Raw genomic sequence first — 48,388 nt, forward strand, 5'->3', positions numbered from 1 at the left:
CCGCAACCCGGAACCACGGCATTCCCGCCGCTCTCGCTGCCGATGCCATCAAGTGCTGGGCGGACAAGGCGCATCAAGGCGCCGACCCTGCTGTCCGCGTTCCGTTCCGGGGTAAAGGTCTGCGCGGCCGGCACCGGCGTCACCGCCGAGATCACGCCGCCAAGATCCGCAGCCTCGGCGAACGCGTTATGGCCACCCTCAAATGCTGGAGGCTCCTGCGGAAGCTCCATTGCAACACCACCCGGATCACCGCCGTCGCCCGTGCCGTCGTCGCCCTCGAACTCGCCACCTGAACAAGATGGAACGGGATCAGTCTGTGCCCAAGCAGCTTCAGCGGTCTCTGCGACCTGCGTGCCCTATTGTGACTTGACGTCAGAACACTTCACTTGCAGGCTCCTTATGCAGTTAGCATGCTGGGAGCGCACTGCTCACGAGAGGCGGCGCCGGTTGGCCAGGCATCATCTGCGCTTCGCGCCCAAGATCCTCACGCGTCTAGGTGAAGAACTCGTTCCGCATCCAGACATGGGGATCATGGAGTTGGTACGCAACGCGTACGACGCCGACGCCACTGAGTGCAGCATCGAGTTGGTCGACTCCGGGCGCCCTGGCGGCTCGATCATCGTTTCGGACAACGGACACGGGATGACCGACGCCGAGCTCACCTCCGACTTCCTGCTCATCGGCAGTTCCAGGAAGCCGTCGTCGCCGTTCACCCGCAGCGGTCGAAGGCGGGTCGGCGAGAAGGGTCTCGGGCGTCTGGCGGCGCTTCGTCTAGGCCGCCGCGTGAAGGTCACGACGCGATCCGAGGCGACCCTAGGGGTGCAGTACACCCTGGGTATCGACTGGGACGAACTCGACTCCGCACACGCGGTGGAGGACGTGGCGCTTGAACTCCGCGACGCCCCGCCTCACGCCCGCGTGGGAACCAGTATCGAGATACACGATCTCCGGCAGGGGCTGAGTGTCGCCGATGTCGACCGGCTGACGCGCTCGCTCACCCTGCTCACGGGCCCCTTTCAGACCGAGTCGACCTTCAAAGTTATATGGAATCCCTCGGCGTTCGGGCATGAGGACCTCACCTCGGCTGTGACGGATGAACACCTGCAGTGGGCCGAATTCCATTTGTCTGGAAGGCTCGGTGAGGATGGTAGCCAGTCGGCGGAACTCAGGGACCATCAGGGAAATCTGATCGGCACTGCAACGGCGAGCGACCTTCGGTCCGCGGCCGCCGGAGGCCGACGCCAAACGACCGCCACAGGCGACCAACGCCTTTTCTCCAGTGCCCCTGCGGCCAAGTTCGACCTGTGGATGTTCAACCTCAACCCGAGACATTCGGTCGCCCTGCGTGACTCAATCCAGCCAACACCGGAAATCAAAAACTGGCTTGCCGACGTCGGCGGTGTGCACCTTTATCACCATGGGCTGCGAGTCCAGCCTTATGGTGACCCTGACGATGACTGGCTGAGCATCAACGTCCGTCGTGCTGTGCTCTCCGAATTCCGGCCCTACACAAACAACTCCGTAGGTGCACTGGTCGTCAACGACCCGGAAGATCGCCTTCAGCCGAAGACGGACCGCAGCGGTTTCGTCCAGAACGCCGCCTTCGGTGAGCTACGTGAGTTCGCCCGGTCCGCAGTTGAATGGGCATCGCAGCGCCGTCGCCAGATTCGCGAAGCCGAACGACAAGAACAACGCAATCGTGCGAAGGTGCAGACGGCCGATGCCGAGGCCGACTTCACCGAAGCCAAGAAGGCCCTTGAAGAGCAACTCGCGGACAACCAGGGCCGCCTGGATGGTGGTCTTGACCGTGCGTCGGTTCAACGTATCTTGACTACCTCGCAGCACCTGGCGGACCAACGCCTGCGAGAGATCAAGGATCTTCAATCCGAGCTGCTCCTCTACCGAGCCCTCGCCACTGTGGGAACGAGTACCGCCGTATTTGCCCACGAGGCGCAGCAGCCCGCTGATCGCATCCTCCAGGAAGCCCGCACGGTCGACCGGAGGGTGCGTCGGGACATCGATCCGGGAATCGTTGACGACCGCTACAAACCGTCGCTGAGTGCCATCATGGACGGCGCCCGCACGTTGCAAATCTTCGCGAAGCTCCCCCTGGAACTCCTTGTCCGGAAGAAGCGCGATCTGACATACGTGGACATCGACGAAGTGTGCCTGGCGACATTGCGCCTGTTCCATAACTTCCTCAGTGACCGCGGCATTCACGTCACCCTTGATCTCGATGGCCACAACCTTCGCGTACGAACTTACGAGGCTGCGATCGAGTCCATCGTGTCCAATCTGCTCGTCAACTCCATCCATGCGCTGACGCGTACGGACGGCGGCCTGGAGCGCAGAATCCACCTCGCGACACGCTCCTTCGTCGATAAGGACGCTCCGTGGATTCGCCTCACCGTGGATGACTCGGGCCCAGGTATCCAGGACGCCTCGACCGATGAGATCTGGGTTCCCGGGTTCACCACCCGAGACGGTGGGACAGGCTTGGGTCTGACCATCGTCCGTGACACGGTTGGCGACATGTCGGGACGTCAGAAAGCTGTCAAAAACGGCCCTCTGGGAGGAGCCCGGCTACTGGTCGAGTTGCCGGCCTCGACGACGACGGCCCCCGCCGCCGGGCCACGTACGGCGAACGGGAGGAGTAACGATGTCTCTGCGCCTTGAGGGTGTCCACAGGGTCGGCATCGTGGACGATGTGAAGGCCGACGCAGAAGCCCTTGGCCGACTATTCGAAGACTTCGACATGCAGGCTCTGATCATGCCCCGGCCGCGTCCCCGCGCCACGGCGGGGGAGTATCTGTCGACACTCCCCCCTCTGGACGTACTCGTCTGCGACCACCAGCTGCGCAACAGCTGGACGGTCGCATTCACGGGAGCGGAGCTCGCGGCCCGCGCCAACAGTCGCCCACACAAGCTCCCGGCCATCGTCATGAGCTCGCATGTAGGCACCCACGAGGCATCATCCATCCACCGATGGCGGGCCGATATCCCGGCAGTCGTACCCAAACAGGCCGACGACGAGGAAGTCCTCGACGCCGTCCGATATGCACTCGAAGAGGCGGCAGGCAGGTGGTCACGGGAGCGGAGCCGGTTCCGTACCCCGATCGAGGTCCTCGCCGTGTACCTGGCAGGTGAAGCACCATACGCCGAAGTGCTGGTCAGTGGCTGGAGCCTGACGCAGGTGGCGCAACTGCCGCTGCTGCGCTTCGAGGAGGACACCGGGACTCCCGCAGACACCCTGCTGCCCGGCACCTGGTTGCGGGCCGAGGTCAACTGCTACGCCCCTCGGGTTGAGGACCTTTGCTTCGCACACATCTCCCTGGCCCCCCAACTGTCCGAGGAAATCCGCGCCCTGTGACCGTTCCCTTTGTCCCCCGTCAGAGCCCATCTTCCGAGGACGACCTCGCGGTCACGATCCTGGATGTTGGTCATGGCAACTCTGCCATCGTCCGCGACGGGAAACGGTGCGCGGTTGTCGACGCCGCGGACGACACCACACACGCCGAACTCGAAAGAATCGGCTGCACGGACCTCGAGGAAGTCATCGTCTCGCACGTCGACAAGGATCACATCGCGGGAATGAACAAGCTCCTCCTGGACCCGCGGTGGTCGCTCGGCCGTGTCCGGGTCAACACCGACGCGTCCAAGGACACGCTGGCGTGGCGGCACCTGCGGGAAACCCTGCAGCTCGTGGCGGACGACAAACGCACCACCGGCATCCTTCCCGTATCTACGGATACGGGCCTTCCCATTCGGGTGGGCCGGGCGGAGCTCGAAGTCTGTCATCCTCGATCGCTGATGGCGCTGTCGGGTCCGCGCACGAGCGATTCCCGGTTTGGCACGGTGACGAGCAACACCATGTCCGCCGTCATCCGAATCCATCTCGACGGCGCGGCGGCCGTGCTCCTCGCCAGTGACATCGACGGCGTCGGCTTGCGGGACATTTTAGATCGCCGAAGTCAGCAACTCTGCGCGGATGTTCTCGTCTTCCCGCATCACGGCGGTCTCCCCGGAGCTATGAATCCGGTGGAGTTCGCCCGCTCACTCACATCCGCGGTCGACCCGCGCATGGTGATCTTCTCGATGGGAACGAGCGGCCGGACGGCCAACCCGCGACCGGAAATCATCGAAGGCGTACGGGCAGCGGCACCCGACGCACACATCGCCTGCACGCAGCTGTCGGTCCACTGCCATGAGTCGAGCTCTCCGCCGCCACCCGAGGGGCACCTCTCCAAGGCAATGGCCCGTGGCCGTTCCACGAGTCGCTGCTGCGCGGGCAGCATCGTGATCACCCGCACCGAGAACGGCTTCCAGTATGCGCCTCCGCTGTCTCGGCATGGCGAGTTCGTGCTCGCTCTGGAGCCAGGGGCAGGGGCAGGAACGTTGCCGTTGTGCCGCGCGGGGGCGTCCCCGATCCCGAACTCTGCGGCTGGCAACAGCGTCAGATAACAGCAGACGGACGAGGTTAGCTGTATTCGGCCCAGACCGCCTTGGTGTAACGGAGCGAAGTCCAACCGCACCCATGTGTGCGGCTCCGAGCCGCTGCTGTCCGTATACCGCCAGATGTTCGCCCTGTTCGAGGACGGTGAGCACGGCCTGCGGGCCCAGGGCTTTTCCGAAGGCCCAGGCGTCGGCGCCGACCGCACTCGCAGCCGGACCACCACACCAATGGTGTCCGTCGAAGCGGAACAAGCTTACGGTCAAGTGCGCCACGTACTCAGTAACCGTCTCCGGGTTAGCAGGCAGCGGCCGCCGACCGACGCTCGCGCACCAGACAGTGAAGGCGGCCGTACCGGCGGAACACATCAGGCGGGTGGAGTCGGTCAGCTGTCGGTTGGTCTTGGCGCTTCCTACGGCTATGTGCTGAGGGCCAGAGCCTGGGGTGCGGAGACTTGTCACGCTGCTCATCGTAGGGCGGCCCGACACCCGCCGGCCCGGACGTCGCAGCGGGTGCTCTCATGAGGTGGGCGCAGGCTCAGCCCGTGACACGGCGCCCGTCTACGACAGAGGACGCGCCCGCGTGGTGCGGGTCCTCTTCTGCGTGGCGAAGTGGTCAGCCGGAGGACTTGGATGCGCGGTCGGACCCCAGGCTGCGTCGCGAGGCCGGAGTGGTCATGGCAGGTGGCGGGTCACCTCGTCGCCCAGGCGCGGTCGGCGTGACCCGACGGACATCGGATGATGCGAGGCCACTTCGGCGGGCAACCCTCTGTAAAGGCTGGCGGTTATTCAATCTTTCCTGACGTGCCGTCAGCCATTCAAGATCATCTTGCACATGCATTGCACAAGGTGCTGAAAAATGACGGAGATCAGTGGAAGGCCGTGAAGGTAGGTATCCGCAGGTCAGCTGGCATATTGAGGTGTCGTGCCCCGTGCCGCCAAAGGGCACGACACCCCGCTGGTCAGATGTCGCGGAAGATCTCGATCTGCGCGCCCACCGAGTTGAGGCGTTCGGCCAGGTCCTCGTAACCCCGGTTGATCACATACACGTTGCGCAGGACCGACGTCCCCTCCGCCGCCATCATCGCCAGCAGCACGACCACGGCCGGCCGCAGTGCGGGCGGGCACATCATCTCCGCCGCGCGCCAGCGGGTCGGGCCTTCCACCAACACCCGGTGGGGGTCCAGGAGTTGGAGACGGCCGCCGAGGCGGTTGAGGTCGGTGAGGTAGATGGCGCGGTTGTCGTACACCCAGTCGTGGATCAGTGTCTTGCCCTGGGCCACGGCGGCGATCGCCGCGAAGAACGGCACGTTGTCGATGTTCAGGCCAGGGAAGGGCATCGGGTGGATCTTGTCGATCGGCGCCTCCAGCTTGGAGGGCCGTACGGTCAGATCCACCAGTCTCGTACGGCCGTTGTCGGCCGCGTACTCGGCCGTACGGTCGTGATCGAGGCCCATCTCCTCCAGCACGGCCAGCTCGATCTCCAGGAACTCGATCGGCACGCGGCGGATCGTCAGTCGCGACTCGGTGACCACGGCGGCGGCGATCAGGCTCATCGCCTCGACCGGGTCCTCCGAGGGGGAGTAGTCCACGTCCACGTCGATGTCCGGTACGCCGTGCACGGTCAGGGTGGTCGTGCCGATGCCGTCGACCCGTACGCCCAGCGCTTCGAGGAAGAAGCACAGGTCCTGGACCATGTAGTTGGAGGACGCGTTGCGGATGACGGTCGTACCGTCGTGCCGGGCGGCTGCCAGCAGGGCGTTCTCGGTGACGGTGTCGCCGCGCTCGGTCAGTACGATGGGGCGCCCCGGCGAGACCGTACGGTCGACCTGCGCGTGGTAGAGCCCTTCGGTCGCAGCGATGTCCAGGCCGAAGCGGCGCAGCGCGATCATGTGCGGCTCGATGGTGCGCGTACCGAGGTCGCAGCCGCCCGCGTACGGCAGCCGGAAGGTGTCGAGGCGGTGCAGCAGCGGGCCGAGGAACATGATGATCGAGCGGGTGCGGACCGCGGCCTCGTGGTCGATGGCCTCCATGTCCAGCTCGGCGGGCGGCACGATCTCCAGGTCCACGCCGTCGTTGATCCAGCGGGTGCGGACACCGATGGAGTTCAGTACTTCGAGGAGGCGGAACACCTCCTCGATGCGCGCGACGCGGCGCAGCACCGTACGGCCCTTGTTGAGCAGCGAGCCGCACAGCAGCGCCACGCACGCGTTCTTGCTCGTCTTGACGTCGATGGAGCCGGACAGCCGGCGCCCGCCGACCACGCGCAGGTGCATGGGGCCGGCATAGCCGAGTGACACGATCTCGCTGTCCAGGGCTTCGCCGATGCGAGCGATCATCTCAAGGCTGATGTTCTGGTTGCCGCGTTCGATACGATTCACGGCGCTCTGGCTGGTGGCCAGCGCTTCGGCAAGTTGGGTCTGTGTCCACCCTCTGTGCTGACGAGCAACACGGATGAGCTTGCCGATGCGTTCGAGGTAGTCGTCTGCCATGAAGTGAGAATATCTCATGTGTGAGATAAGGGCGCCTCGGGGCTCGGGTGGGAGTGTCGGCCCGAGCGGGAGCCGGAACGCGAAGGCCCGGGTGACGTTCCGCGATCCGATCATCGGTCCGCGAGGTCACCCGGGCAAACGCTGATCCTCCGTACGGGTGGCTGGCGGGCCTCCCGTACGTATGCTCAGCGGTTGTTGCTACGCGCTCAGTGCCCACGACGCTTGGTCGTGGTCTTGCGCCAGCCGAAGGGACCCGGCAGGTCCTGGGACGTCGTACGCCGGCCCGTACTGCTCGACGTGTGCCGCGGCCCGTGGCTGCCGCCACCGGTCGTGATGGACCAGGAGTGGCGGTTGATGTTGAGCCGTACCCCCGGCAGGATCCGGAAACTCTTGCGGAACGTGATCGGCATCTGCGCCTCCTCTGTCAGGAGTACGGGTTACCCGTGAGCGCCGATGCATGTCTCTGACGGCGAATCAAATGCCGGTCATGAGGTACGCAGCCAGATACGGAGGGGGCCGAGCGCGCTGAAACCGCTCGCGAGTGCGGGCGCGAGATCGTCCTCGCGCTCGTAGCCGACGACGGGAAGGCCGGGGAACGCGTCGTCGGCGGCGGTGAGTGTGGCGGACCAGACGGCGGCGGAATCGGCGCCGTCCATGTGGAAGATGTTGGAGAGGCCGACCAGCCCAGCGCCGAGGTTCAGCACAGCCCCTCCCAACAACTCGTCGTCGTGAACGGACAGGACCCGCAGGACCCGCACCGACGGGTCGCTCAGCAGCGCCGGCCGGAAGACGTCCGGGACCTCGCCGCCGCCGTGCCACGCGGTCGCCCAGTCGTGGAGCTGGGCGGACGTCAGGACGGGCTCGGTACGCAGGCCGGGCGCCGGCGGTACGTGAAGCCCGGCCGGACGGTGGATCCACCGGGCGTCGAAGAGTTCGGCGAAGCCGTGGGGGGCGAGGTCGAGCGTGCCGAAACTGTCCTTGACCGAACACCCGGCTGACGCCGTGTCGATCCGACCGAGGAAGTCGGCCGGCACGGCGTCGGGGCGCAGCGTGACGGCGTCGGGGTAGTACGGCGGCGTACGGCGTGAACTCCACCAGGCCGTCTCGCCGAAGGTCTCCGCGATGCCGTGGGACCGGCACACCGAGGCGCACCACTCGGCGTTGTTGTGGGCTGCGGCGGTGTGGAGGGAGGTCGTCCCGGATGAGGTCACCCGGCACAGGGTGCCAGCGCCGGCGCCCGGCCGCACCGGTGTTTCCGCCGGGCCGCCTTCTGGGGTTTCCGGCGGCGTTGAGGAGATTCTCGTGAGCGACAACGAAACAGCCGGTCCTGGCTTCGCGCTGTGGAACGTCCACAGCCTCGGAGTGGTACCTGCTCCCCGAGGAGGAGCGGCGCGACCTGCTCGCCGAGCACGGCCGCGCGGGAGCGGCGTATCGCTCGGTTCTGACCAACACGTCCCCGCGTTCGCACTCGGCGACTACGAGTGGATCCTTCCGCTCGAAGCCGACGATCCGCTCGACCTCGTGGACATGATGCGGACCCTCCGCGCCACACGCGCACGGTCGCACGTACGGGAGGAGGCGCCGTTCTTCACAGGCCGGCGCATCGAGCTCCACGAACTCTACGAGCTCCTCGGTACGTGAGTGCCCCGCCCCGCGGCACAACGCGCTGCCGCCGTCGCCCGACCCGCAGGCGGCGGTGGCGGCCCCGCGCTTCGCACATCGGCGCCGGTCCGGCAGGAGGACCTTCCGGCACGCCGGCGCGTTACTCGACGAGCGCTCACTCGGCGCCCGACGCCGACGAGGCCACGCGCTCGCGCCACAGCGCCTCGCCAAGACGGGTCAGGGCCGTACCCAGGTCCTTCCACTCTCCGTCCGCGAACACCTCGCGGTCGTGCTCCGCGATCAGCCCGGTGGCGCGCTCGAGCACCTTCGCGCCGCGGTCCGTCAGCTCCATCACCGCCGCACGGCCCTGCCCGACACCGCCGACGGTGGCGACGTACCCCTCGGAGATCAGCGCCTCAACGATCGGGTGCAGGCTCTGCACCTTGATTCCCGCCCGCCGCGCCAGCGCGCTGAACGAGATGCCCGGATCCTGCCGCAGGTGTCCCAGGAGACCCAGCCGACGCAGGGACAGGCCGATGCCCTTGAGCGAGTCCTCCACCCGTGCCTCCAGTGAACGCGCCTGGAGGATCATGATCATCGTTGGACCCAGTGGGTATCGCGCCGGGCGAGCATCCCCTGCGTCTGCCATGCACGCCTTCCTTCCCTGGCCATGTCGGAGTACTTCCACCGTATCCGAATGAGCAGGCAGGTCGCCCGTACAGCGTCGTCGGCGAGAGGACGCTCCACCAACGCCCGGCCCTCGCCCCGGCCCCACCCGCCCCACCCGCGCCACCGCGGATCCGCGGACGGTGCGGGTGGACGCGCGTGCATGGTGTCGCCTTCGGGAAATACGGGCTCACGGCGCCTCGAACCCGACGCCGGCGTGACGGGTGTCGGGTTCGAGGCATGACGCCTGGAGCGCTCAGCCGTTCACGGTGGAGGCGGAGAGCCCGGCACCACCGTCCGGCACCGCACGCGAGTTCGACGCTGCTCGCCGTTCCAGCACGCGGGTCACGGCGTTTCGAAGAGCGGCGTCGGGCTCGGCCATGAGTCGTGTACGCAGACCCACCAGTTCGGGGCCCGCGCTCCGAGGCGACCCGGCGTCGAACGGCGGCTTCGGGTCGTATTCCATGACGAGCTGCGCGAACTTCGCAGCCTTCTCGCCGAGAGTGTGCGCGATGACGGTGAGTCCGAAATCGATGCCCGCGGTCACACCGCCGCCGGAGAACCGGTTGCGGTCGATGCACACACGCTCCGTCGACACCTCGACGCCGAGCTGTGCCAGCTCGTCCCGGGACGCCCAGTGCGTGGCCGCGCGGTAGCCGTCGAGCAGGCCGGCTGCCGCGAGGATGAGCGTGCCGTTGCACACGCCGGTGATGTAGGAGGCGGTCTCACCGCGGTCCGCCAAGAAGGCGATGGTGGCCGGGTCGAGCATCGGCCCGTCCACGAACCCGCCACCGACGAACAGGATGTCGAGCCGCTCGGGGCAGTCGGCGAAGGTGGTGGTCGGGACCATGGTCAGTCCACCGTCGTCCGAGACGACGGGATCGAGGGTCTCCGACACGAGGTGCACCTTCATGCCCGCCATCACGAAAGCGGTGTACGGGCCGACCAGGTCGAGTGCGGTGTGTCTGTCGAAAAGCAGGATGCCGACCTCCAGTGGCCGTGCGTCGCCCGTCAGGTGGTCGGGCCAGTTGGTCGTGTGGTCCGTCATTTTCGGAGCCTCCGAGATTCCCACGCTTGTAGTGTTTCTGCCGTGACGCTGCGAGGTCCCCGGGCAGGCAGCGTTCCGCACGCGGGTACGTTCACCGCGCCGTTCTCCGACACGACTGGAGCCTGCCTCATTCGCAACTTACAGTCAAACTGAAACTCTCGTGATCAAGTGAGGTGCCGTGACCGTCCTGCCGCAACCCGCCAGTGCCGCCTTCTGCTCGCAGCGCTCGGCAGGCACGTGCGCGACGACGTCGAACACACACTGAAACCGACCGGCCACACACTGCGTCACCTTGCCGCCATCGGGCATCCGCATCGCGAACCCGGTCTCTCTTGGAGGTCCCAACAAAGGCGTTGGACGTGTCGGTGGGTGATGAGGCGGGTCGCGAGGCCGAGGAAGGCTTCGTGGATGTCGTCACGTCGTTCCCAGCGGATACGTAGACGTCGGAAGCCGTGGAACCAGGCGATCGCGCGCTCGACAACCCGGCGGTGAACGCCGAGGCCGGAACCGTGCGGAACGCCGCGACGGGCGATGACCGGTTTGACGCCCTGAGCCCGGACCGGGCGTCGGTACTTGTCGTGGTCGTAGCCACGGTCACCGAGCAGGATGTCGGGCAGCCGCCGTGGCCGCCCCACGAGACCCGGGACAGATGGGATTCTCGCCAGCAGGGGGTACTCCCACTGGATCCCGGTATGCGGCACGAACAGGATCCCGAGCAAAGCCTGCCGGCCCGGCACCCGCGGTCGGCCGCCCACTAGCTTCGGCCCCGGCTCGGGCAGCAACGGCTCGATCAACGACCACAGTTCATCCGAGACGATCCACGGACGCGACTCTCTCTTCCCCACGGACAGCCCAACGAGCATCCGAGCCGACAGTGACATCATCAGAGGCTTCTGTGAGGACCTCTAACGCCCGTACCGCTCAGCCGAGCGTGACCAACGGCCCGGCGATCCGCACCAGTTGGTCCACGCCGGCCGTGAACTCCCCGCCGGGCGGCAGCATGAGCAGCACGTGATCCGCGCCGGCGGCCAGGTGCCTGCGTACCGTGGCCGCGATCGCCTCGGCGCTCCCATGGCCGACGACCGCGTCCACCAGGCGGTCGCTCGGCTCGGCGGTTCCGTCGTCCTCGTAGCCGAGCCCGGCGATGGCCGCCGCGTACGACGGCATGCCGAACGAGGCCGACACCCTTTCCCTGGCGAGCGCCCGCGCCCTGTCGTGATCGGGGTCCACGACGACGGACACCCCGGCTACCAGCAGTTTGTCCGGGCCGAGTACCTGCCTGGCCTGCGCGGTGAACTCCGGGGGCAGCCCGGCGGGCAGCGCGCCGTCGGTGATCCGGCCGGCCAGCGCCAGCATGTTGGGTCCGTTCGCGCCGAGGATCCGGGGATAGCGGACATCGGGCGCGGGCGGCTGCGTCGGGTCGTCCATACGAGCGCGATAGTCCCGCATGGTGGCCAGCGGACTGCCGTACACCTGACCGGTGGCGGCCGCCTGCTGGGGGTGGCCGACGCCGAGCCCGAGCACGAAGCGGTGGGGGTAGGCCTCGGCCAGTTGGGCGGCCGCGGCGTGCATGGTCGCCGGTTGCCGGGCCCAGATGTTGGCGATACCGGTGCCGAACACCATGCGCCGGGTGGCCGCCAGCAGAAGCGCCACCTGTACGAGGGCATCCTTGCCGCCGACGACCTCGTTGGTCCAGGCAGCGCGGTAGCCGGCGCGTTCCAGCCTGCCCACGGCCTCCCGCTGGAGGCCGACGGACGGTGTGCCGGTGAACGAGACCGGCAGCAGCACGCCGACCGGTCCCAGAGCGCCGCGCGCTCCGGACACCACGTCGTCGCGATCGGTGGGTCCCATGGAAAGCCTCCTGCGATTCTCCGGTTGGCGACCGGCCGCTCGGGGCGGCCGGTCGGTGGTTCCACCTTCCGGTCACCGGCCGCGTTCCGTCCAATGAATGTTTCGCACAGCGCGCCGCGCTTTACGCAACACCGCAGCTCACACGAGCCTGGATCCAGCGCCGCGCCGGCACAACGGGCATACGCTTGGACGTATGCCTGCCTCGCCCGCGTCTACTGAGGATCTCGATCTGCGACTCGTGCGGTGCTTCACCGTGCTCGCGGAGCACGGCCACTTCGGTCGCGCCGCCACCGCGCTGCACCTCACCCCGTCGTCGCTGAGCCGGGGGATCAGCCGTCTCGAACAGCAGGTGGGCGCCCGCCTGTTGGACCGCACTCCGCAGGGCAGCAAGCTCACCGAGGCAGGCGAGGTCTTCCTCCCGCTCGCCAGAACGCTGCTGAGTTCGGCCGCCCAGGCGGCGGCACGGACCAAGGCCGCCGGCCGGCCCAGCCGGATCACCGTCGGCCACATCGGGAACATCATCGTCACCCCGGCGGTACGCGAACTGCGCCGCCGGCACCCCGAGGCCGACGTGCGCACACTCCATGTGCCCTGGCACGAACCACACACCGCGCTGCTGGAGCACCGGGTGGACGCGGTGGTGGCCCGGTTGCCGTTCCCGACCGACCACCTGCGTGTGACAGTCCTCCACGACGAACCCCGAGTGGTGGCCATGCCGTTGGACCACCGCCTGGCCGGCAAGGAGTCCGTCACACTGGACGACATCGCCCACGAACCACTGACCCGGGCCTCCGATCCGGTGTGGGACGCCTACTGGCGTATCGACCCCCGCCCCGACGGCAGCCGCGCGCCGGACGGTCCGTATGCCGAAGCCGTCGAGGACAAGGTCGAACTCATCGCCGGTGGGCAGGCGTTGGCCATCATCCCGGGCAGCGCCGGCCTCGGCACACTGCGCCCCGACCTCACCACAGTCCCCCTGGACGGGGTCGATCCCTGCCACGTCGTACTGGCGACGCGTGCCGAGGACCGGAGCCGCCTGGTGTCGGCCTTCCGTACGTACGCAGAAGCGCACTTGAGGGGTGCCGCATGACTGCCGCACACCGGTCACCGGCGTGCCTCATGCCCTGACGGGTGTGATCCGGCGTCTCAGCCGCCGCCGAGGGCGGGCGTACGCAGGGCGTTCACGGCGTGCCGGGCGGCGGCTCCTATGGCGGCGTCGGCGCGGGGGACGGTGATGTCCGTACGTGCGGCATGGGTGAACACGGCGACGGCGACGGGGTGTTCACCGGGGTATGTGATGACGCCGACCTCGTTGCGGATGGCACCGACGGTCCCGGTCTTGCCCGCGACGGTCGCGGCGCCGGGGAAACCGGCGCGCAGCCGGTGCGGCCATACCTGTGCCTCCAGCAGACGGCGGGCGAAGCGGGTCTGTTCCGGCGAGGCCGCCTCGCCGCGCCAGAGCACGGTGAGCAGCCGGGTCATGTCCCGTGGGGTGGTGGCGGAGCCGAAGGTGGGATCGAGTTCGCGTACGGTCACGGGCACATTGTTGTCGGCGAGTACGGAGAACGCGGCCGCCACATCGTCGGTGCCGGTGTCGGCGAGCAGGCTGCGCTGGGCCTCGGCGGTGCCGCCGTGGATGCGGGTGCCGGGCAGCCGCAGGTCCTCGATCACGGCGCGGACGCGGTCCTGACCGATGCGTTCGAGTACGGCGTCGGCAGCGGCGTTGTCGGAGACGGTGATCATCGAGGTGGCGAGGTCGCGCCAGGTCATGGTGACCGGGTCGCTGAGCGCGGAGATCCCGGTCGGCCCAGGGGTACGGCGGTGGGGCTCGACGGTGACCTGCTGCCGGGGGTCGAGTTCGCCGGCGTCCACCGCGCGACAGAACGCCACGAGGGCTACGAGCTTGTACACCGAGGCCACCACCACGGGTATGTCGGCGCCGACGCACACCTCCTGGTCGGCGGAGCGGGGGCCGTCGCCGTTGACGGGACGGGCATGCAGCCAGCCGCGTACACCGGCGTCGCGGAACACACCACGGACGGCTTTCTCGGCTTCGGTGATCCTCATGCCGTTCCCGTTCCCGTTCCTGCTGCCGTTCGCGTTCCTGGTCCTGCTCCCGCTCCGGCCTCCGTGGCGATGATGCGCAGTACGGCGGCGAGTTCGTCGACCACCTCGGCCTCCGTCTCGTCCCCGTACACGATCCGTACCCTGAACAGCACCGGCTCGCCGGCCAGCGCGATCCCGCGTACCTCGTCGCAGTCGAGATCGCGATCGGCGACCAGGGCGAACGCCGCTCCTGTGGCGACCAGTGCGAGCGCGGCCGTCGGGTCGTCGACCTCGACCGGCCGCGCGGGGTGGCCGCGGGTCTCCAGTGTGTCGAGCAGCAGGTCGTGGGCGGCCGGGGCATGGGCACGTGGTGCGGTCGCCAACTCCAGATCGCGCAACGCCCGCAGTCGCACAGGACCAACAGCCTCGGCAGCGGGGTGAGTTCGTGGGACGAGCACGGTGGTCGGCAGAGCGATCACCGGGCCGGCCCGGGCGTCCTCGATGACGGCGGGGTGGCCGGTGACGGCCACATCGAGCGTACCCGCCGACACGGCGTCGATCAGGGAGACGGTGGACCCGGTGGTCAGTGACGTACGCCGGCCGGTGCGCCGGGCGGCGTGGGCCGCGAGCCGGGCGCCGGTCCTGGCGCCGAGGTCCGGCACGGCCCCGATCCGCAGGGTCCGCGCCGCCTCGACATGGCGCGACGCCGTCCGGTGGATCGCGGCGGCGTCTTCGAGCAGGGACCGGGAGCGCGGCAACAGGTCACGCCCCGCTGTGGTCAGCGCCACCCCGTGCGGCCCCCGGTCGAGCAGCCGGACCCCGAGGTGATCCTCAAGTCGGCGAAGCCCCTGGGACAGCGGGGGTTGAGTCATGCCCAGCCGTCGCGCGGCCCGGCCGAAGTGCCGTTCCTCGGCGACTGTGACGAAGAAGTTCAGATACCGCAGCAAGTCCATCAGTCACCTGTACCAGTGATCATAGGTATTTGCCTATCGTAGGCCCCTGGCGTGTGTATTTGAGCTATCACCAGGCCTCTGATGCACTGCGGACATGGACACAAGGCGACCCAGCCAGTTGGCATTTACGCAACAGAGGAACAGCCGGACCATGCCACCCGCACCGGCGCCCGCACCCGCACCGGCGCCCGCACCCGCACCCGCACCCGTACGGGGCGGCCGACCGCGCCGTGCCGTACTGACCGGGGGAATGGCGGGCATCGGCGCCGCACTCCTCGGGTGTGCGATGCCACCGTCATCCGCCCCCGCCCGCACACCGGCGAAGAGCGCGCCACGCCCCGCGCCCGGTGGGACCGCGCGGGCGGAGAAGCAACTCGCCGCGCTGGAAGCGCGGTTCGGTGGGCGGCTCGGTGTGTACGCACTCGACACCGGCACCGGAAGGGAGGTGCGCCACCGCGCCGACGAACGCTTCCTGCTCTGCTCGACGCACAAAGCGCTTGCCGTGGCGGCGATCCTGCGCGCACGCCGACTGCGTCCGGGCCTGCTGGACACGGTGATTCACTACGACAGCTCCGAGCTGGTTTCCAACTCGCCCGTCACCGGCGAGCACCTCGATGAGGGCATGACCGTGGCCGCGCTGTGCGAGGCCGCCATCACCGTCAGCGACAACACGGCGGCGAACCTGCTCGTCAGAGTCCTGGGCGGTCCAAGGGCGGTGACCCGCTTCGTATCCACACTCGGCGACCCCGTAACCCGCGTCGACCGCACCGAGCCGGAACTGAACGAGGCGACCGGTGACCTGGACACCACCACCCCCGGGCACATCGGCGCCGACCTGCGCGCCCTCACACTGGGCCAGGCTCTCGACCCGGCCGGCCGGGACCTGCTCGTCGGCTGGCTCACCGCCAACACCACCGGCGGCGAGGAGATCCGGGCCGGAGTGCCCGCCGGCTGGCGCGTCGCGGACAAGACGGGGAGTGGCAACAACGGGGAATCCAACGACATCGCGGTGGTGTACCCACCCGGCCGTGCTCCGCTGATCCTCGCCGTCTACACCGCTCCCACCGACCCGGACTCCACCGCCGGCAGTCCCACGATCGCCCAGGCAGCCAGGATCGTGGCCGAGGCGCTGGTCCCGGGGGCGTGAACCGCTGGTCCCGGGCTGTGAACGGCGAACCGAGGCGCCGGGCTCCGACTGTCAGTGGCGCGGTCTACAGTCGCTGACATGCGCATCGTCTCTCTCCTCCCGGCCGCGACCGACATCGTGGCCGAACTCGGGCTCGCCGGGCATCTCGTCGGGCGGACGCACGAGTGCGACTGGCCGCCCGCGGCGGTGCGTTCCGTACCCGTCGTCACCGGTGCGGACCTCTCGCAGGACGAGATGAGCAGCAGGGAGATCTCGGACGCGGTCGGGGGAGCGGCGCATTCGGGCTCCTCCCTCTACACACTGGACACCGAGGTACTGAGCACACTGGCGCCGGACGTGGTGCTCACCCAGGACCTGTGCGACGTGTGCGCCGTCTCGTACGAGCGGGTGAGCCGGGCCGTACGTGTCCTGGACACCGACACCCGGGTGCTCAGCCTGGAACCCCGCACACTCACCGACGTACTCGACTGCCTGGTGACGGTCGGTGACCTGCTCGGGGTACGCGAGCGGGCCGAGGATCGCCGGGCGGAGCTGCTGCGCCGCCTGGACCAGGTGTCCCGGCTGACGGCGGGCCGCCCACGTCCTCGGGTCGTGGCCGTGGAGTGGCTGGATCCGCTGTGGCCGGCGGGCCATTGGGTCCCCGAACAGATCACCTACGCCGGCGGCGAACCGCTGCTGGCCACGCCCGGCGAGCACACCAAGCCCATGACGTGGGAGCAGGTACGTGACGCACGCCCCGACGTCGTCCTCGTCCTGCCGTGCGGGTTCCCGCCCGAACGCACCCTGCGCGAAAGGGAGGCGCTCACCTCGCTGCCCGGCTGGGCGGAACTGCCGGCCGTACGAGCGGGCAACGTCTGGGTCCTGGACGGACCGGCGTACTTCAACCGCCCCGGCCCCCGGGTCGTACGCGGTGCCGAGGTGCTGGCGCACGTCCTGCACGGCGTAAGGGTTGGGGCGGCGGTCACGGACGACGAGGCGAGGCCGTTCTAGACGCGTTCCCGGCGCGGGCGGCCCTCAGACGGCGGGGAGTTGTTCCATCCAGGTGTCGAACAGATCCAGGTCGTACCGATCGCGGTCGCTTCGCGCGCTCGGCGCGGAATCGTCGGGCCACTCCCGGATGACGCGGCCGGGATCGATGTCGTTCAGTGTGCCGTACCACTCGAACAGCGGGCGGGCCAGCCGCACATGGGTGTCGAAGTTGCGCCGTTGGCGCGTGGTGTCACCCTCCCGGCGCTCCCGCAGTACCGCTTCGGACGGGATGACACACGCGATCAGATCGGCGATTCCCAGCGTGCGCCGGGCGATGGCCGCCCGGGTCAGAACCAACTGACTCTCGAAGAGGTCAGGAGCGGGAGCGATCCGGGCTCTGGCGAGCGACCAGGCGAAATGAAGCTTCAACGGATCGGTGTCACACACCGTGAAGCCCTCCGCCGCCTCGCGACGTACGGCCTGAGCCCAGCGCCTCTCGCCGCACTCGACCCAGAAGCGGCTCTCCTCCTCGGCGGTCGCCGTCGCCGGAGGCTTCAGATGACCCGGATTCTCGTCCACGACCCGACGCGAATCGTGTGTGCGGACGTACCTGCTTTTCCCTGCGGCGCTCGGCCCCTCCGCAACAACGATCATGCCAACAGCCTCTCATCCACCGATGGTTAGGTGGGTGTTGACGGCGGTGACGCGGAGGAAGTCGAGTTGCTCCGCGGGCGGTGTGCCGGCGGGCGCCGTGTACGCCACGATCCTGAGGTCTGCTCCGGGGACGGTGAGGACGTCGCAGTCGAGGGTGATGTCCCCGACGAGCGGATGGCTGATGGTCTTGCGGTCGTGGAGTTGCCGTCCCACGGCTCCCTGGGACCAGAGCCGCGCGAAGCGGGCGCTGTGAGTCCGGCAGTCGCGGATGAGCCGGTGCAGGTCGGGGTCGTCGGGCCACGTGGCCTCCGTCGTACGCAGATCGGCGACGAGAGCGGCCTCGACGGCATCCGGACCGCGCTCGGAGCGTACGGGCCAGTGCTCGGGTGTGGGCGGCGTGAGGAAGGTGTCGCGTACGAGGTTGCGCCGGCTCTTCGGAATCCGGGCGGGGTCGCCCATCAGCGCGGACCACAGAGGCGTCCAGGTCAGCAGGGTCCAGTCCGCGCCGAAGACGGCCAGGGGCTGGTCGCCGAGTCCGGTGAGCAGGCGTTGGACGCTGGGCGGGATGTACGTCGAGACACGTCCGGACGCGGGCGGCGGCAGATGCGCGAGGCGGTAGAGGTGATCGCGTTCGGGCGCCTCCAGGTGCAGGGCGCGGGCCAGCGCCTCCACGACCTGATCGGACGGCCGGGTGGCGCGGCCCTGCTCGAGCCGTACGAGATAGTCCACCGAAAGGCCTGCCAGCGCGGCGAGTTCCTCACGGCGCAAGCCGGCGGCACGGCGTCCTCCGGTGGGTGGCAGGCCGACGTCCGCAGGGGCGAGCCGGTCACGCCAGCGACGCAGTGCGGCGCCGAGCGGATTGCGTTCGTCGGTCACGTTCCCAGTGTCGTCCAGCGGCGGTTGGTCACGGTAGGTACTGCGAGTCCTACCGTCGCCGGGGGCACTGGCCGGCCGTCCACGCGCTGACCGACGCTGGAGGCACCACGGCGGGAGGCCGGGAGCAGCCACTCGATGCGAGTTGCGAGTCGCGAGTCGCGAGGTCGAGTCGCGCGCAACGCTCCTTGCCGCTTCCCCCGCTTTCCCCATTTCCCCGATTTTCCCCGATTTCCCCGAGAGAGGCCGTCTTCTGATGTCCACCACGGTTACCGGTCTGCTGGACGGCAAGTCCACCTTGGTCATAGGCGCGAGCCAGGGCATCGGCGCCGCCGCTGCCCGCCACTTCGCCTCGCAGGGCGCCCGGCTGGTCATCGGCGCACGCAACGTCGAAGCGATCGAAGCCCTCCGCGACGAACTGCGCGGTGCGGGACACGAGATCGACGCGATCCGCGTCGACGTCACCGACCGCGCCACGATCGACGCCGCCGTACAACGCGCGCGGGACCTGTACGGAAGGCTGGACGCGGCGTTCAACAACGCCGGCGCCAGCGCTGTCGAAGCGTTCCACGAGTACACCGAGGAGACCTTCGACCGTCTGCTGGCCGTCAACCTCAAGGGTGTCTTCCTGGCCATGCGGGCAGAGATCAGGGTCATGCTGGCCGACGGCGGCGGCGCGATCGTCAACACCAGCAGCGTCGGCGGCCTGATCGGGAACTACGGCCTGGCCCCCTACATCGCGGCCAAGCACGGTGTGATCGGCCTGACCAAGTCGGCCGCGTTCGAGTACGGCCGGCAGAACCTCCGTATCAACGCCGTCGCCCCGGGCTCCACGGCCACCGAAATGTTCCTGGGCGGCATGCAGCACGCGCCTGCCGAGGTCGTCGCCAGGTTCAACAGCTTCAGCCCGATGAACCGCCTGGGCGAACCGTTGGAGATCGCCACGGCAGCGGCCTGGCTCCTCTCCGACCAGGCGAGCTTCGTCACCGGCGCCACACTGCCGGTGGACGGCGGCTTCCTGCTCGCCTGAGGCTTTGCTCTCTCAGCGTCAAACAGATCGATGCCAAGATCCGCCGGCTCGTGGTCGTCCGGCACTCCCAACTGACGGCACCCGCGAGGACTGAGCTTCGATCCACACCACGTCGGAGGACTCGGAGGACTCGGAGGACTTCGAGTTCCCCGCCGGGGCAGGCCGCGAATATTGCGGTGCCCCGGGACCCGTCCCCGTGCCAGGATGCGCCGCGTCCCGACGTCCCGCATCCCCGTGGAGCTGCTCTTGCCCGGCGATTGCCGCCCCTTCGCCGCCTTACTCGCCGCCAATGTTGTCTCCATCACCGGTAATGGGCTCACCGGGATGGCTGTGCCATGGTTCGTGCTGCAGAGCACCGGGAGCGCCGCCAAGGCGGGGATCGTCGCGTTCTGCACGATGCTGCCGGTCGTGCTGTCCGCCATCGTCGGCGGTCCGGTCATCGACCGGCTGGGGCGGCGCCGGGTCGGTATCGCGTCCGATCTCGTCTGTGGAGCGGCCGTCGCCGCGGTTCCGCTGCTGCAGTTCGCCGGGGTGCTGCACTTCTGGATGCTGTGCGGGCTGATGGCCGTCACGGGGCTCTTCCACGCCCCGGGCGTGACGGCCCGAGGCGTGCTGTTGCCCACGCTCGCCGAGCGCGCCGGGATGCCGCTGACCCGGGCCGCGGGGTTGTACGACGGCGCCTCACGCTGCGCGGGGATGATCGGCTCGGCCATCGGCGGCGTGCTCATCGCCGTACTGGGCGCCGACCGCGTCCTGTTGCTGGACACCGCGACCTTCGCCGTGTCCGCCCTCCTCCTCGCGTTCGGGCTGCGTGGCCTGTCCGAGGCCCAGCCCCAACAGCGGGCCGAGCCGGCATCGGTGCGTACCTATCGCCGCGAGCTGGGTGCGGGTTACCGCTATGTGATGGGCACCCCGCTCCTCCTCAGCATCTGTCTCATGACGCTGGCCACCCGGGGGCTCGACCAGGGCTGGAGCGCCGTACTCCTGCCGGTTCACGTACGTGACGAGCTGGGCGGTCCTGTCGATCTCGGCCTGCTGGAAGCCTTGTTCTCCGTTGGCGCGCTCACGGGGGCATTGGTCTACGGGGCGGTGGGCAGCCGCTTCCGGCGGTGGCCGGTGTTCACCATCGCGTTCCTCATCGTCGGCATGCCCCGCTTCGTGGTCGCAGCCTCTTCCGACACCGTGGCCCCGCTGGCCGTGATGATGACGATCGAGGGTCTCGCCTGCGGTGTCCTCAATCCCATCCTGGCCACGGTGATGTACGAGACCGTGCCCGAAGAGCTGCGCAGCCGCGTGCTCAGCGCGACGACCGCCTCGGTCCTGACGATCACCCCGCTGGGTGGCCTCGCCGCCGGCTTCCTGGTCGATTCGGCCGGCCTGTTCACCACGATGCTCGTGGTCGGCGGTGCGTATCTCCTCGCCACGCTCAGCCCGGTGATCTTCCCCGCGTGGAGGCAGATGGACGGCCCCTCCTTCAAGGACGGGGCGGACAAGGGCGGGCCGAAGGGCCTGATGCCGCAGGACTCGGGGCCGGAGCCCGGGGAGCTGGGCGGGGCGTGAGGGGCGTGAGGGGCGTGACCATGTCGTCGGGATCCGTGCTCGCCCGTACATCGGCACGTTCACCCTCGCCCGAACGAAGGCAGGACGGCGAGGCGACGCCAGCTACCCGGAGGCACCACACCGCGGTCCTGCGCATGACCTGCCGACGCTCATGTACTAGAGTTATCTCGACATCGAGATAACTGCCGAAGGCGTACCGCAGCCGTCAGTTGGTAAGGGTTACCTAAGTAAACCTTACCTCAGCGGATCGGCCGAAAAGTCGTGGCGGCAGGATTGCGGTAGTACGCGCACATTGATGAAGGAGACTGTCGTGTCGGCGAACAGCTTCGACGCCCGCGCCACGCTGCGCGTGGGCGACGAGTCGTACGAGATCTTCAAGCTGGACAAGGTCGAGGGCTCCGCGCGCCTCCCTTACAGCTTGAAGGTGCTGCTGGAGAACCTGCTCCGTACCGAGGACGGCGCGAACATCACCGCCGACCATATCCGCGCCGTAGGCGGCTGGGACTCCCAGGCGCAGCCGAGCCAGGAGATCCAGTTCACGCCGGCCCGCGTGATCATGCAGGACTTCACCGGTGTGCCCTGCGTCGTGGACCTCGCGACCATGCGTGAGGCCGTGAAGGAGCTGGGCGGCGATCCGGCGAAGATCAACCCGCTGGCCCCCGCCGAGCTGGTCATCGACCACTCGGTCATCGCCGACAAGTTCGGCACGCCCGAGTCGTTCTCGCAGAACGTCGAGCTGGAGTACGGCCGCAACAAGGAGCGCTACCAGTTCCTGCGCTGGGGCCAGACCGCGTTCGACGAGTTCAAGGTCGTCCCGCCCGGCACCGGCATCGTCCACCAGGTCAACATCGAGCACCTGGCCCGTACGGTCATGGTCCGGGGCGGCCAGGCATACCCCGACACCCTCGTCGGAACCGACTCGCACACCACCATGGTCAACGGCCTCGGTGTGCTCGGCTGGGGCGTCGGCGGCATCGAGGCCGAGGCCGCGATGCTCGGCCAGCCGGTGTCGATGCTCATCCCGCGCGTCGTCGGCTTCAAGCTGACCGGCGAGCTGCCCGCCGGCACCACCGCCACCGACCTCGTCCTCACGATCACCGAGATGCTGCGTGGACACGGCGTCGTCGGCAAGTTCGTGGAGTTCTACGGAGAGGGCGTCGGCGCGACGACGCTCGCCAACCGCGCCACCATCGGCAACATGTCGCCGGAGTTCGGCTCGACCGCGGCGATCTTCCCGATCGACGCCGAGACGATCCGCTACCTCACCCTCACGGGCCGCAGTGAGCAGCAGATCGCGCTGGTCGAGGCGTACGCGAAGGAGCAGGGCCTCTGGCTCGACCCGGCCGCCGAGCCCGACTTCTCCGAGAAGCTGGAGCTGGATCTCGCCACGGTCGTCCCCTCCATCGCCGGCCCGAAGCGCCCGCAGGACCGGATCATCCTGTCCGAGTCGAAGCAGAAGTTCGAGCGGGACCTGCGCAACTACGTGAGTGACGACGAGGAGGCGGGCAAGGAGTCCTTCCCGGCCTCCGACGCGCCGGCCAGCTCCAACGGCGTGCCGACCAGGCCGACCCTCGTCACCACGCCCGACGGTTCGACGTACGAGATCGACCACGGCGCCGTCACCGTCGCCGCGATCACCTCCTGCACCAACACCTCGAACCCGACTGTCATGGTCGCCGCAGCGCTGGTGGCCAAGAAGGCGGTCGAGCGGGGCCTCAGCCGTAAGCCGTGGGTCAAGACCACGCTGGCGCCGGGCTCGAAGGTCGTCACCGACTACTTCGACAAGGCCAACCTCACGCCGTACCTCGACAAGCTCGGCTTCAACCTCGTCGGTTACGGCTGCACCACCTGCATCGGCAACTCGGGCCCGCTGGACGAGGAGATCTCGAAGGCGGTCAACGACGCGGACCTCGCCGTCGCCGCCGTGCTCTCCGGCAACCGCAACTTCGAGGGCCGGATCAACCCCGACGTCAAGATGAACTACCTGGCGTCCCCGCCGCTGGTCGTCGCTTACGCCATCGCGGGCTCCATGAAGGTGGACATCACCAAGGACGCGCTGGGCACCGACCAGGACGGCAAGCCGGTCTACCTGGCGGACATCTGGCCGACCGAGGCCGAGGTCAACGAGGTTGTCGCCTCCGCGATCGGCCAGGACATGTTCAACGACTCGTACCGGGACGTCTTCGCGGGCGACGAGCAGTGGAAGGCGCTGTCCATCCCGACGGGCAACACCTTCGAGTGGGACCCGCAGTCCACGTACGTGCGGAAGCCCCCGTACTTCGAGGGCATGCAGCACGACCCGTCGCCGGTCGAGGACATCACCGGCGCCCGCGTGCTCGCCAAGCTGGGCGACTCGGTCACCACCGACCACATCTCCCCGGCCGGTGCGATCAAGGCGGACACCCCGGCGGCCAAGTACCTGAACGAGCACGGCGTCGAGCGCCGCGACTTCAACTCGTACGGTTCCCGCCGCGGCAACCACGAGGTCATGATCCGCGGCACCTTCGCCAACATCCGGCTGCGCAACCAGATCGCACCGGGCACCGAGGGCGGCTACACCCGCGACTTCACCGCCGCCGACGCGCCCGTCTCGTTCATCTACGACGCCGCGCAGAACTACGCGGCCGCCGGAACGCCGCTGGTCGTCCTGGCAGGCAAGGAGTACGGGTCGGGCTCCTCCCGCGACTGGGCGGCGAAGGGTACGGCGCTGCTGGGCGTCAAGGCCGTCATCGCCGAGTCGTACGAGCGCATCCACCGCTCCAACCTGATCGGCATGGGCGTCCTCCCGCTCCAGTACCCGGAGGGTACGTCGGCGGAGTCGCTCGGGCTGAGCGGCGAGGAGACCTTCTCGTTCACGGGCGTCACGGCGCTGAACGACGGTACGACGCCGCGCACGGTCAAGGTCACCACCGACACCGGTGTGGAGTTCGACGCGGTCGTCCGCATCGACACCCCCGGCGAGGCCGACTACTACCGTAACGGCGGGATCATGCAGTACGTGCTGCGCAGCCTGATCCGCAAGTAGCCGGGCCGGCGGGCCCGGCCGGGCTCCGCCGCCTGTTTCACAGGTACGAAAGGACCGCATCCCACGACGTGTGGGGTGCGGTCCTTCTTTTGGGTTGTTGCCTTGTCAAGTACTTGACAAGGTTGAGCGCTGCCCTTTCAATTCAGGCGAACCCACTTCCGTGAAGAAAGCGTGCTGGATAAGCGGGACTTGTGGCTTCATCGCCTGAAAGGAAAATTAAACAGAGATGTTGAGAAAAGCCCTCAGGGGTCTATCGCTCGCCCGCGCCGTCGCCGCTCTCGCGGTGGCGGCCCTCTTCTCCGTACTGCTGACGGTGCCGGCGTCGGCCGCCGACCCGGTCGGCCAGATCACCGGACTCGCAGGCAAGTGCGTGGATGTCGCCGCGGCGAGCAACGCCAACGGCACTCCCGTCCAGCTCTACGACTGCAACGGCAGCGGCGCGCAGCAGTGGACCGTGGCCGGGGACGGCACACTGCGCGCGCTCGGCAAGTGCCTGGACGTCAAGGACCAGGGCACGGCGAACGGTTCCACGCTGCAACTGTGGGACTGCGCGGGAAGCGCGAACCAGAAGTGGGTCGTCACCGCCGCCCACGACATCGTCAATCCCCAGGCCGACAAGTGTCTGGACGTCACCGGCAACAGCTCGGCCAACGGCTCGCGTCTGCAGATCTGGACCTGCACAGGCGCCGCCAACCAGAAATGGAACGCGCCCTCGGGCGGCGGCACTCCGCCCTCGAATCCCGGTGGATTCGTGGTCAGCGAGGCGCAGTTCAACCAGATGTTCCCGACCCGCAATTCCTTCTACACGTACAACGGCCTCACGGCCGCACTGAGCGCGTACCCGGGCTTCGCGAAGACGGGAAGTGACACCGTGAAGAGGCAGGAGGCGGCGGCCTTCCTGGCGAACGCCAACCACGAGACCGGCGGCCTGGTCTACGTCGTCGAGCAGAACACGGCCAACTACCCGCACTACTGCGACGCTTCACAGTCGTACGGCTGCCCGGCGGGCCAGGCGGCGTACTACGGGCGCGGACCGATCCAGTTGAGCTGGAACTTCAACTACAAGGCGGCGGGCGACGCACTCGGCATCGACCTGCTGCACAACCCGAACCTGGTGCAGACGGACTCGTCCGTGGCCTGGAAGACAGGCCTCTGGTACTGGAACACCCAGAGCGGCCCGGGCACGATGACCCCGCACAACGCGATGGTCAACGGCGCGGGCTTCGGCCAGACGATCCGCAGCATCAACGGCTCGCTGGAGTGCGACGGCAGGAACCCGGCGCAGGTCCAGAGCCGGATCGACGCGTATCAGCGCTTCGTGCAGATCCTGGGGACGACGGCGGGATCGAACCTGAGCTGCTGAGGCGGCGAGGGCGTCGAGGCCCGTGAGGGGCTGAGGGCCGCCGCACGGGACGTTGACCGGGGACTCCGGTCTGCCGTCCTGGGCGGCGTTGCCCCCCCGCCCCCCGCGTAGACGGGGGTGGGCCGGCGGTGTGCGGGGCGGGGGACCAGCCCACGACTAGTCAGTGAGTGGGGCCGTAGCGGGTCCAGAGCCATTGGCAGTCGAAGGCGAGTTGCCGCAGCCGGTTCTCCGCATCCACCGGCCCGTCGTCCCCGAGCCCGCGCTCGGCCTGGCGCTTGATGCTGTCCAGCCGCGTGGAGAGCAGGGTCCAGTGGATGCTGCCGCGCCACATCCGGTCTGCGGCGACGCGACCGGCGGGGAGCAGCAGGTCGATGTACGTGCCCAGGTCGGCGGCGATGGCGGCCATCTCGCGGCGTGGGGTGTCGCGGCGGGCGACGAGAGCGCGCCGGATGGACTCCTGGACGGATTCGGCGTCGAGGCCGGGTTGATCGGGCGCGATCACGGGCGGTCCTCCTGCGACCGGGTCGCGCCGTCGTCCACGCGGGCTGCCGCCGGGCGTTCGGGGCAGACGAGGTCGTCGTCGAGATACTCGGGCGGGGGATCGGCCGGGTCGAGGAGCAGCGTTATGCCGTGCTCCTCGCAGTACGCGCCGGTGGCGTGGTGCGCGCACGCGCGGGGGAAGACCAGCGTTCCGTCGATGTCGCGCCGTTCCCCGAGGTCGATCAGGTCCTCAGCGCGCAAACGCTCCCCGCCGAAAACGCAGTCGGCGCCTCGCCGCTGGTTGTCGGACCAGGCTTCGACGGGCGGCAGTTCGCGGAGGGTGGTTTTCACGTGGGCTCCCCGGGCTGGGGGTGCGGAGCCGACCGTCCTGACGGGATGGAGCCGGCGCCACCTCATGCCGATCACGCTACGAACCGGCGCGATCACAGTCCAGTGACGCGATGCACCAGCCGCACCGTCAGTTCTGCCCGAGATAGGACGTGTTGTCCTACCAGGTCACGGCGTCGGGTCCACCCCCAGCCGCCCGGCCAGCGCGCGCAGCGGCGAGTTGCGGCGTCGCTCGGCCTCCAGCATCTCCCGCACCGTGACCGCCGCCAGCGTCTGGAAACGGATCCACTCCGGCTGCTTCTGCTCGACATCCAGAAGCGTCATCAGCGCGCCGTCGCAGTCCCCGGTCTGGTACTGCGCGTGTGCCACATCCATGTGGTGAGCTGCAGCATGGACCGGCCTGGTGATCGCGTCCAGGTCGACGCGCTGAGACAACCGCAGCGCTTCGGCGGGCTCGTTTTCCTCTCCCGCCAGTGAGATGTTGACCTGCTGCGTGCGGACGTCCACCACCGAGAACGCGGAGCCGTAGGCACGGACCGGTCCGGTCCGGGTCGCCGCGGCCTCGGCGAGATTCAGCAGCTCCTTCGCGTCGTCGCGGGCGCCGCCGCGCGCCGCCGGCGTGGCGGCGGCGATCAGCAAGTTGCCGTACACGGCGTACTGCGCGGGTGTCGCGCGGCGAATGCTCGGCTCCAACGCGTCAGCCTTCCGCTCCGCAACGGCCCGCGCCTGCTCCCAGCGGCCCTGCCGCAACAGGACCCAGGACAGGGTGCTGACACCCATCCCCTCCATCAGCGGGTCGGAGGCACGTGCGGCGGCGGCGAGCTGCTTCTCGACGGCGGCGAACGCCCAGTCGGGGTGTCCTGCCTGCGTCGCCAGCGAGGCGGCGAGCTGGTACGTGAGGGCAAGCTGCTGCCACACGCGGTCCGTGTCGGTCTCGCGGGCGACTGCCACGCCGTCCCGCAGAAGCAAGGGCAGTACGCCTGAGAGGCGCGCGTAGTCCCCCTTCCAGTACATGCTGGTCGCGGCCTTCACCGAGGCGATCCAGGCTTCTTCCCCTGGGGGGTCCTCCAGGTCGTCGTCAGCGAGGACACCAGGCAGGGAGCCGAGGGTCTGGATGGCGTCTCGCAGGGCCAGGAGGCCACCGTCGTCGGAGAGTTCCTGCGTCACGGTGGGCTGTCCCACCAGCCGCTCCAGTTGGACGTCGAGGGCGTGCGCGAGGGCGCGCAGCGTGTTGATGCGCGCCGACTGCCGGACGTTCTGCTCAAGCTTGCGGATGGTGTCCACGGAGACGCCCGCGCGCTGGGCGAGCTGTTCCTGGGTGGTGTCGCGGAACTCGCGCAGGCTGCGAATGCGGTCGCCGATGGAGATGGACGTGTTCATGTGGACCCCCGCCGGAGAGTGGTCCACCCACGGTACTGCGGGTCCTGGCGCCGGGTGTCGCGCGTTTACACTCCGGCGTGGCTGTCGAACGCACGTCCTGGTTGGTCGAGTTGGGAACCCGAGCTCAGCAGGACAGGCAGGCCGAGCATCTGACATGTTTCCCACGCCGACAGGGTGAAAAGCGTTCACGTATGCCTCTGTAAGGCGTACGTGGAATCGGAGTCGGCTGTCACGTGGCAGTCTGCTCTGTGGTGCTTCCCGCACAGGCTCGGGTGGACCGACCAATTGCCGTCATAGGACACTCGAACTCCAACGTTGAGGAGAACGCCGTGAGCACCCAGCCCGAACACTCAGCGGATCCAACGGTCAGGGTTCGCCCGATCCCGCACACCATCGATGCCGTGGCCGGCGCCCTCACGGGGGCCAAGCGCATGGCGTTCTACGCCGAGATCGGCCAGGCGGAAGAGGGCGAGGCGATCAACGCCGTCCTCCGGGCCTGGTGGATGGAGGCCATGTTCGACAGCCGCCCCGGACGTCAGCAGCGTCTTGCCGAGACTGACGCCCGCCGTGGGCTCGTCTCCGTGCCCAACCTGGTCGACGGTGAAGAGTGAGCAGTCCCGGTTCGCGTGGCTGGACGATGTTCTGCAATGAGGACTCGGCGAACGTCCTGGAGGCGATGCGCACCAGCGGCCACAGCGAGTTACACGACCAGGTCGTGCTTTTCCTGCGAGCACTCGCCGTCGAGGCCGGCGCCGCCGTCGACGCCGACAAATCGCCCCCTGGCTACCCGATGGGGGACGGCCGGTACAACGTGGATGTTCCCCGTCTGTCCGTTCTGATCAGCTACACCCGGTATCCCGGCCTACGCGAGTTCCGTGTCACGGATCTCCTCTGGCTCGACTGACTGACGCCGCATACCTGAAGCGAGCCGAGCGCGGATATCGCGGGCGGCGAGCTCCCCGCGTACGCGGGGCTCGCCCTGCGCTGTTTCCTCCGCCCGCCAAGCCACCCCCGCCCGCCCGCGCCCGGCCCGTCTGCGCGGTAAGCCGTGCGTACGGTCCTCGACGCGCCGCGTCGCCCGGCGGCCCCCCGGCTCGGTTGACCCTATGAGGCGTAGCATGTCATCGTCTGTAGACATCGGGTGTAGACATCAAGTGTGGACGTGTGTTGACGTGGCAAATGCGGGTGTGGGTGCGGATGGGGGCTCCGATATAGGCGTAGGGGTGGCTGGGCGGGGCGCTCCCCGTCGGTTTCTTGTGCCTGGGCTTGTGTTCGTCGGGATGGTTGTGGCCATCGTCAGCAGCCTCGGGGCGCCCCTCATCCCCACCATCGCCGACACCGACCACATCTCCCTGACCGACGCCCAGTGGTCCCTCACCGTGACGTTCCTGGTCAGCGCCCTCGCCACGCCCGTCATGGGGCGGCTCGGGGACGGGCCCCACCGGCGCGTCGTGATCATCGCCAGTCTCGCCGGGGTGACCGCCGGGGCCGTGCTTGCCGCGTTGCCGCTCGGGTTTCCGTACCTCCTCGCCGGGCGCGCGCTGCAAGGCGTCGGGCTCGGACTGACGCCGCTCGGGATCGCCGTCGTGCGCGACGCGCTTCCCGTCGAGCGCGCGCGGTCCGCCGCCGCCATCCTCTCCGTCACCACCGTCGCCGGGGTCGGCCTGGGGTATCCGATCACCGGGGTCGTCGCGCAGTACGGCGGTCTGCACGCCGCTTTCTGGTTCGGCGCCGTCGTCAGCGCGCTCGGGCTGCTCGTCGCTGTGCTCGTCGTGCCGTCCTCCGCCCACCGCCCGGCAGGGCGCCTCGACCTCCCCGGTGCCGTACTCCTCGGTGTGTCCCTCGCCGGGCTGCTCCTCGGGATCAGCGAGGGCGAGAGCTGGGGGTGGGGGTCCGCGCGGCTGATCGGGGTGCTCGCCGCCTCGGTGGCCGTGTTCGTCGCGTGGGTCGTCGTGGAGCTGAGGCGCGCCCATCCGCTCGTCGACCTGCGGCTGCTGCGCCGGCCGGCCGTCCTCACCGCCGACATCACCGCCCTGCTCGCAGGCGTCGGCATGTATCTGCTGATCTCGCTGGTCACCCGGTTCGTCCAGACCCCCACCAGCAGCGGTTACGGCCTCGGCGCCACCGTCGCCGTGGCCGGGCTGGCGCTCGTGCCGTTCTCCGCCGCCAGCGTCGCCGCGACCCGCGTCACACGGGTCCTCGTACGGCACGCCGCGCCCGCGCTCGCACTGGCCCTGGGATCGGCCGTCGTCCTGCTCTCCATGCTGATGTTCATCCTCGCCCGCTCCGCCATGTGGGAGATCCTCGTGGTCATGGGCGTCGCCGGCCTCGGTGTCGGCGCGATCTTCGCCGTCATGCCCGGCCTCATCGTCGGCTCCGTGCCCGCCCACGAGACCGGCAGCGCCACCAGCTTCAACCAGGTGATCCGGTACGTCGGGTACGCCACCGGCAGCACGTTGAGCGCCGTCGTGCTTGAAGCGCACACCGCCCCCGGACACGCGCTCCCGGCCGGGAGCGGGTACACCGTCGCCGGGCTCATCGGCGTCGGTATGTGGCTCGTCACCGCCTTCGCGGCCCTCGTCCTGCCCCGGGTCCGGGGCCGGTCCGTCGTCGTACGGTCGGTGAGCGACTCCGAGGAGAGCCTCCTGGAGGTGGAAGGCGTCGCGGCGGCGGCGGGGGCGCCCGGAGATCTCGGCGAAGATTGACCCATGACCAAGGAAGCGTCCCCCCGCCGCCGCGATGCGGCGGCCAGCCGCGAACGGCTCCTGCGGGCAGCCGGTGAGCTGTTCGGCGAGCGTGGCTTCGACCGGACCACCGCACGTGACATCGGAGAGCGCGCCGGTGTCGACCCGACGATGATCGCCCGGTACTTCGGCGGCAAGGCACAGCTCTTCATCGCGGTCCTGCACGCCGAGAGCGCCACCGGGATCCTCGCCGACCTGCGCGACCCCGAACGCCTCGCCACGCTCATGGAACGCTTCGAACGCCTGGGCCCCGGGCCGGTCGTCCAGGCCGCGGTACGCCCGTACGAGGATCCCGCGGCGCAGGAAGCCGCCCTCGTGGAACTCGACCACCGCATCGTCGCCCCGCTGCGCGACCGCTTCAACCGCGAGGGCGACGAACAGGCGGGCCTGCGCGCCGAGTTGCTCACCGCCGCGTTCATCGGTGTGGTTCTGGCCCGCCGCGCCGGCACACTCAAGACGCTGTCCGGCGCGGACACACCGGATCTGCTGGCGCTGCTGCGGGACCTGCTGGACTGATGGGATCCTGAGAATTGAGACGGTGGTAGCAGGCTGCACCTGGGGGGAGAGCAACGATGTTGCTGGGATGGGTTGTCGCACTGATCGTGGTCGTCGGGTCGGCGGTCGCCGTTCTTGTCCGGCGTGACCGGCGCCGGTACGGGGTGAGCGCCGACGGGCAGCGCATCGAGCGGGCCGCGACGCGAGGTATGCGTGAGGCGCGCCGTGACACGCGGGTGGTTCGTGAGTGGTCGGGGGCGTCCGTGATCCGCTCCGTACGCGACCGCGATTCCTGACAGGACCGCGATTCCTGGCGCGACACGATTCCTGACACCACCGAGATTCCTGATGTGATCGCGACCCTTGGCCGGTCGGCCGCACCGCCCACAACGCGGGGACGGGACACCGGCGTTCAGCCGGTGTCCCGTCCCCTCCGTTCCTCAGCGGCTGAGCGCTAGCGCAGCAACTCCACCTCCGCCAGGTCGGCCTGACCGGTCGTCACCAGGCGGTAGTGCGCGTACGACCCCGGGTGGGCGACCGTGAAGACCCGCGTCTGCTTGTCCCACGCGAAGGTCTGCCCGGCCCGCTGGTCCAGTGTCTTCCACACCGTTCCGTCGGCCGAACCCTCCAGCGTCCAACCGTCCGGCGCCTGGGCCGCCTTGGACGACGTCAGTGTGTACTGCGCCGCCTTCGTCGCCGAAGCCACCGGCAGAGCCAGCGGCCCGGCCGGCACTGTCGCCGCCGTCGCCGACGTGTTGTCGAAGAGCGCGCCGGGCCCGGTCAGCGCGTCGGAGCGCGGCGTCGGCACCTTGTCGTCCTTCGTGATCGAGGCGGGGGCCGCGTTCTTGCCCGTACCCCACTTGGACGGCTTGGGTCCCATCGCGAACTCCAGCACCCCGCCCTTCGCGAGCAGGTCGTGCGGGAGCGCTGTGGACGTCCACGCCTTGCCGTTGACCTTCAGGCCCTGGACGTAGATGTTCTTCGCGCTGTTCTTCGGCGCCTTGACGACCAGATCGCGGCCGTTCTCCAGATGCACCGTCGCCTTGGTGAAGAGCGGCGAGCCGATCGCGTACTCGCCGCTGCCCATCACCAGCGGGTAGAAGCCCAGCGCCGAGAAGAGGTACCACGCCGACTGCTCGCCGTTGTCCTCGTCGCCGTGGTAGCCCTGGCCGATCTCGCTGCCGGTGTAGAGCCGCGAGAGCACCTCACGTACCTTCTCCTGGGTCTTCCAGGGCTCGGCCGCCGCGTCGTACATGTACGTCACGTGGTGGGCGACCTGGTTGGAGTGGCCGTACTGGCCCATCCGTACGTCGCGCGCCTCCGTCATCTCGTGGATGACACCGCCGTACGAGCCGACGTTCTCGGCCGAAGCCGTCTCCGGAGTGGCGAAGTACGTGTCGAGCTTCTTGCCGAGCGCGTCGCGCCCGCCGTACAGATTCGCCAGGCCGCGGCTGTCCTGCGGCGCGGTGAAGGCGTATCCCCAGCCGTCGGTCTCCGTGTAGTCGTACCCCCAGACCTTGGGGTCGTACTCGGCCGAGGGCAGCCGCCAGTCGCCGTTCGCGTCGCGGCCCTGGAAGAAGCCGGCGTCCGGGTCGAAGAGCTTGACGTACTCCTGGGCGCGGTTGAGGAAGTACTCCGACTCCTCCTTGTACCGGGCCTTCTTCGTCTTCTTGTACAGCGCCTGGCCCATCTGCCCGATGCCGTAGTCGTTGACGTAGCCCTCCATGGCCCAGGACAGGCCCTCACCGGTCTTGGTCGAGGTGTAGCCGAGGAACGGTGAGGTCTCCATGCCCTTGCGGCCCACGCCCGATGTCGGCGGCACCACGGTGGCGTTCTTCAGCGCAGCCTCGTACGCCGCCTCGGCGTCGAAGTCGACGCCCTTGACGTACGCGTCGGCGAAGGCGACGTCGGAGCTGGTGCCGGTCATCAGGTCGGCGTAGCCGGGGGAGGACCAGCGGGAGATCCAGCCGCCGTCCTTGTACTGCTGGACGAAGCCGTCCACCATCTCGCCCGCCTTGTCGGGCGTCAGCAGCGAGTACGCGGGCCAGGTCGTCCGGTAGGTGTCCCAGAAGCCGTTGTTGATGTACACCTTGCCGTCGACGACCTTCGCCCCGGTGTGGGTCGGGGTGTCCTCGCCGGTCATCGCGGAGAACGGGCTGGCGTACTGCTGCTTCGGGCGCGCCTTCGTACCGGTGTTCTCGAAGCCGGAGTTGGGATACAGGTACAGCCGGTACATGCTGGAGTAGAGCGAGGTGAGCTGGTCGGGATCGGCGCCCTCCACCTCGACCCGGCCCAGGATCTGGTCCCAGGCGTGCTGCGCGCGCTTCTCGACCTGCGCGAAGCCGCTGGAGGCGGGGATCTCGTCGGACAGGTTCTTCTTCGCCTGGTCGAGGCTGATCAGCGAGGTCGCGATGCGCAGTTGGACCGTACGGTCCTTGCCCGCGTCGAAGCGCAGGTACCCGGTGACGTCGTCACCGCCGCCGCCGGTGAGCTTGCCGCTCGCCGTGACGGGCGCGTCGAAGACGCCGTATACGAAGAGCCGGGTCGCGCCGGTCGACAGTCCGCTCTTCACATCGGAGAAGCCGCTGAAGGAGCGGGTCGCCGGATCGAGCGTCAGCCCGCCGTCGTTGGAGATGTTGTCGAAGACCATGCTCGCGTCATCACCCGGATAGGTGACCCGCATCATCGCGGCGTGGTCGGTCGGGGTCAGCTCGGTCTTGAGACCGTTCTCGAAGGTCACCCCGTAGTAGTGGGGTTTCGCGACCTCGTTCTCATGCCGGAAGGGCAGCGCCCGCGCGGTCCTGTCGGCGTCGGGAGTGCCGGTGGCCACGGACGGCATCATCTGGAACGTCTGCCGGTCGCCCATCCAGGGACTTGGCTCATGGCTGGCGCTGAACGCCTGAAGCGTCGGCAGATTGTCCGCGTTGTTGCCGTGCGCGTACTCGTACAGCCAACTGTCCGAGCCGGCGTTGGTCACCGGCGTCCAGAAGTTGAACCCGTTCGGCACGGCGGTGGCCGGGAAGGTGTTGCCGCGCGAGAAGGAGCCGCTGGAGTTGGTGCCCCGGACGGTCGAGGCGTAGTCCGACAGATGCGCCAGGCGCTTCTGCGGGGCCTTCGCCTTCAGTGAGATGTCATCTATCCAGCCCTGGAACTTCCCGGGCCCCTTGGGGGCGTCGTACGCCACCAGGATCCGGTCCACGGTACGGCCTGCGGCGACCTTGCCGATCGCCGCGTCCACCTGGTTCCACTGGTTGACGTAGAGGCGCTTCGCGGCGCCCTGGCCCTGGGGGGTCAGCAGCCCGCCGTGCGAGTCGACCGCCTTCAGGTCACTCAGATAGGTGCCGTCGGTGAACGCGAGGTCGACCGACACGTTCGTGGCGGGGTAGTTGAGATCCGTCTCCGGCATGGAGGGGTAGATCCGGTACGAGAGCGAGGTGTCGCGCCCCACGGCCGTGTTGACGTCGAAGACCTTGTTGTACGAGTAGGCGCGGCCGTCCGGCTTGTGCGTACCGGCGTACTTGAGCGCCTGCTTCCCGGTGAACCCCGCGCCGGCCTTGGCCGTCGGGGAGCCCGTGGGGCCCCGGTCGACCTGGGTGCGCATGTCCTCGGGCGCCGGGGGAGCGGTGTCGCCGTCGGAGAACTGCACGTCCGCCAGTTGGGTGGAGTCGCCGGCGCCGTTGTTCGCCGTGATGTTCAGCCGGTAGTGCTCGTACGCGGTCGTGTTGTCGGTGTCGTACGACTTCGTCTGGAGCCGCTCCCCGAAGGTTTCACCCGATCGTGTGTCGAGGTCCTTCCACGCCTTGCCGTCCGTGGACCCCTGGAGGGTGAAATCCTTCGGGTCCCGCTCCGCGTGGTCGTTCGCCGAGGTCAGGGCGTAGGTGACGACCTTGACCGGGGAGTCGAGATCGAATTCGATCCAGCCGCTGGTCTCGAACGCCAGCCACTTCGTGCTGGGCTGAACGTCGATCAGGTTTTCCTTGGTCTCGCCACCGTCCGTGTTCTCGGCGCTGGCCCGCAACCCGACGACCTGGTCGGTCACATTGCCCGGAATTCCGGCGGTGAAGCCGCCATCCACACCGGATGACCGTTTCTGGCCGTCAGGGGCGGTTTCGACGGTGTTGCGCCAGTCCGGCTGGGCCTCGTCGGCCTCGAAGGACGAAGTGAATTCCTTTTGTGCCGTGTTCGTACGGGCCGGCTGTGCTATGGCGGCCGACTGGGCTGTCACCACAAGTAGTGACGCCGCACCCACCAGGGCAGCCGTATGCCATTGTCTGAGCCGACGTCCGGTTCTCTGCTGCATGCGAGCCTTTCCTCCTGTGAAACCCATCGGACAACGTTGTCACATGTGACACGCGCGTCCAGTAGGAGTCAAGTGGGCGGAGGTGTCAAGGAGGTTGGAGATGCCGGTGGCTTGCAATCGGCCAATGCCGCGGAACCGATGTGGTCGAATGGCCACACAATCGGCCCAGATATCCAGGAGGTCTCAACTAGGGAAAGACTGCCGTCCAAACCTGCTTTTGATCTTGCTCAGTTGGCCGCAAGTGGACTATACCTATCGCGTCCGTACCCGCCGTTTCTCCGGCGGAGCATCTGTGGGGACTGGGGTGGGCGAGGAGGGCTCTGACCGTTTCCGGCCGACCATTCAGGCCGTTCCCGCTGTTGAATCCAGTACGACATTCCCGTACGACCCAGCTTCATTTGACCGCGGTGGCGGGGCCCTTCGCCTCACGGCGAGCAGCACGGGCGACCGGTACACCGCCTGAGTCCTGTTAGAAGGCGAGGACTTGAGCATGGGATCCACCTCCGCTCACAGCAGCGAGGGCCTCGGCCGTCGTGATCTGATCAAACGCTCAGCCGCGCTCGGCCTGATCGCCGTTCCGACGATGAGCTTCCTGTCGGCCTGCGCCACCGGTGGCGGTGGCAGCAGTACGAAGGAGACGAAGGCGCCCGCGGGCAAGACCTCTGCGACCAACCCGCTGGGGGTGAAGAAGGGCGCCCCGATGGAGGCGTTCATCTTCAAGGGCGGCCTCGGCGACCAGTACGCCAAGGACGCGGAGGCCGTCTACAACTCGACGTACGGCACCACGGTCAAGCACACGGGCACCCAGGCCGTCGGCCCGAAGCTCACCCCGCGCTTCGCCGGCGGCAACCCGCCGGACATCATCGACAACTCCGGCGCCGACCACCTGGACATGAACAAGCTGTCCAGCCAGGGCCAGTTGCAGGACCTCCAGACCCTTCTGGACGCCGCGTCCATGGACGACGCTGCCAAGAAGATCAAGGACACGATCCACCCCAGCACGCTGGAGAAGGGTCTGCACGGCAAGACCTTCGACGTGCTCTACTACGCCTTCACCGTCTACGGCACCTGGTACTCCCAGAAGCTGCTCCAGGACAAGGGCTGGACCTACCCCAAGACCCTCGACGAGATGGTCAAGACCTGTACGGAGATCAAGAAGACGGGCGTCGCGCCCTGGACGTACGCGGGCAAATACCCGTACTACGTCCACTTCAACCTCTTCGCCCAGATCGCCAAGCTCGGTGGTATGGACAAGTGGATCGCCATCGACAACCTCGAGCCGAAGGCGTGGACCGACAACGACGGGGTCAGGGAAGTCGTCGAGCACTACGAGGAGCTGGCGGCCAAGAAGTTCTTCCTCGCCGGCAGCCAGGGCCTGACCCACATCCAGTCGCAGACCGCCTGGACCAAGGGCAAGGCCGTCTTCATCCCCAACGGCTCCTGGGTCGAGAACGAGGCGGCGGCGACCACGCCGAAGGACTTCGGCATGGCTGTCGGCGCGCTCTTCGACGGCCACGCCGACAAGCTGCCGCACGGCACCCTGCGCGCCGAGCCCAGCGAGCCGTTCATCGTGCCGAGTAAGGGCAAGAACCCGGCCGGCGGCATGGAGATGCTGCGCATCATGCTCTCCAAGAAGCAGGCGCAGAACTTCGCCACCAAGGTCAAGTCCCTCACCTGCGTGCTGGACGCCACCGAGGGTATGACGCTCTCCCCGGGGCTGGCCTCGGCCGACTCCGTCTTCAAGGCGGCGGGCGACAAGCTGATCAGCCTTCAGCTCCAGGAGTGGTACCCGTCGCTGACGGACGAGAAGATCGGCGGCCTCACCGGCCAGCTCCTCACCGGTGACATGAAGGCCGCCGAATGGATCAAGAAGACGCAGGCGGAGGCCGACAAGGTCGCCAAGGACAGCTCCGTCACCAAGTTCAAGCGTACGGTCTGACCGCTCCATCCGAACTGTCCGACTGAACTGTCCGACCGGCGAAACGGAACCTGAGGGGAAGGGCCGGGAAGCACCATGCAACACGGCAAATACCGATTCATCGTGGGCTTCCTGGCCCTCCCACTGATCATTTACGCCATCTTCGTGATCTCGCCCTTCGTCCAGGCCTTCCAGATCTCGATGACCGACTGGTCCGGCCTGGTCGGCACGTCGAAGTTCGTCGGCCTGGACAATTTCCACCGGCTCTGGGACAGCGAGGATTTCTGGAACGCGCTGCGCCACAACATCTATCTGCTGATCGGACTTCCGATCGTCACCCTGGCACTCGGGATGTTCTTCGCCTTCATGCTCAATGTCGGCGGCAAGCGGCGGAAGAACCAAGTCGTCACCGGTGTGCGCGGATCGAAGTTCTACAAGTTCGTGTTCTTCTTCCCGCAGGTCATCTCGGTCACGATCGTCGCGGTGATCTGGTTCAACATCTACAATCCGGATCCGCAGGACGGCATGCTCAACTCGCTGCTCGGTTCTGTCGGACTTGAGGGCCTCCAGAATTCCTGGCTCGGCGAGAAGAACCTCGCACTCCTGTGCATCGCCGCCGTCATGGTCTGGAGCAATGTCGGTTTCTTCGTGGTGCTCTTCTCGGCGGCGATGGCGTCCATTCCCTCGGACATCTACGAGGCGGCCCTGCTGGACGGGGCCAATCGCTTCGACACCTTCTTCAGGATCACCCTCCCGCTCCTCTGGGACACCGTGCAGACAGGCTGGGTGTACATGGGGATCATCGCGCTGGACGGGTTCGCGCTGGTCCAGATCATGTCGGTGAACAACGGCGGTCCCGACGGCGCCACCGACGTCCTGCCGCTGAGGCTGTACCAGACGGCCTTCCGCGACAGCCAGTTCGGCTATGCCGCTGCCATGGGCATCGCGATGCTCATTGTCACGATGGCCTTCGCCGTGCTCACGATGCGCTTCGCGCGGCGTGAGCGAATCGAGTTCTAGGGGTACGGGCGGATGACAACCGAGGAAATCAACCCCCTGGTGGAGCAGGATTCACCGGAGGCGGTCAAGAAGCAGCCGGAGCCCGCCAAGGCGGTACGCACCGAGGGAGGCGTACTCAACGTCTTCTCGCACGGCATTCTCATGGTCTGGACGCTCATGGTGGGCGTCCCGCTGCTCTGGGTGCTGTGGAGCGCGTTCAAGGACAGCAACGGGATTCTCTCCGACCCCTGGGGTCTGCCCACCGTCTTCCACTGGGACAACTGGGCCAGGGCGTGGGACGACGCGAACATGGGTCAGTACTTCATCAATACGGTCATCGTGGTGGGTGGTTCACTCATCGGCACGATGGTGCTCGGCTCGATGGCGGCCTATGTTCTCGCCAGGTTCACCTTCCCGGGCAACAGGCTCATCTACTACCTGTTCGTCGCGGGCATGTCATTTCCGGTCTTCATGCTGGTGATCCCGCTCTTCTTCGTCCTGCGGGACTTCCCCGGCAGCACGCTGCTCGCGACGTACCAGGGACTGATCCTGGTCTACATCGCCTATTCGCTGCCGTTCACCGTCTTCTTCATGACGGCCTTCTTCCGAACGCTGCCGACCTCGGTCGCCGAGGCCGCCCTGATCGACGGTGCCTCGCACACCCGGACCTTCTTCCAGGTGATGCTGCCGATGGCCAAGCCCGGTCTGATCAGCATCGGCATCTTCAACTTCCTCGGCCAGTGGAACCAGTACCTGCTGCCGATGGTGCTCAACCAGGACGAGAAGCACTATGTCCTGACTCAGGGCCTCGCGATGATCGCGCTGCAGCAGGGTTACCAGAACGACTGGGGCGCGCTGATGGCCGGAATGATGATCGCGATCCTGCCCGTGCTGATCGTGTACGCGATCTTCCAGCGCCAAGTGCAGTCCGGGCTGACGGCGGGCGCGCTCAAGTAGCGTACGGCCGGGCGCTTTCGGGCGGCCGGTGGGCCGGCGCCCACTGATCCGCGGCCCGTTGAAGAGCAGTTGGCCGCCGGCCGTCAGGTAACGAAGGGGTCTCGCTCGCGGCGGGGCCCCTTCCGTACGGTCGGGTGTATCGCGCAACCGGCGTGCGCGCGGGCGCCCGAGGCGCTCATGCGTATCCCCACTCGCTCAAGGTCTTGACGGGAAGCTGTCCGAAAGGCTGAGCTTAGGGTTCACAAGTTGGAGATACGTCGGGGTCTCATTGTCGCGGCCCCGGCCGGGGGCGGTGGTCGTGCCGTCCGCCAAGGGCAGGAGTGGATGAGTCGTGGAGACTCCAGGGTCGCAGTCGTCTCTGCACCGGGCCAACCTCGAAAGGGTCGTACGCGCGGTGCGTATGGCGGGCTCGCTCACCCAGGCGGAGATCGCCCGCAGCACAGGACTGTCGGCGGCCACGGTCTCCAACATCGTCCGCGAGTTGAAGGACGGCGGGACCGTGCAGGTCACGCCGACCTCGGCGGGCGGTCGGCGGGCGCGCAGCGTCTCGCTCAGCGCCGACGCGGGCATCGTGGTGGGCGTGGACTTCGGCCACACGCATCTGCGGGTCGCCGTCGGCAACCTCGCGCACCAGGTGCTCGCCGAGGAGTCCGAGCCGCTCGACGTGGACGCCTCGGCGGCCGAAGGCTTCGACAGGGCCGAGGAACTGGTCGAGCGGCTCATCGTCACCACCGGGGTCAGCCGTCAGAAGGTGATCGGGGTCGGGCTCGGCGTACCGGGCCCGATCGACGTCGAGTCGGGCACGCTCGGCTCCACCTCGATCCTGCCGGGCTGGACGGGCATCAACCCCAGCGACGAACTGGCGCAGCGCCTCGGCGTACCCGTGTACGTGGACAACGACGCCAACCTCGGCGCCCTCGGCGAACTTGTCTGGGGCAGCGGGCGCGGGGTGCGGGACCTGGCGTACATCAAGGTCGCCAGCGGCGTCGGCTCGGGACTGGTCATAGACGGCCAGATCTACCGCGGGCCCGGCGGCACGGCCGGCGAGATCGGGCACATCACCCTCGACGAGTCGGGGCCGGTGTGCCGCTGCGGGAACCGGGGGTGCCTGGAGACGTTCACCGCCGCCCGTTACGTGCTGCCGCTGCTTCAGCCGAGCCACGGCGCCGATCTGACCATGGAGCGGGTCGTCCAGCTCGCCAGGGAGGGCGACCCGGGCTGCCGCCGGGTGGTGGCGGACGTGGGCCGCCACATCGGCAGTGGCGTGGCCAACCTGTGCAACCTGCTGAACCCCAGCCGGGTGGTGCTGGGAGGGGATTTGGCGGAGGCTGGTGAGCTGGTGCTCACGCCGATAAGGGAGTCGGTCTCCCGGTACGCGATTCCGAGCGCGGCGCGGCAGCTCTCCGTACTTCCGGGGGCGCTCGGCGGACGGGCCGAGGTGCTCGGGGCACTGGCCCTCGTACTGAGCGAAATGGGCGATTCGACCCTATTGGAGAGCACCCTCCCGGCCTCCACCCCTGCCTTCACTTAGATAACGAATGGCACCGTTGTCATCTCGTTAAGGATTTACTCCTTGACGTCGCTCTCGCGGGCGAGTTGACTTCCAGCCACCTCGGCCGCAACGTCGCGGCCTCGTCAGGGAGGTTTTCGAAGTGAACGCAAAAATGCGTCGTGCTGCCGTGGCTGCCGCAGCCACCGCCATGGCTGTTTCTCTCGCCGCCTGTGGTAGCGCCAAGGAGTCCGGCGACAAGGCCGCGGCGCCGAAGAAGAGCGCGGGCGACAACATAACCGTCGGTCTGCTCCTGCCGGAGAACCAGACCGCCCGTTACGAGAAGCTCGACCGGCCGCTCATCGAGAAGAAGGTCAAGGAGCTCACCAACGGCAAGGGCGTCATCTCGTACGCCAACGCCCAGCAGGACGCTCCGACCCAGAAGCAGCAGTTCGACACGATGATCGCCAAGAAGGTCAACGTGATCATCGTGGACGCGGTGGACTCGAAGGCCATCCAGGCGTCGGTGCAGAAGGCCAAGGACTCGGGCATCCCGGTCGTGGCCTACGACCGCCTCGCCGAGGGCCCCATCGACGGCTACACCTCGTTCGACAACGAGGCGGTCGGCAAGGCGCAGGGCGAGTCCCTGCTGAAGGCGCTGGGCACGAAGGCCGCGTCCGACCAGATCGTCATGATGAACGGTGCGAGCACCGACCCGAACGCCGCCCTCTTCAAGAAGGGCGCGCACTCCGTCCTCGACGGCAAGGTCAAGATCGGCGCCGAGTACGACACGGCCGACTGGCTGGCGTCCAACGCCAACACCAACATGCAGGGCGCCATCGCGAAGCTCGGCAAGGGCAAGGTCAACGGCGTCTACTCCGCCAATGACGGCCTGGCCGGCGGTATCATCACCGCCCTCAAGGCCGCCGGTATCTCGCCGCTCCCGCCGGTCACCGGCCAGGACGCCGAGCTCGCCGGTGTGCAGCGCATCGTCACCGGCCAGCAGTACATGAGCGTCTACAAGTCCTACCCGCAGGAGGCCGCCATCGCTGGTGAGATGGCCGTCGCTCTCGCGCAGGGCAAGCCGCTCGACTCCATTGCCACGAGCAAGAGCGACAGTGGCAGCGCGAAGCAGATTCCGTCCGTGATCGTCCCCGTGGTGGCGCTGACCAAGGCCAACATCAAGGACACGGTCATCAAGGACAAGATCTACACGATCCCCGAGATCTGCACCGCGCAGTTCAAGGCCGCGTGTGGAGCTGCCGGCCTCAAGTAGGTCTGCCAGGGCTTCCCGCCCGGGGACCTGCCCGTCGGTACGGAAGAGCCTGTCCGGCATCCCGCCCATCCCGCCCCGCAGCAGAGGGCGGGGTGCCGGACAGAACACTCCACTCCACGCCGCCGTCCGCAGTGTGATTTCCCTCTGTCGTTCATCCCGCTCAACCTCCGCGCCTCACCCCGGCGCGGCATCCCCGCCGGTCAGGCGGCGAAGGAGATGGTTCATATGACCGCTACGCCCGTGTTGGCGTTGCGAGGGGTCTCCAAGCGATTCGGTGCCGTTCAGGCGCTCACCGATGTCGAGCTTGAGGTCCATTCCGGAGAGGTTCTCGCCCTGGTCGGCGACAACGGTGCCGGTAAGTCCACGCTGGTGAAGACCATCGCCGGCGTACACCCCATCGATGACGGTGTCATCGAGTGGGAAGGCGCACCGGTCTCGATCGGCAAGCCGCACGACGCCCAGAACCTCGGCGTCGCGACCGTCTACCAGGACCTCTCGCTCGCCGACAACATCGATGTCGTCGGCAACCTCTTCCTGGGACGCGAGATCCGCCGCTGGGGTGTGCTCAACGAGGTTGAGATGGAGCGCCGTTCGCGCGAACTGCTCAACACCCTGTCGATCCGCATCCCCAGTGTCCGTATCCCGATCGCCTCGCTCTCCGGCGGCCAGCGCCAGACCGTGGCGATCGCGCGCTCCATGCTGGGCGAGCCGAAGCTCGTCATCCTCGACGAGCCGACGGCGGCGCTCGGTGTCGAGCAGACCGCTCAGGTGCTCGACCTGGTCGAGCGACTTCGGGAGCGCGGCCTCGCCGTGCTCCTCATCAGCCACAACATGGCGGACGTCAAGGCCGTCGCCGACAAGGTCGCCGTGCTCAGGCTCGGCGGCAACAACGGCGTCTTCGACGTCAAGACCACCTCGCAGGAAGAGATCATCGCCGCTATCACCGGCGCCACGGACAACGCCGTGACCCGTCGTGCGACGCGCAACGTGGAGGTTCAGAAGTGAGCACAGAGAACACCTCCGCGCCCGCGCCCGAGGTCGCGGCCCCGGTTGACGCACCGCCCCCCGCCGAGGGAGCCACCACCGTCGTGGACCCGCGGCTGCTCGTCCGCGAGCAGGGCTTCGGCGGATACGTGAACGAGTTCAAGCGCAAGATCCGCGCCGGTGACCTGGGCGCGATGCCGGTCGTCATCGGCCTGATCGTCATCTGGGCGATCTTCACCGTCCTGAACTCGACCTTCATCGGTGCCGAGAACCTGAGCAACATATCCATCACGATGGTCGGCACCGGCATGATCGCCGTCGGTATCGTCTTCGTGCTGCTGCTCGGTGAGATCGACCTGTCGGTCGGTTCCGTCAGCGGTGTCGCCGGCGGCCTCTTCGCCGTGCTGGCCGTCACACACGGCATGACGGAGTGGCTGGCGTTCATTCTCGCCATCCTGTCCGGAACGGTCATCGGCGCGATCCACGGGTTCTTCTTCGCCCGTATCGGTGTGCCGGCCTTCGCCGTCACCCTGGCCGGTCTGCTGTTCTGGAACGGCTTCATGCTCCAGATCCTCGGCAGCGACGGCACGATCAACCTCGACGCCGACGGGCTCGTCGCCAAGCTGACCACGTACTACTTCACCGACGTGGCCGCCGCCTACGTGCTCGCCATCGTCGTGGTCGCCGTGTACTTCCTGATCTCCTACTCGGAGAACCGCCGCCGTGAGGCGGCCGCGGTGCCCTCCAGGCCGCTCAGCGAGATCGTGGCGCGCACCGTACTGCTCGCCGTCGTCGCCTTTGTCGTGGCGATCGTCTTCAACCAGTACAAGGGCCTCCCGCTGGCGGTCGTGATCTTCCTCGCCGTGCTGGTGCTCACCGACTTCGTACTGCGCCGCACCACCTACGGCCGCAAGGTCTTCGCCCTCGGTGGCAGCGTCGAGGCGTCCCGCCGCGCCGGTATCAACGTCGCGCTGATCCGTACGTCGGTCTTCTCGATCTCCGGAACGTTCGCCGCCATCGGCGGTCTGTTCCTCGCCTCCCAGATCAACGCGGCCAACCAGGGCGCGGGCAGCGGCACGCTGCTGATGAACTCCATCGCCGCCGCGGTCATCGGCGGCACCAGCCTCTTCGGTGGCCGCGGCCGTAGCTGGAACGCGCTGCTCGGTGTACTGGTGATCGTTTCGATCCAGTCGGGTCTTGCCATCCAGGGCGTCGCCTCGCCGATCGTCTACATGATCACCGGAGCGGTGCTGCTGGCCACTGTGGTGATCGACGCGATCACCCGGAAGACCCAGAAGAGCGCGGGTCGCGCCTGACCGCGGTTCCCGCAGACCGTGCCCGGCCCCCGGCGACGGGGGCCGGGCACGGTCGTGTCGTACGGGCGGGCTCCGGCCGCGCGTACCCGGCCGTACCCCGCATCCACATAGTCATACATCCGATCGGGTGACTTAGAACGCACCGCCCGCCGACCACCCGCGCGAGTGGAACATTAGACTCGGCGGATCGACAAGCTCGACCAGCTCAAACGCAAGGAGGCACGGGTGCCGTTGCTGACCCACATCAGGGGACCGCGTGATCTGGACCGACTCGGCCCGGAAGAGCTGGACCAGCTCGCGGGGGAGATCCGATCCTTCCTCGTCGACGCGGTGTCCAAGACCGGCGGCCACCTCGGCCCCAATCTGGGTGTCGTCGAGCTGACCATCGCCCTGCACCGCGTCTTCGACTCACCGAAGGACAAGGTCCTTTTCGACACGGGCCACCAGTCGTACGTGCACAAGCTGCTCACCGGCCGGCAGGACTTCTCGAAGCTCAAGAGCAAGGGCGGCCTGTCGGGCTACCCGTCCCGCGCCGAGTCGGACCACGACATCATCGAGAACTCCCACGCCTCCACCGTGCTGGGCTGGGCCGACGGGCTGGCCAAGGCCAACGAGGTCCTGAAGAAGAACGACCATGTCGTCGCCGTGATCGGCGACGGCGCGCTCACCGGCGGCATGGCCTGGGAGGCGCTGAACAACATCGCGGCCGCCAAGGACCGCCCGCTCGTGATCGTCGTCAACGACAACGAACGGTCGTACGCGCCGACCATCGGCGGCCTCGCGAACCACCTCGCGACCCTGCGTACCACCGACGGTTACGAACGGTTCCTGGCCCGCGGCAAGGACCTCCTGGAGCGCACCCCCGTCGTCGGCAGGCCGCTGTACGACACGCTGCACGGCGCGAAGAAGGGCCTCAAGGACTTCATCGCCCCGCAGGGCATGTTCGAGGACCTCGGCCTGAAGTACGTCGGCCCGATCGACGGCCACGACATCGAGGCCCTGGAATCGGCGCTCGAACGCGCCAAGCGCTTCGGCGGCCCCGTCATCGTGCACTGCATCACGGAGAAGGGCCGCGGCTACAAGCCCGCCGAGCAGGACGAGGCCGACCGCTTCCACGGCATCGGGCCCATCCACCCCGACACGGGTCTGCCGATCTCCGCCGCCGGCATGGACTGGACCTCGGTCTTCGGCGAGGAGATGGTCAAGCTCGGCCATGAGCGCGGAGACATCGTGGCGATCACGGCCGCCATGCTCCAGCCGCTGGGCCTGGAGAAGTTCGCCAAGGCCTTCCCCGACCGGGTGTACGACGTCGGCATCGCCGAGCAGCACGGCGCCGTCTCGGCGGCGGGCCTCGCCACCGGCGGCCTGCACCCCGTCTTCGCGGTCTACGCGACCTTCCTCAACCGCGCCTTCGACCAGGTGCTGATGGATGTCGCCCTGCACCGCTGCGGAGTGACGTTTGTCCTCGACCGGGCGGGCATCACCGGCACCGACGGCGCCTCGCACAACGGCATGTGGGACATGTCGATCCTCCAGTGCGTGCCGGGCCTGCGGATCGCCGCCCCGCGCGACGCCGACCAGGTCCGCGCCCAACTGCGCGAGGCCGTCGAGATCGACGACTGCCCCACCGTCGTCCGCTACTCCAAGGGCGCCGTCGGCCCGGCTGTCTCCGCCGTCGGCCGGATCGGCGGCATGGACGTCCTGCGCAGGTCCGAGGAGGCAGCCGCCGACGTACTGCTCGTCTCCGTCGGCGCTCTCGCCCCGATGTGCCTGGAGATCGCCACGCTCCTCGACAAGCAGGGCATCTCGACGACGGTCGTCGACCCCCGCTGGGTCAAGCCGGTCGACGAGGCGCTCGCGCCGCTCGCCGAGCAGCACCGGGTGGTCGTCACCGTCGAGGACAACAGCCGCGTGGGCGGCGTCGGTTCGGCGGTCGCGCAGGCGCTGCGCGACGCCGGGGTCGACGTACCGCTCCGTGACTTCGGCATCCCGCCGCGCTTCCTCGACCATGCCTCCCGCAAGGAGATCATGGCCGAGATCGGCCTGACGGCACCGGACATCGCACGCCAGGTCACCGGTCTGGTCTCGCGGCTGGACGGCCGGCTGGTGGACACCCACGCGGAGATCGCCCGCGACTGACCCGCGACCGGCGTCCGCGTACCGGATGTGTTCGTGCGCCTGTGTGCTTGTGTGTGAAAAGCCCCGCCCTCCTCAAGGAGGGCGGGGCTTTTCGCCGCGGAGGGGAGGGGCGAGGATCCGCCCGACGTGCGAAGAGCCCCTGCGAGTGGTCCAACCGACCCATCCGTGTGAATTTGCGTGTATCCGGGTACGCGTGGCCCAGCGTTTCTTGATCATGACGCGGGGGCGACGCACAACGGAGGTACGCCGGTGAGTACGCACCAAGACTCGGGACCGGCCCAGAAGGGCCTGTTCCGGACAAAAACCGTGGAACAGTCGATCCGCGACACCGAGGACCCGGAGTTCGCGCTCAAGAAGTCCCTCTCCGCACTCGACCTGACGGTCTTTGGTATCGGGGTCATCATCGGGACCGGCATCTTCGTCCTGACCGGCAAAGTGGCCAAGGAGACGGCCGGACCCGCCACCGCCCTCGGCTTCGTCGTCGCCGGGATCGTCTGCGGTCTGGCTGCGCTCTGCTATGCCGAGTTCGCCTCGACGGTGCCGGTCGCCGGCTCCGCGTACACCTTCTCGTACGCCTCCCTCGGCGAACTGCCCGCGTGGATCATCGGCTGGGACCTCATCCTCGAACTCGCCCTCGCCGCGGCGGTGGTGTCGGTCGGCTGGTCCGGCTACATCCGCTCACTGCTCAGCTCGGCGGGCTTCGACCTGCCGCAGGCGCTGTCCGGCACGCACGGCGGGAAGTTCGGATTCGACATCCTCGCCGCCCTCCTCGTGCTCGCCCTGACCGCCATCCTCGTCGTCGGTATGAAGCTGTCGTCGCGCGTCACGAACGTCATCGTGGCCGTCAAGGTCACCGTGGTGCTGCTCATCATCATCGTGGGCGCCTTCCTCATCACCGGCGCCAACTACAAGCCGTTCATCCCGCCGGCCGAGCACACCGGAGGCGGCAACGGCCTGTCGGCGCCGCTGATCCAGGTGATCGCGGGCTTCACCCCGAGCAGCTTCGGCATCATGGGCATCTTCACCGCCGCCGCCGTCGTCTTCTTCGCGTTCATCGGCTTCGACATCGTCGCGACCGCCGCCGAGGAGACCAGGAACCCGCGGCGCGACGTGCCGCGCGGCATCATGGGGTCGCTCGTCATCTGCACCGTCCTGTACGTCGCCGTCACCGTTGTCGTCACGGGCATGCAGAAGTACAGCAAGCTGACCGTGGACGCCCCGCTCGCCGACGCGTTCAAGTCGGTCGGACACCCCTTCTGGGCCGGGGTCATCAGCTTCGGCGCGGCCGTCGGGCTCACCTCGGTCTGTATGATCCTGCTGCTCGGCCAGACCCGTGTGTTCTTCGCGATGAGCAGGGACGGGCTGCTGCCGAGGACGTTCTCCCGTGTGCACCCCAAGTTCGGCACACCGCACCGCTCCACTCTGCTCCTCGGCGTGATCGTCGCCGCGGTCGCCGGGTTCACCTCCATCGACGAACTGGCCGAACTGGTCAACATCGGGACCCTGTTCGCCTTCATCGTGGTCGCGATCGGCGTGGTCATCCTGCGCAGGAAGCGCCCGGACCTGCCGCGCTCGTTCCGTACGCCGCTGATGCCGTTCGTGCCGATCGCCTCGGTGGCGGCCTCGCTGTGGCTGATGCTGAACCTGCCCGCCGAGACCTGGCTCAGGTTCGCCATCTGGATGGTCGTCGGCATGGTCGTCTACGCCGCGTTCGGACGCGGGCACAGCCGCCTCGGGATGTCGCTCAAGAAGGAGCGGTCGGGCGGTACGTCCGGCTGACCCCGCTCAGGTCCCCGGGGCGTCCTCGCCCGGCGGCCGCCGCACGGTCCGCGGGC

General features: G+C 68.1%; 41 protein-coding genes. 26 read left to right on the plus strand and 15 right to left on the minus strand.

Annotated elements, in window-relative coordinates; genetic code table 11:
- From QR77_RS49425 to QR77_RS32805, 4 genes are all read left to right on the plus strand, one after another.
- Positions 1–293 (plus strand): transposase family protein (locus QR77_RS49425; protein WP_347359806.1); only part of this gene is annotated, 293 nt, incomplete at its 5' end.
- Positions 294–447: 154 nt separating this feature from the next.
- Entirely contained in the window at positions 448–2,676 is a 2,229-nt protein-coding gene (locus QR77_RS32795; protein ID WP_052489224.1) for a sensor histidine kinase, read from the plus strand.
- Between the two features lie 22 nt (positions 2,677–2,698).
- Entirely contained in the window at positions 2,699–3,370 is a 672-nt protein-coding gene (locus tag QR77_RS32800; RefSeq protein WP_236710910.1) for a response regulator, read from the plus strand.
- Positions 3,367–4,461 carry an MBL fold metallo-hydrolase gene (locus QR77_RS32805; protein WP_040025684.1) on the plus strand — a complete coding sequence of 365 codons (1,095 nt, stop codon included), beginning with the start codon at positions 3,367–3,369 and terminating at the stop codon, positions 4,459–4,461. Before QR77_RS32800 ends, QR77_RS32805 begins: the two co-directional genes overlap by 4 nt.
- Before the next feature lie 950 nt (positions 4,462–5,411).
- Here QR77_RS32805 and QR77_RS32810 read toward each other — a convergent pair.
- From QR77_RS32810 to QR77_RS32820, 3 genes are all read right to left on the minus strand, one after another.
- Positions 5,412–6,941, minus strand: a complete 1,530-nt coding sequence (locus tag QR77_RS32810) for a UDP-N-acetylglucosamine 1-carboxyvinyltransferase (RefSeq protein ID WP_040025685.1) — start codon at positions 6,939–6,941, stop codon at positions 5,412–5,414.
- 206 nt (positions 6,942–7,147) lie between these two features.
- On the minus strand, positions 7,148–7,351 hold the full coding sequence (locus QR77_RS32815) for a DUF4236 domain-containing protein (RefSeq protein ID WP_040025686.1): 204 nt from the start codon (positions 7,349–7,351) through the stop codon (positions 7,148–7,150).
- A gap of 75 nt (positions 7,352–7,426) precedes the next feature.
- A complete protein-coding gene (locus tag QR77_RS32820; RefSeq protein WP_040029040.1) occupies positions 7,427–8,152 on the minus strand; it encodes a hypothetical protein in 726 nt (241 codons plus the stop codon).
- Between the two features lie 91 nt (positions 8,153–8,243).
- Here QR77_RS32820 and QR77_RS32825 point away from each other — a divergent pair, with 91 nt between their 5' ends.
- On the plus strand, positions 8,244–8,582 hold the full coding sequence (locus QR77_RS32825) for a chlorite dismutase family protein (RefSeq protein WP_201778836.1): 339 nt from the start codon (positions 8,244–8,246) through the stop codon (positions 8,580–8,582).
- Positions 8,583–8,718: 136 nt separating this feature from the next.
- Here QR77_RS32825 and QR77_RS32830 read toward each other — a convergent pair whose 3' ends face one another.
- From QR77_RS32830 to QR77_RS32845, 4 genes are all read right to left on the minus strand, one after another.
- Complete coding sequence (locus QR77_RS32830) at positions 8,719–9,141, minus strand: MarR family winged helix-turn-helix transcriptional regulator (protein WP_052489225.1); 423 nt, start codon at positions 9,139–9,141, stop codon at positions 8,719–8,721.
- Positions 9,142–9,465: 324 nt separating this feature from the next.
- Positions 9,466–10,257 (minus strand): DJ-1/PfpI family protein, encoded by a 792-nt coding sequence (locus tag QR77_RS32835; protein ID WP_052489226.1) that lies wholly within the window; start codon positions 10,255–10,257, stop codon positions 9,466–9,468.
- Positions 10,258–10,544: 287 nt separating this feature from the next.
- Entirely contained in the window at positions 10,545–11,120 is a 576-nt protein-coding gene (locus QR77_RS44285; RefSeq protein ID WP_107069146.1) for a transposase, read from the minus strand.
- 58 nt (positions 11,121–11,178) lie between these two features.
- Entirely contained in the window at positions 11,179–12,108 is a 930-nt protein-coding gene (locus tag QR77_RS32845) for a TIGR03620 family F420-dependent LLM class oxidoreductase (protein WP_040025688.1), read from the minus strand.
- Between the two features lie 193 nt (positions 12,109–12,301).
- Between QR77_RS32845 and QR77_RS32850 the strand changes: the two genes are divergently transcribed.
- The gene (locus QR77_RS32850) at positions 12,302–13,198 is read left to right on the plus strand and encodes a LysR family transcriptional regulator (protein ID WP_040025689.1); all 897 of its coding nucleotides are present in this window, start codon (positions 12,302–12,304) and stop codon (positions 13,196–13,198) included.
- A gap of 56 nt (positions 13,199–13,254) precedes the next feature.
- Here the strand turns inward: QR77_RS32850 and QR77_RS32855 are convergent, their stop codons facing one another.
- Both QR77_RS32855 and QR77_RS32860 read right to left on the minus strand, forming a co-directional pair.
- Positions 13,255–14,175, minus strand: coding sequence for a serine hydrolase (locus QR77_RS32855; protein WP_040025690.1), 921 nt, complete (start codon positions 14,173–14,175; stop codon positions 13,255–13,257).
- On the minus strand, positions 14,172–15,107 hold the full coding sequence (locus QR77_RS32860; RefSeq protein WP_052489227.1) for a LysR family transcriptional regulator: 936 nt from the start codon (positions 15,105–15,107) through the stop codon (positions 14,172–14,174). The genes QR77_RS32855 and QR77_RS32860 overlap by 4 nt, the downstream gene beginning before the upstream one ends.
- Positions 15,108–15,258: 151 nt before the next feature.
- Between QR77_RS32860 and bla the strand changes: the two genes are divergently transcribed.
- Both bla and QR77_RS32870 read left to right on the plus strand, forming a co-directional pair.
- Positions 15,259–16,254, plus strand: coding sequence for a class A beta-lactamase (gene bla / locus QR77_RS32865; RefSeq protein WP_078877436.1), 996 nt, complete (start codon positions 15,259–15,261; stop codon positions 16,252–16,254).
- A gap of 78 nt (positions 16,255–16,332) precedes the next feature.
- Entirely contained in the window at positions 16,333–17,244 is a 912-nt protein-coding gene (locus QR77_RS32870; RefSeq protein ID WP_040025692.1) for a cobalamin-binding protein, read from the plus strand.
- A 24-nt stretch (positions 17,245–17,268) separates the two neighbouring features.
- Here the strand turns inward: QR77_RS32870 and QR77_RS45500 are convergent, their stop codons facing one another.
- Positions 17,269–17,802 carry a hypothetical protein gene (locus QR77_RS45500; protein ID WP_052489228.1) on the minus strand — a complete coding sequence of 178 codons (534 nt, stop codon included), beginning with the start codon at positions 17,800–17,802 and terminating at the stop codon, positions 17,269–17,271.
- Positions 17,803–17,889: 87 nt separating this feature from the next.
- Entirely contained in the window at positions 17,890–18,753 is an 864-nt protein-coding gene (locus QR77_RS45505) for a helix-turn-helix transcriptional regulator (RefSeq protein WP_040025695.1), read from the minus strand.
- A 253-nt stretch (positions 18,754–19,006) separates the two neighbouring features.
- On the opposite strand from QR77_RS45505, the gene QR77_RS32885 reads away from it, so the two are divergent.
- The 4 genes from QR77_RS32885 (at position 19,007) to QR77_RS32900 (ending at position 25,728) form a co-directional block, all read left to right on the plus strand.
- Positions 19,007–19,780 carry an SDR family NAD(P)-dependent oxidoreductase gene (locus QR77_RS32885; protein WP_040025696.1) on the plus strand — a complete coding sequence of 258 codons (774 nt, stop codon included), beginning with the start codon at positions 19,007–19,009 and terminating at the stop codon, positions 19,778–19,780.
- Positions 19,781–19,984: 204 nt separating this feature from the next.
- Complete coding sequence (locus tag QR77_RS32890) at positions 19,985–21,340, plus strand: MFS transporter (protein ID WP_078877438.1); 1,356 nt, start codon at positions 19,985–19,987, stop codon at positions 21,338–21,340.
- 310 nt (positions 21,341–21,650) lie between these two features.
- Positions 21,651–24,365, plus strand: coding sequence for an aconitate hydratase AcnA (gene acnA, locus QR77_RS32895; protein WP_040029045.1), 2,715 nt, complete (start codon positions 21,651–21,653; stop codon positions 24,363–24,365).
- A gap of 226 nt (positions 24,366–24,591) precedes the next feature.
- Positions 24,592–25,728, plus strand: a complete 1,137-nt coding sequence (locus tag QR77_RS32900; protein ID WP_040025697.1) for a glycoside hydrolase family 19 protein — start codon at positions 24,592–24,594, stop codon at positions 25,726–25,728.
- A gap of 160 nt (positions 25,729–25,888) precedes the next feature.
- Here the strand turns inward: QR77_RS32900 and QR77_RS32905 are convergent, their stop codons facing one another.
- The 3 genes from QR77_RS32905 to QR77_RS32915 form a co-directional block, all read right to left on the minus strand.
- Positions 25,889–26,230 carry a DUF6415 family natural product biosynthesis protein gene (locus QR77_RS32905; protein WP_040025698.1) on the minus strand — a complete coding sequence of 114 codons (342 nt, stop codon included), beginning with the start codon at positions 26,228–26,230 and terminating at the stop codon, positions 25,889–25,891.
- Entirely contained in the window at positions 26,227–26,559 is a 333-nt protein-coding gene (locus QR77_RS42515) for a hypothetical protein (protein WP_052489229.1), read from the minus strand. The genes QR77_RS32905 and QR77_RS42515 overlap by 4 nt, the downstream gene beginning before the upstream one ends.
- A 165-nt stretch (positions 26,560–26,724) precedes the next feature.
- The gene (locus QR77_RS32915; RefSeq protein WP_040029047.1) at positions 26,725–27,936 is read right to left on the minus strand and encodes a helix-turn-helix transcriptional regulator; all 1,212 of its coding nucleotides are present in this window, start codon (positions 27,934–27,936) and stop codon (positions 26,725–26,727) included.
- 329 nt (positions 27,937–28,265) lie between these two features.
- On the opposite strand from QR77_RS32915, the gene QR77_RS32920 reads away from it, so the two are divergent.
- The 5 genes from QR77_RS32920 to QR77_RS32940 all read left to right on the plus strand — a co-directional run bounded on the left by QR77_RS32920 (position 28,266) and on the right by QR77_RS32940 (position 31,471).
- Entirely contained in the window at positions 28,266–28,547 is a 282-nt protein-coding gene (locus QR77_RS32920; RefSeq protein ID WP_040025699.1) for a hypothetical protein, read from the plus strand.
- The gene (locus tag QR77_RS32925; protein WP_150130475.1) at positions 28,544–28,840 is read left to right on the plus strand and encodes a hypothetical protein; all 297 of its coding nucleotides are present in this window, start codon (positions 28,544–28,546) and stop codon (positions 28,838–28,840) included. Before QR77_RS32920 ends, QR77_RS32925 begins: the two co-directional genes overlap by 4 nt.
- 376 nt (positions 28,841–29,216) lie before the next feature.
- A complete protein-coding gene (locus QR77_RS32930; RefSeq protein WP_052489773.1) occupies positions 29,217–30,641 on the plus strand; it encodes an MFS transporter in 1,425 nt (474 codons plus the stop codon).
- A 3-nt stretch (positions 30,642–30,644) separates the two neighbouring features.
- Complete coding sequence (locus QR77_RS32935; protein WP_040025701.1) at positions 30,645–31,196, plus strand: TetR/AcrR family transcriptional regulator; 552 nt, start codon at positions 30,645–30,647, stop codon at positions 31,194–31,196.
- A gap of 56 nt (positions 31,197–31,252) precedes the next feature.
- Entirely contained in the window at positions 31,253–31,471 is a 219-nt protein-coding gene (locus QR77_RS32940) for a hypothetical protein (protein ID WP_040025703.1), read from the plus strand.
- A gap of 158 nt (positions 31,472–31,629) precedes the next feature.
- Here the strand turns inward: QR77_RS32940 and QR77_RS32945 are convergent, their stop codons facing one another.
- On the minus strand, positions 31,630–35,475 hold the full coding sequence (locus tag QR77_RS32945) for a GH92 family glycosyl hydrolase (protein ID WP_040025704.1): 3,846 nt from the start codon (positions 35,473–35,475) through the stop codon (positions 31,630–31,632).
- A gap of 490 nt (positions 35,476–35,965) precedes the next feature.
- Here QR77_RS32945 and ngcE point away from each other — a divergent pair, with 490 nt between their 5' ends.
- The 9 genes from ngcE (at position 35,966) to QR77_RS32990 (ending at position 48,332) form a co-directional block, all read left to right on the plus strand.
- Positions 35,966–37,414 carry an N-acetylglucosamine/diacetylchitobiose ABC transporter substrate-binding protein gene (gene ngcE / locus QR77_RS32950; RefSeq protein WP_040025705.1) on the plus strand — a complete coding sequence of 483 codons (1,449 nt, stop codon included), beginning with the start codon at positions 35,966–35,968 and terminating at the stop codon, positions 37,412–37,414.
- A 75-nt stretch (positions 37,415–37,489) separates the two neighbouring features.
- On the plus strand, positions 37,490–38,413 hold the full coding sequence (locus tag QR77_RS32955; RefSeq protein ID WP_040025706.1) for a sugar ABC transporter permease: 924 nt from the start codon (positions 37,490–37,492) through the stop codon (positions 38,411–38,413).
- A 12-nt stretch (positions 38,414–38,425) separates the two neighbouring features.
- Positions 38,426–39,349: a carbohydrate ABC transporter permease gene (locus QR77_RS32960; protein ID WP_040025707.1), complete on the plus strand. Its 924-nt coding sequence runs from the start codon at positions 38,426–38,428 to the stop codon at positions 39,347–39,349.
- 331 nt (positions 39,350–39,680) lie between these two features.
- Positions 39,681–40,880 carry an ROK family transcriptional regulator gene (locus QR77_RS32965; protein ID WP_040025708.1) on the plus strand — a complete coding sequence of 400 codons (1,200 nt, stop codon included), beginning with the start codon at positions 39,681–39,683 and terminating at the stop codon, positions 40,878–40,880.
- A gap of 133 nt (positions 40,881–41,013) precedes the next feature.
- The gene (locus tag QR77_RS32970; protein WP_040025709.1) at positions 41,014–42,114 is read left to right on the plus strand and encodes a substrate-binding domain-containing protein; all 1,101 of its coding nucleotides are present in this window, start codon (positions 41,014–41,016) and stop codon (positions 42,112–42,114) included.
- A 216-nt stretch (positions 42,115–42,330) separates the two neighbouring features.
- Entirely contained in the window at positions 42,331–43,119 is a 789-nt protein-coding gene (locus QR77_RS32975; protein WP_040025710.1) for an ATP-binding cassette domain-containing protein, read from the plus strand.
- Positions 43,116–44,414: an ABC transporter permease gene (locus tag QR77_RS32980; RefSeq protein WP_040025711.1), complete on the plus strand. Its 1,299-nt coding sequence runs from the start codon at positions 43,116–43,118 to the stop codon at positions 44,412–44,414. The genes QR77_RS32975 and QR77_RS32980 overlap by 4 nt, the downstream gene beginning before the upstream one ends.
- Positions 44,415–44,639: 225 nt before the next feature.
- Entirely contained in the window at positions 44,640–46,553 is a 1,914-nt protein-coding gene (dxs, locus tag QR77_RS32985) for a 1-deoxy-D-xylulose-5-phosphate synthase (RefSeq protein WP_040025713.1), read from the plus strand.
- 249 nt (positions 46,554–46,802) lie between these two features.
- Positions 46,803–48,332, plus strand: coding sequence for an amino acid permease (locus QR77_RS32990; RefSeq protein ID WP_052489231.1), 1,530 nt, complete (start codon positions 46,803–46,805; stop codon positions 48,330–48,332).
- Positions 48,333–48,388 lie beyond the last annotated feature (56 nt).

Origin of the sequence: Streptomyces sp. 150FB, from assembly GCF_000818195.1 — a bacterium.
Classification (GTDB): domain Bacteria; phylum Actinomycetota; class Actinomycetes; order Streptomycetales; family Streptomycetaceae; genus Streptomyces.

Excerpts from the sequence above, each read along its gene's own strand:
- QR77_RS32810 (WP_040025685.1), bottom strand. The coding sequence starts at position 6,941 with ATGGCAGACGACTACCTCGAACGCATCGGCAAGCTCATCCGTGTTGCT.
- QR77_RS32815 (WP_040025686.1), bottom strand. The coding sequence starts at position 7,351 with ATGCCGATCACGTTCCGCAAGAGTTTCCGGATCCTGCCGGGGGTACGG.
- QR77_RS32830 (WP_052489225.1), bottom strand. The coding sequence starts at position 9,141 with ATGATCATGATCCTCCAGGCGCGTTCACTGGAGGCACGGGTGGAGGAC.
- QR77_RS32835 (WP_052489226.1), bottom strand. The coding sequence starts at position 10,257 with ATGACGGACCACACGACCAACTGGCCCGACCACCTGACGGGCGACGCA.
- QR77_RS44285 (WP_107069146.1), bottom strand. The coding sequence starts at position 11,120 with ATGCTCGTTGGGCTGTCCGTGGGGAAGAGAGAGTCGCGTCCGTGGATC.
- QR77_RS32845 (WP_040025688.1), bottom strand. The coding sequence starts at position 12,108 with ATGGGACCCACCGATCGCGACGACGTGGTGTCCGGAGCGCGCGGCGCT.
- QR77_RS32850 (WP_040025689.1), top strand. The coding sequence starts at position 12,302 with ATGCCTGCCTCGCCCGCGTCTACTGAGGATCTCGATCTGCGACTCGTG.
- QR77_RS32855 (WP_040025690.1), bottom strand. The coding sequence starts at position 14,175 with ATGAGGATCACCGAAGCCGAGAAAGCCGTCCGTGGTGTGTTCCGCGAC.
- QR77_RS32860 (WP_052489227.1), bottom strand. The coding sequence starts at position 15,107 with ATGGACTTGCTGCGGTATCTGAACTTCTTCGTCACAGTCGCCGAGGAA.
- bla (WP_078877436.1), top strand. The coding sequence starts at position 15,259 with ATGCCACCCGCACCGGCGCCCGCACCCGCACCGGCGCCCGCACCCGCA.
- QR77_RS32870 (WP_040025692.1), top strand. The coding sequence starts at position 16,333 with ATGCGCATCGTCTCTCTCCTCCCGGCCGCGACCGACATCGTGGCCGAA.
- QR77_RS32885 (WP_040025696.1), top strand. The coding sequence starts at position 19,007 with ATGTCCACCACGGTTACCGGTCTGCTGGACGGCAAGTCCACCTTGGTC.
- QR77_RS32890 (WP_078877438.1), top strand. The coding sequence starts at position 19,985 with ATGCGCCGCGTCCCGACGTCCCGCATCCCCGTGGAGCTGCTCTTGCCC.
- QR77_RS32900 (WP_040025697.1), top strand. The coding sequence starts at position 24,592 with ATGTTGAGAAAAGCCCTCAGGGGTCTATCGCTCGCCCGCGCCGTCGCC.
- QR77_RS32915 (WP_040029047.1), bottom strand. The coding sequence starts at position 27,936 with ATGAACACGTCCATCTCCATCGGCGACCGCATTCGCAGCCTGCGCGAG.
- QR77_RS32930 (WP_052489773.1), top strand. The coding sequence starts at position 29,217 with ATGGTTGTGGCCATCGTCAGCAGCCTCGGGGCGCCCCTCATCCCCACC.
- QR77_RS32935 (WP_040025701.1), top strand. The coding sequence starts at position 30,645 with ATGACCAAGGAAGCGTCCCCCCGCCGCCGCGATGCGGCGGCCAGCCGC.
- QR77_RS32940 (WP_040025703.1), top strand. The coding sequence starts at position 31,253 with ATGTTGCTGGGATGGGTTGTCGCACTGATCGTGGTCGTCGGGTCGGCG.
- QR77_RS32945 (WP_040025704.1), bottom strand. The coding sequence starts at position 35,475 with ATGCAGCAGAGAACCGGACGTCGGCTCAGACAATGGCATACGGCTGCC.
- ngcE (WP_040025705.1), top strand. The coding sequence starts at position 35,966 with ATGGGATCCACCTCCGCTCACAGCAGCGAGGGCCTCGGCCGTCGTGAT.
- QR77_RS32955 (WP_040025706.1), top strand. The coding sequence starts at position 37,490 with ATGCAACACGGCAAATACCGATTCATCGTGGGCTTCCTGGCCCTCCCA.
- QR77_RS32960 (WP_040025707.1), top strand. The coding sequence starts at position 38,426 with ATGACAACCGAGGAAATCAACCCCCTGGTGGAGCAGGATTCACCGGAG.
- QR77_RS32970 (WP_040025709.1), top strand. The coding sequence starts at position 41,014 with ATGCGTCGTGCTGCCGTGGCTGCCGCAGCCACCGCCATGGCTGTTTCT.
- QR77_RS32975 (WP_040025710.1), top strand. The coding sequence starts at position 42,331 with ATGGTTCATATGACCGCTACGCCCGTGTTGGCGTTGCGAGGGGTCTCC.